At 44.9% G+C, this 57,671-nt stretch carries 58 protein-coding genes (2 of these 58 running past the window's edge); 14 read left to right on the top strand and 44 right to left on the bottom strand.

Annotated features, from left to right (window positions below; genetic code table 11):
• The 21 genes from SFC25_RS15735 to rsgA all read right to left on the bottom strand — a co-directional run.
• Positions 1–208 carry the beginning of a serine hydroxymethyltransferase gene (locus tag SFC25_RS15735; RefSeq protein ID WP_411216198.1) on the bottom strand. 1,028 nt of this gene lie to the left of the window's left edge, so the window shows 208 of its 1,236 coding nt (coding positions 1–208); it begins with the start codon at positions 206–208; the stop codon falls past the left edge of the window.
• Positions 209–256: 48 nt separating this feature from the next.
• Entirely contained in the window at positions 257–802 is a 546-nt protein-coding gene (locus tag SFC25_RS15740; RefSeq protein WP_411216199.1) for a TIGR01440 family protein, read from the bottom strand.
• 9 nt (positions 803–811) lie between these two features.
• A complete protein-coding gene (gene rpiB / locus SFC25_RS15745; protein ID WP_095220942.1) occupies positions 812–1,252 on the bottom strand; it encodes a ribose 5-phosphate isomerase B in 441 nt (146 codons plus the stop codon).
• Positions 1,206–2,582 (bottom strand): methyl-accepting chemotaxis protein, encoded by a 1,377-nt coding sequence (locus tag SFC25_RS15750; protein WP_411216200.1) that lies wholly within the window; start codon positions 2,580–2,582, stop codon positions 1,206–1,208. Before SFC25_RS15750 ends, rpiB begins: the two co-directional genes overlap by 47 nt.
• A gap of 49 nt (positions 2,583–2,631) precedes the next feature.
• Positions 2,632–3,237 carry a low molecular weight protein arginine phosphatase gene (locus tag SFC25_RS15755; protein ID WP_411216201.1) on the bottom strand — a complete coding sequence of 202 codons (606 nt, stop codon included), beginning with the start codon at positions 3,235–3,237 and terminating at the stop codon, positions 2,632–2,634.
• 222 nt (positions 3,238–3,459) lie between these two features.
• Positions 3,460–4,500 carry an L-threonylcarbamoyladenylate synthase gene (locus SFC25_RS15760; RefSeq protein WP_411216318.1) on the bottom strand — a complete coding sequence of 347 codons (1,041 nt, stop codon included), beginning with the start codon at positions 4,498–4,500 and terminating at the stop codon, positions 3,460–3,462.
• Between the two features lie 72 nt (positions 4,501–4,572).
• The gene (locus SFC25_RS15765) at positions 4,573–4,941 is read right to left on the bottom strand and encodes a hypothetical protein (protein WP_411216202.1); all 369 of its coding nucleotides are present in this window, start codon (positions 4,939–4,941) and stop codon (positions 4,573–4,575) included.
• A 65-nt stretch (positions 4,942–5,006) separates the two neighbouring features.
• The gene (spoIIR, locus tag SFC25_RS15770; protein WP_411216203.1) at positions 5,007–5,633 is read right to left on the bottom strand and encodes a stage II sporulation protein R; all 627 of its coding nucleotides are present in this window, start codon (positions 5,631–5,633) and stop codon (positions 5,007–5,009) included.
• Between the two features lie 117 nt (positions 5,634–5,750).
• Positions 5,751–6,635: a peptide chain release factor N(5)-glutamine methyltransferase gene (gene prmC / locus SFC25_RS15775; protein WP_411216204.1), complete on the bottom strand. Its 885-nt coding sequence runs from the start codon at positions 6,633–6,635 to the stop codon at positions 5,751–5,753.
• Entirely contained in the window at positions 6,616–7,686 is a 1,071-nt protein-coding gene (prfA, locus tag SFC25_RS15780) for a peptide chain release factor 1 (protein ID WP_095220947.1), read from the bottom strand. Before prfA ends, prmC begins: the two co-directional genes overlap by 20 nt.
• A gap of 45 nt (positions 7,687–7,731) precedes the next feature.
• On the bottom strand, positions 7,732–8,757 hold the full coding sequence (locus SFC25_RS15785) for an SDR family oxidoreductase (RefSeq protein ID WP_411216205.1): 1,026 nt from the start codon (positions 8,755–8,757) through the stop codon (positions 7,732–7,734).
• Positions 8,758–8,796: 39 nt separating this feature from the next.
• The gene (locus SFC25_RS15790) at positions 8,797–9,366 is read right to left on the bottom strand and encodes a thymidine kinase (protein ID WP_411216206.1); all 570 of its coding nucleotides are present in this window, start codon (positions 9,364–9,366) and stop codon (positions 8,797–8,799) included.
• 185 nt (positions 9,367–9,551) lie between these two features.
• Positions 9,552–9,797: a type B 50S ribosomal protein L31 gene (locus SFC25_RS15795; RefSeq protein WP_038564035.1), complete on the bottom strand. Its 246-nt coding sequence runs from the start codon at positions 9,795–9,797 to the stop codon at positions 9,552–9,554.
• A gap of 133 nt (positions 9,798–9,930) precedes the next feature.
• A complete protein-coding gene (gene rho, locus SFC25_RS15800) occupies positions 9,931–11,217 on the bottom strand; it encodes a transcription termination factor Rho (protein ID WP_411216207.1) in 1,287 nt (428 codons plus the stop codon).
• A gap of 444 nt (positions 11,218–11,661) precedes the next feature.
• Positions 11,662–12,948 (bottom strand): UDP-N-acetylglucosamine 1-carboxyvinyltransferase, encoded by a 1,287-nt coding sequence (locus tag SFC25_RS15805; RefSeq protein WP_411216208.1) that lies wholly within the window; start codon positions 12,946–12,948, stop codon positions 11,662–11,664.
• 62 nt (positions 12,949–13,010) lie between these two features.
• A complete protein-coding gene (fsa, locus tag SFC25_RS15810) occupies positions 13,011–13,652 on the bottom strand; it encodes a fructose-6-phosphate aldolase (RefSeq protein WP_411216209.1) in 642 nt (213 codons plus the stop codon).
• Positions 13,653–14,055: 403 nt separating this feature from the next.
• Positions 14,056–14,919, bottom strand: a complete 864-nt coding sequence (locus SFC25_RS15815) for a class II fructose-bisphosphate aldolase (protein ID WP_095219315.1) — start codon at positions 14,917–14,919, stop codon at positions 14,056–14,058.
• A 122-nt stretch (positions 14,920–15,041) separates the two neighbouring features.
• Positions 15,042–15,419 carry a response regulator gene (locus SFC25_RS15820; RefSeq protein WP_411216210.1) on the bottom strand — a complete coding sequence of 126 codons (378 nt, stop codon included), beginning with the start codon at positions 15,417–15,419 and terminating at the stop codon, positions 15,042–15,044.
• 142 nt (positions 15,420–15,561) lie between these two features.
• Positions 15,562–17,169: a CTP synthase gene (gene pyrG / locus SFC25_RS15825; protein WP_411216211.1), complete on the bottom strand. Its 1,608-nt coding sequence runs from the start codon at positions 17,167–17,169 to the stop codon at positions 15,562–15,564.
• Positions 17,170–17,346: 177 nt separating this feature from the next.
• A complete protein-coding gene (rpoE, locus tag SFC25_RS15830; protein ID WP_411216212.1) occupies positions 17,347–17,892 on the bottom strand; it encodes a DNA-directed RNA polymerase subunit delta in 546 nt (181 codons plus the stop codon).
• A 109-nt stretch (positions 17,893–18,001) separates the two neighbouring features.
• Positions 18,002–19,060: a ribosome small subunit-dependent GTPase A gene (gene rsgA, locus SFC25_RS15835; RefSeq protein ID WP_411216213.1), complete on the bottom strand. Its 1,059-nt coding sequence runs from the start codon at positions 19,058–19,060 to the stop codon at positions 18,002–18,004.
• A gap of 276 nt (positions 19,061–19,336) precedes the next feature.
• On the opposite strand from rsgA, the gene SFC25_RS15840 reads away from it, so the two are divergent.
• The gene (locus SFC25_RS15840; protein ID WP_411216214.1) at positions 19,337–20,524 is read left to right on the top strand and encodes a phospholipase D-like domain-containing protein; all 1,188 of its coding nucleotides are present in this window, start codon (positions 19,337–19,339) and stop codon (positions 20,522–20,524) included.
• 42 nt (positions 20,525–20,566) lie between these two features.
• On the opposite strand, the gene argS is transcribed toward SFC25_RS15840, so the two are convergent.
• Genes argS through speE form a run of 3 tightly spaced genes read right to left on the bottom strand, consistent with a single transcriptional unit; the run spans position 20,567 to position 23,558 of the window.
• On the bottom strand, positions 20,567–22,237 hold the full coding sequence (argS, locus tag SFC25_RS15845; protein ID WP_411216215.1) for an arginine--tRNA ligase: 1,671 nt from the start codon (positions 22,235–22,237) through the stop codon (positions 20,567–20,569).
• Positions 22,234–22,674 (bottom strand): YwiB family protein, encoded by a 441-nt coding sequence (locus SFC25_RS15850; protein WP_411216216.1) that lies wholly within the window; start codon positions 22,672–22,674, stop codon positions 22,234–22,236. Before SFC25_RS15850 ends, argS begins: the two co-directional genes overlap by 4 nt.
• A gap of 56 nt (positions 22,675–22,730) precedes the next feature.
• On the bottom strand, positions 22,731–23,558 hold the full coding sequence (gene speE, locus SFC25_RS15855; RefSeq protein WP_411216217.1) for a polyamine aminopropyltransferase: 828 nt from the start codon (positions 23,556–23,558) through the stop codon (positions 22,731–22,733).
• Between the two features lie 184 nt (positions 23,559–23,742).
• Between speE and SFC25_RS15860 the strand changes: the two genes are divergently transcribed.
• On the top strand, positions 23,743–25,776 hold the full coding sequence (locus SFC25_RS15860) for a transglycosylase domain-containing protein (RefSeq protein WP_411216218.1): 2,034 nt from the start codon (positions 23,743–23,745) through the stop codon (positions 25,774–25,776).
• 42 nt (positions 25,777–25,818) lie between these two features.
• Here the strand turns inward: SFC25_RS15860 and SFC25_RS15865 are convergent, their stop codons facing one another.
• Together SFC25_RS15865 and SFC25_RS15870 are read right to left on the bottom strand one after the other, a co-directional pair.
• Positions 25,819–26,319 carry a YwhD family protein gene (locus SFC25_RS15865; protein ID WP_411216219.1) on the bottom strand — a complete coding sequence of 167 codons (501 nt, stop codon included), beginning with the start codon at positions 26,317–26,319 and terminating at the stop codon, positions 25,819–25,821.
• A 49-nt stretch (positions 26,320–26,368) separates the two neighbouring features.
• The gene (locus tag SFC25_RS15870; protein ID WP_411216220.1) at positions 26,369–28,327 is read right to left on the bottom strand and encodes an ABC transporter permease subunit; all 1,959 of its coding nucleotides are present in this window, start codon (positions 28,325–28,327) and stop codon (positions 26,369–26,371) included.
• A gap of 215 nt (positions 28,328–28,542) precedes the next feature.
• On the opposite strand from SFC25_RS15870, the gene SFC25_RS15875 reads away from it, so the two are divergent.
• Positions 28,543–29,277, top strand: coding sequence for a ZIP family transporter (locus tag SFC25_RS15875; RefSeq protein WP_411216221.1), 735 nt, complete (start codon positions 28,543–28,545; stop codon positions 29,275–29,277).
• A 39-nt stretch (positions 29,278–29,316) separates the two neighbouring features.
• Here SFC25_RS15875 and SFC25_RS15880 read toward each other — a convergent pair whose 3' ends face one another.
• Together SFC25_RS15880 and SFC25_RS15885 are read right to left on the bottom strand one after the other, a co-directional pair.
• Positions 29,317–29,820 carry a YwgA family protein gene (locus SFC25_RS15880; RefSeq protein ID WP_411216222.1) on the bottom strand — a complete coding sequence of 168 codons (504 nt, stop codon included), beginning with the start codon at positions 29,818–29,820 and terminating at the stop codon, positions 29,317–29,319.
• Positions 29,821–29,832: 12 nt separating this feature from the next.
• Positions 29,833–31,128: an HD domain-containing protein gene (locus SFC25_RS15885; protein ID WP_411216223.1), complete on the bottom strand. Its 1,296-nt coding sequence runs from the start codon at positions 31,126–31,128 to the stop codon at positions 29,833–29,835.
• Between the two features lie 184 nt (positions 31,129–31,312).
• Between SFC25_RS15885 and SFC25_RS15890 the strand changes: the two genes are divergently transcribed.
• Positions 31,313–32,137 carry a lipoate--protein ligase family protein gene (locus SFC25_RS15890; RefSeq protein ID WP_411216224.1) on the top strand — a complete coding sequence of 275 codons (825 nt, stop codon included), beginning with the start codon at positions 31,313–31,315 and terminating at the stop codon, positions 32,135–32,137.
• Between the two features lie 24 nt (positions 32,138–32,161).
• Here SFC25_RS15890 and ytvA read toward each other — a convergent pair whose 3' ends face one another.
• Both ytvA and pta read right to left on the bottom strand, forming a co-directional pair.
• A complete protein-coding gene (ytvA, locus tag SFC25_RS15895) occupies positions 32,162–32,965 on the bottom strand; it encodes a YtvA family blue-light photoreceptor (protein WP_411216225.1) in 804 nt (267 codons plus the stop codon).
• 118 nt (positions 32,966–33,083) lie between these two features.
• Positions 33,084–34,058 (bottom strand): phosphate acetyltransferase, encoded by a 975-nt coding sequence (pta, locus tag SFC25_RS15900; protein WP_411216226.1) that lies wholly within the window; start codon positions 34,056–34,058, stop codon positions 33,084–33,086.
• Positions 34,059–34,319: 261 nt separating this feature from the next.
• Here pta and hemQ point away from each other — a divergent pair, with 261 nt between their 5' ends.
• Both hemQ and gerQ read left to right on the top strand, forming a co-directional pair.
• The gene (gene hemQ, locus SFC25_RS15905; RefSeq protein WP_411216227.1) at positions 34,320–35,066 is read left to right on the top strand and encodes a hydrogen peroxide-dependent heme synthase; all 747 of its coding nucleotides are present in this window, start codon (positions 34,320–34,322) and stop codon (positions 35,064–35,066) included.
• Between the two features lie 223 nt (positions 35,067–35,289).
• Positions 35,290–35,796, top strand: a complete 507-nt coding sequence (gerQ, locus tag SFC25_RS15910; RefSeq protein WP_411216228.1) for a spore coat protein GerQ — start codon at positions 35,290–35,292, stop codon at positions 35,794–35,796.
• Positions 35,797–35,825: 29 nt separating this feature from the next.
• Here the strand turns inward: gerQ and SFC25_RS15915 are convergent, their stop codons facing one another.
• The 5 genes from SFC25_RS15915 to SFC25_RS15935 form a co-directional block, all read right to left on the bottom strand.
• Complete coding sequence (locus SFC25_RS15915) at positions 35,826–36,194, bottom strand: DUF423 domain-containing protein (protein WP_411216229.1); 369 nt, start codon at positions 36,192–36,194, stop codon at positions 35,826–35,828.
• 17 nt (positions 36,195–36,211) lie between these two features.
• Positions 36,212–36,520, bottom strand: coding sequence for a YwdI family protein (locus SFC25_RS15920; protein ID WP_411216230.1), 309 nt, complete (start codon positions 36,518–36,520; stop codon positions 36,212–36,214).
• Between the two features lie 290 nt (positions 36,521–36,810).
• Positions 36,811–36,951, bottom strand: coding sequence for a hypothetical protein (locus SFC25_RS15925; RefSeq protein ID WP_411216231.1), 141 nt, complete (start codon positions 36,949–36,951; stop codon positions 36,811–36,813).
• 112 nt (positions 36,952–37,063) lie between these two features.
• A complete protein-coding gene (locus SFC25_RS15930) occupies positions 37,064–37,369 on the bottom strand; it encodes a phasin family protein (protein ID WP_411216232.1) in 306 nt (101 codons plus the stop codon).
• 2 nt (positions 37,370–37,371) lie between these two features.
• Complete coding sequence (locus tag SFC25_RS15935) at positions 37,372–39,021, bottom strand: ABC1 kinase family protein (protein ID WP_411216233.1); 1,650 nt, start codon at positions 39,019–39,021, stop codon at positions 37,372–37,374.
• A gap of 223 nt (positions 39,022–39,244) precedes the next feature.
• On the opposite strand from SFC25_RS15935, the gene SFC25_RS15940 reads away from it, so the two are divergent.
• Positions 39,245–39,982 (top strand): AraC family transcriptional regulator, encoded by a 738-nt coding sequence (locus tag SFC25_RS15940; RefSeq protein ID WP_411216234.1) that lies wholly within the window; start codon positions 39,245–39,247, stop codon positions 39,980–39,982.
• Positions 39,983–40,014: 32 nt separating this feature from the next.
• Here the strand turns inward: SFC25_RS15940 and SFC25_RS15945 are convergent, their stop codons facing one another.
• Both SFC25_RS15945 and ku read right to left on the bottom strand, forming a co-directional pair.
• Positions 40,015–40,974 (bottom strand): acyltransferase family protein, encoded by a 960-nt coding sequence (locus tag SFC25_RS15945; protein ID WP_411216235.1) that lies wholly within the window; start codon positions 40,972–40,974, stop codon positions 40,015–40,017.
• Positions 40,975–41,123: 149 nt separating this feature from the next.
• A complete protein-coding gene (gene ku / locus SFC25_RS15950) occupies positions 41,124–41,972 on the bottom strand; it encodes a non-homologous end joining protein Ku (RefSeq protein WP_411216236.1) in 849 nt (282 codons plus the stop codon).
• Positions 41,973–42,066: 94 nt separating this feature from the next.
• On the opposite strand from ku, the gene ligD reads away from it, so the two are divergent.
• Positions 42,067–43,851 (top strand): DNA ligase D, encoded by a 1,785-nt coding sequence (ligD, locus tag SFC25_RS15955; protein WP_411216237.1) that lies wholly within the window; start codon positions 42,067–42,069, stop codon positions 43,849–43,851.
• Here ligD and SFC25_RS15960 read toward each other — a convergent pair whose 3' ends face one another.
• From SFC25_RS15960 to SFC25_RS15985, 6 genes are all read right to left on the bottom strand, one after another.
• Complete coding sequence (locus tag SFC25_RS15960) at positions 43,852–45,096, bottom strand: aminopeptidase (protein ID WP_411216238.1); 1,245 nt, start codon at positions 45,094–45,096, stop codon at positions 43,852–43,854. It lies immediately after the preceding gene.
• Positions 45,097–45,276: 180 nt separating this feature from the next.
• Positions 45,277–46,293 (bottom strand): metal ABC transporter solute-binding protein, Zn/Mn family, encoded by a 1,017-nt coding sequence (locus tag SFC25_RS15965; protein ID WP_411216239.1) that lies wholly within the window; start codon positions 46,291–46,293, stop codon positions 45,277–45,279.
• A gap of 113 nt (positions 46,294–46,406) precedes the next feature.
• A complete protein-coding gene (locus tag SFC25_RS15970) occupies positions 46,407–46,820 on the bottom strand; it encodes a Fur family transcriptional regulator (protein ID WP_411216240.1) in 414 nt (137 codons plus the stop codon).
• 21 nt (positions 46,821–46,841) lie between these two features.
• The gene (locus tag SFC25_RS15975) at positions 46,842–47,297 is read right to left on the bottom strand and encodes an OsmC family protein (protein WP_411216241.1); all 456 of its coding nucleotides are present in this window, start codon (positions 47,295–47,297) and stop codon (positions 46,842–46,844) included.
• Positions 47,298–47,413: 116 nt separating this feature from the next.
• Positions 47,414–48,202, bottom strand: coding sequence for a TerC family protein (locus SFC25_RS15980; protein WP_095221011.1), 789 nt, complete (start codon positions 48,200–48,202; stop codon positions 47,414–47,416).
• Between the two features lie 259 nt (positions 48,203–48,461).
• Positions 48,462–50,180: a phospho-sugar mutase gene (locus SFC25_RS15985; RefSeq protein WP_411216242.1), complete on the bottom strand. Its 1,719-nt coding sequence runs from the start codon at positions 50,178–50,180 to the stop codon at positions 48,462–48,464.
• A 171-nt stretch (positions 50,181–50,351) separates the two neighbouring features.
• On the opposite strand from SFC25_RS15985, the gene SFC25_RS15990 reads away from it, so the two are divergent.
• The 3 genes from SFC25_RS15990 to SFC25_RS16000 all read left to right on the top strand — a co-directional run bounded on the left by SFC25_RS15990 (position 50,352) and on the right by SFC25_RS16000 (position 54,048).
• A complete protein-coding gene (locus tag SFC25_RS15990; protein WP_411216243.1) occupies positions 50,352–51,446 on the top strand; it encodes an AI-2E family transporter in 1,095 nt (364 codons plus the stop codon).
• 13 nt (positions 51,447–51,459) lie between these two features.
• Positions 51,460–52,668: an MFS transporter gene (locus tag SFC25_RS15995; RefSeq protein ID WP_411216244.1), complete on the top strand. Its 1,209-nt coding sequence runs from the start codon at positions 51,460–51,462 to the stop codon at positions 52,666–52,668.
• Positions 52,669–52,986: 318 nt separating this feature from the next.
• The gene (locus SFC25_RS16000) at positions 52,987–54,048 is read left to right on the top strand and encodes a bifunctional 3-deoxy-7-phosphoheptulonate synthase/chorismate mutase (protein WP_411216245.1); all 1,062 of its coding nucleotides are present in this window, start codon (positions 52,987–52,989) and stop codon (positions 54,046–54,048) included.
• Positions 54,049–54,085: 37 nt separating this feature from the next.
• Here SFC25_RS16000 and SFC25_RS16005 read toward each other — a convergent pair whose 3' ends face one another.
• Positions 54,086–54,925, bottom strand: coding sequence for a GNAT family N-acetyltransferase (locus SFC25_RS16005; protein ID WP_411216246.1), 840 nt, complete (start codon positions 54,923–54,925; stop codon positions 54,086–54,088).
• A 64-nt stretch (positions 54,926–54,989) separates the two neighbouring features.
• Between SFC25_RS16005 and SFC25_RS16010 the strand changes: the two genes are divergently transcribed.
• The 3 genes from SFC25_RS16010 to recQ all read left to right on the top strand — a co-directional run.
• Positions 54,990–55,169 carry an SE1832 family protein gene (locus SFC25_RS16010; RefSeq protein WP_411216247.1) on the top strand — a complete coding sequence of 60 codons (180 nt, stop codon included), beginning with the start codon at positions 54,990–54,992 and terminating at the stop codon, positions 55,167–55,169.
• A 122-nt stretch (positions 55,170–55,291) separates the two neighbouring features.
• On the top strand, positions 55,292–56,623 hold the full coding sequence (locus SFC25_RS16015) for a hemolysin family protein (protein ID WP_411216248.1): 1,332 nt from the start codon (positions 55,292–55,294) through the stop codon (positions 56,621–56,623).
• Between the two features lie 116 nt (positions 56,624–56,739).
• Positions 56,740–57,671, top strand: the 5' end (the start) of a protein-coding gene (gene recQ, locus SFC25_RS16020; protein ID WP_411216249.1) for a DNA helicase RecQ. Its footprint extends 1,189 nt past the window's final position; 932 of the gene's 2,121 nt are visible here — the first part of the coding sequence; its start codon is at positions 56,740–56,742; the stop codon falls past the right edge of the window.

Here is a 57,671-nt window from a genome sequence, read left to right on the forward strand (position 1 = left end):
CTACATCAACATATTCACAACCGCCATAATATCTGCGGCCTGGATAGCCCTCCGCATATTTGTTTGTAAGTACGGAGCCTTGCGCTTCCATGACAGCCTGTGATACGAAGTTCTCAGATGCAATCAGCTCGATCTTATCGTGCTGGCGCCCTCTTTCGTCTTCTATAGCTTGGAATAGTTCTGGATCATTCGCTTGAATATGTTTCATCGAAACATGCCTCCTCGTGTATTGTTGATGTATGTCGTAGCCGGTGTTTTAGTCAGGGTACACAGCCCTTACGCCGCCGATCAGTTTAGGTCTTGTGTAAGCTGTATTGATCCGGGCACCGCCGATATACCGTTGTTTGAGACGGAATGGTACTGCAACAGGCTTCAAATGCATCCCAATCATCGTCTCCCCGATATCAATCCCGGCATCCGCCCGGATATCTTCGACCAACACAGGATTCTCAAACTGCTCATAAGCGCAAGCAGCCATAGAACCACCGGCTCTTGCAACAGGTTTCGCGGAAACTTCGGTTAAACCGTATTGCCGACTGATATGCTTCTCTACTACAATAGCACGATTTAAGTGTTCACAGCACTGAAATACGAGATTTATGCCAGTTTCTTTTTTCAGCCATTCCAGCTGCTGGTAAAGCAGTTCCGCAATTTCCATGTTTCCCGCACTGCCGATCCGCTCACCAGCTACTTCACTCGTTGAACATCCGATCAAGAATAAATCTCCCTTATGCAAATGCCCACAGGAAGCAAGCTCCTCTACAACAGTTTTGATATGATCTGCGATTGCTTTCATGTACATCCTCGCTTCTTACTTGTTTTCGTATTCTGAGATCTTGTTCACACGGTTCTGGTGACGTCCAGCTGTAAATTCAGTGCCAAGCCACGTTTGAACAATTTCGCGTGCCAGACCTGGTCCGATTACACGTTCGCCCATCGCCAGCATATTGCTGTCATTATGCTCACGCGTTGCTTTTGCGCTGAAAACATCGTGAACGAGTGCCGCTCGGATGCCTGGTACCTTGTTCGCCGAAATACTCATACCAATACCAGTACCGCAAATTAGTATACCGCGATCAAATTCACCGTTTGCTACTCTTTCTGCTGCTGGAATTCCATAATCCGGATAATCGACGGAGCCCTCACAATCACAGCCTGTATCCACAAATTCGATATTCAGCTCAGTTAAAAGATCTGCTATTTCCTTACGAAGATTTACTCCACCGTGGTCTGATGTTAGAATCACTTTCATTTTGTTCATCCTTCCTTCCGAATTCCGCATGATGCACGGATGCTTGTTGTGTAAATTGGAACTGCTTCATTTGGTCCCTTAGTCTGCCTGCTTGTTCTTCAAGTGATGCTGATAGTTGCTCCAAATTATGCATGACTGAAGCTTGCTCCTGGACTGATGCACTCACTTCCTGCGCACCGGCTGATGCCTGTTCTGCGAGCTGTGCCACACCTTTGGATTGATTTGTGACGGAAGCAATTTCCTCCCGCTGCTGCAGTGTCAGCTTGCCGATTTCCTGAATCGAAGTTACAACATGCGCAATCGCTGCTGTCATTTCTTCCATGACGACACTGCTTTCGGAGCCTTTTTCTGCTTCACTCCGTGCAAGTGCCAATTGTTCGTCAATCTCTGTGACAACTTGTCCGATATTCTGCTGGATTGCTTTGATGTTCACAGAAATATCCTGCGCTGCCTGTCTGCTTTCATCCGCTAGCTTCCGAACTTCTTCCGCCACTACCGCGAAGCCTCGTCCCTGCTCGCCGGCACGTGCCGCCTCAATGGAGGCATTGAGCGCAAGCAGATTGGTCTGTTCCGCTATGTCACTGACAAAACGGATGATCTGTTCGATTTCTGACGCGTTCTTTTCAAGCTGCTTTACATTGCCGATGGAATGCTCCTGTTTTTCTGCGATCATTTGTATTCCCTGTACCAAATCCATTACAACAGTCTGTGAACTGTGCAATTTTCCGACCATTCCATTGGAGAGTTCCTGTGACTGATCCGCTTTGGTCCGGACATCCTCAGACAACGCTGTAGCGTTGTCGAGTGACTGCACAATGCTGCCGACTGCGCCTGATGTTGATTGGGCTCCTTCAGCCATCGTTTGCATGATAGAATCAATTTCGATGACTTTTTCAGAAGCAGTCAATGTTTCTGACTGGATCTGTTTCGCGTACCTTTCATTTGCTTTTGCATTTGCATCAATGTCTGAAATCATTGACTTCAGGTTATGCAGCATTTTCTGAAAAGCGCGTGTCAGAGCACCAATCTCATCATTCGAAGGAACAACTTCCCATTCTTCCTCCAAGCTGCCATCAGCAGCTTTTGTTGCAACCTTTTCAAGATCCTTCAATGGCTTTGTTATAAAGCGGGCTGCGGAAAAGGCCAGGATCCCGGTCCACAAAACACCTAGAAATAGTGTGAGAAGCACGAGCACTGGTGCGGAAACATCCCAATATTGCTTTACAAAGGGATGTACAATGTAAATGAACAATGCACTCACACTATAGGTGACCAATGCGAGAACTGTGGCGAAAATCGCCAGTTTGAGACGCAGACTGAAGCTTTTCATGACATAATCCACCATCCATGCTGATATTTTGGTATGAGAGTCTTTTTACCTACTTCTCATTGTGAATCTTTTCTGCCAATTTATCAACATAGAATTCCAATTCCTTCAGTGTCGCACGATACACCTCGACAGATCGCCCGAAAGGATCCATGATGTCCGCGGCAGGCATGCTTGCTTCGAGCTCCTGGATGTGTGCAATTTCATGCTGATGGGCATGCATGAATTCCCTCTGGAATGCGGCAGCATCCCCAGAAAAACTGCTGGCGAATCGAACACGTTTCGTTTCCAGGTCAGCATAAGCTTCCTGCAATGATTTCCAAGCAGCTGCTGCCTCCTGTGAAGCGTATTCCGGTAATGTATGCAGCTTTCCGGCCGCCTGCGGATACTGCTCCAGCAATAATTGTTTATGCTGTTCTGTCATCGTCAGAATCAAATCTGCCCATTCCACACGGTCTTTTGTAACAGGCTTGGATTGATGACCGAATAGTACCCCTGCCTCCTCCATGACCGTTACCGCCTGATGAGAAGCCGGTGAACCGTCAGAAGCGAATATACCAGCGGACTGTACCTCCACCTGCGGCAGCCGTTTACGTACTAATGCTTCTGCCATCGGACTTCTGCACGTGTTCCCAGTACAAACAATTAATAGTTTCATCAAAATATCTCCTTGCTTCTAAAATGGTGCTACTACTAGTATACATCAGGTGAGGCATTCTTACATCGTCATGGGTACGGAACATTAGCTGCTCATGAAAGAATATGTATCGTTCCACTACCCATAAGATCAGGATATGTCCGCATAAGCATTGTCAATCATCCATCTGCTTAAAATCCGGCTTTATCTTATTACTGGGTGTATTGAAATAAAAAAGGAACGTCACCAATTGACGTTCCCTTCAGCTCCTATTCTGCCTGTGGCTGCTTTTTCCAGCCGATTCATAATAGCTGCGCCTACCCCATGTTTGTCAAAGCTTTCACAAAGGATGACTGATACATCCGATCTCTTGAAATGTCTGAGCGCATCGTACAAATGCTCTGCCACAGTAGAGAGATCTCTTCTTGTGCCGCAGATTTGGATTTGCTCACTTTGCAGTGTTTGTGCAAGTTCCTCGGTTGCGATAATTCCTACCTTCTCGCCTGCTTCAGTTAGCTTGTCCGCATGCTGCTGCATGCCTTTTTCCACTAAATAAAGCGGAGCCTCTGGTGCATAGTGGGTATATTTCATACCTGGTGCCTTTGGTTTCTCTTTCTCCCCTCCGGCTAGTCCAGGGTCCACCATCACCGTGCCGATGACCTCTTGGATTGCTTCAGCTGTCACACCGCCTGGCCGCAGTATGACTGGCACTGCTTCCGTACAGTCAACCACTGTGGACTCAAGGCCGATTCCAGTCGGACCGCCATCCATTATTCCAGCGATTCGTCCGTCCAAATCATGGGCAACGTGCTCGGCTTTTGTCGGGCTCGGTCTGCCTGAAATATTCGCACTCGGTGCTGCAATAGGTAAAGCCACCTCTCGCAAAAGACGTAAACCGACCGGATGACTAGGTATCCGGATACCTATTGAATCCAGTCCAGCGCTGACATTCGGAGCAACCGCACCTTTACTTTTCAAGATAAGTGTAATCGGCCCAGGACTGAATGCCTCTAGAAGTTTATAAGCAACAGCGGGAACCTCTTCCACAAGGTCTTTCAGCTGCTCTTTTTCCGCCACATGAACTATTAGAGGATTGTCGGACGGACGGCCTTTTGCCTCGAATATCTTCCGGACGGCTTGTTCATTTGTAGCATCGGCTCCAAGACCATAAACGGTCTCGGTCGGAAAAGCAACAGCTTCCCCTTTTTTCAGAAGAGCCGCTGCCTCTTCCATCGCTTTTTTATCGAAGGACTGCTGTGACACAGTCCAGTGCTTCGTTTCCATCATGGATCAGATGCTCCTTTTGCTAGATATCACTAAGAGCTATGATACCACATGGACTGACAATCCCCAATGTCAGAGCGTCTTCTCCCAGAAACCATGTCTCGCTTCAAATCCATAAAGAGCCATCAGCTGATCGAGCGTTTCATGGTGGCTGATCAATCGTAAATGGCTTGCTTCGCGTCTCCTCGCCTCGATGCTGGCAAGCTCCATACAGGTTAAGATGATCGTCCCGTTCGCTGGCGGTTTTACGTACATGGAATGCACGCGCAGAGCCTCATCATGCTGTTCCAAACAGAAAAATGCCCGCCATCCTTCTGCTGCTTCTATGATATAACCTTCTTCGTATAATTTCTCCTGCTCTACCTTCCACCGTGGCAGACTATTCCCAAAAAACGCATCTAAATCGGACAGCTCGCATGCTTGAGCAGGTATCAACTGCATTAAAAAATCCTCCCGTCTATCTACTAGTTACTAGATTATATGAACGGGAGGAATATAATATGATTCTAGCTGAACCATTCTAATAGAAAGAACTTTACTTTAGGCTTTTCTTCTTCCAACGGCGCTTCCGCTGCCACATCTATCGGCTCTGCATCTGCGTTCTCCTCCGCCTCTGCTATACTTGTGCCGCTTGAAAAATCAAGAAAGCAAAGCGGCGGGAATAGCACACACCACCAGTTTTCGCCTTCCCCTTCTCCGAGTGTGATCAATACAGCCTCATACTGCCCTGCCGGATAAAGATAGGAGCCATATAGCTTTGCCGGAAACGAGATTTCATCACTATATTCCACATTGAACCCCTGGCTTTTTCCTTGCTCATTCAACACACGCGCAACTGTCTTCTCTATCTCAGGAAGCTGTTCCTCGATAAGGTCCCGAGCTTCTTCAATATCCGTCATATCCTTCACCCAGCTATTGATCTGTGCATTCACTTCATCCCGGATCAGACGCTTCAGCTGCTGATCCGCATCGGAATTACTATTGGCCAGAATACGGAGACGAATTGCTTCATCTGGTATTTCTTTTACAGCTTGGGAGCTATTGCTCACTTGAGCTTCTGTTCCGCTTCCCGGATAGAAAATATATAAAAATAATAGAACGATTGCAGTCAGGGAAAAACAAAGCTTCTTCATATGTGGTACCTCTTTTCCTTTGTAATGATGGTACCAGTATGAACATGCTGGAAGGATTTAAACCTATGAATCTAGTTTTTTCCAAAATAAAAAGACTGTGCCTGCTGCACAGTCCTTTTATGCTTGTATCCAAGCAAATACCATACGGTCTTTCCCATTGATGTCCTGTCGTACTTCCACTTCTGCAGATGGGAATTTCTCCACCAGCAAATCCCGGACGGCCGTTCCTTGCTGCCAGCCGATTTCAAAGGCAGCAATAGCTGGAAAAGCGAGTACATCCGACAATCCGCTAATGATTTCCTTATAAGCAGCAAGTCCGTTATCGTCGGCGAACAGAGCAAGACTTGGATCAAAGTTTTTCACCGTGTCGCTCATATGTTCCTTATCCGTTTCATCGATATATGGCGGATTGGAAACAAGCACATTGACCCGCTTTTCAAGCTGACGGAGCGGTTCCAGGTAACTGCCTTGCTTTAAGCTGATAGATGCACCTAGTGTGCGGCTATTGCTCTTGGCGATCAGCAGCGCCCGCTCGGATATATCCGTTGCGATCACTTCAGCTTTCGGGAAAGCAAGCTTCAAAGAAGTTGCTATAATGCCGCTGCCTGTACCGATATCGGCAATAGTCAATTCCTGTCCAGCCAGCCGCTGTTGGATCATGTTTTCCACACCAAGTACAAGTTCTTCTGTTTCCGGTCTTGGAATGAGCACATCCCGATTCACATAATAGCGTCTGCCAAGGAATTCTTCTTCCCCTGTCAGGTGCTGGAGCGGAATGCCTGTTTCTGCATGCTCTTCCACGTCTTTTCGGAAAGCAGCATAAAGCACAGGATCCATCGGCTCCCTCATATTCATCAGAAGCTCTGTCTTATTGATACCAAGATGGAACAAAAGCAGAAGCTCTGCTACTCTTTCTTCACGCTGATGCGTCTGCAAAAACATTATGGCTTCCTGCAATGCCTGACTGGTAGTCGGATGCTGGTTATTCTCCGATTTGCTCAAGTTTCTTCGCCTGCTCTTCCATGATCAATGCATCGACCACTTCATGGAGCTTTCCTTCCAAAATCTGATCCAGCTTCTGGATTGTAAGTCCGATTCGGTGATCTGTTACGCGGTTTTGCGGGAAGTTGTATGTTCGGATACGCTCAGAACGATCCCCTGAACCAACAGCTGATTTCCGTGCATCATCATACTCAGCCTGCGCTTCCTGCTGGAACTTATCATAAATACGGGCACGCAGGATTTTCATTGCTTTCTCTTTGTTTTTGATCTGGGATTTTTCATCCTGCATGGACACGACGATTCCCGTCGGCATATGCGTCAGGCGGACCGCAGACATTGTCGTGTTTACACTTTGTCCTCCTGGACCGCTGGATGTGAATGTATCCACACGGATATCTTTGTCTTGAATGTCTACTTCCACTTCTTCCGCTTCTGGCATAACGACAACAGTCGCTGTCGATGTATGGATACGTCCGCCAGATTCTGTCTCTGGTACACGCTGTACGCGGTGCGCACCGTTTTCGAACTTCAGATTGGAATAGGCATTGGCACCATTGATCATGAAAATGATCTCTTTGTAGCCGCCAACTCCAGTCGAATTGGCTTCCATCAATTCCGTCTTCCAGCCTTGCGCTTCGGCATATCTGCTGTACATACGGTAAAGATCACCTGCAAATAGGGCTGCTTCATCTCCGCCAGCTGCACCACGGATTTCCATGATAACGTTTTTATCGTCATTTGGATCCTTCGGCAGCATAAGAATACGCATCTGCTCTTCCAATTCAGGAAGACGCGGTGACAATTCTGAAATCTCCGCTTTGGCCATTTCTATGATTTCTGGATCTTTTTCCTCGGCAAGCATTGTCTTGGCATCTTCTACCTGTGCGCTGATATCTTTGTATTCGCGATAAGCTTGTACCACATCTGTCAGTCCTGCTTGTTCTTTGGAAAACTCACGTAATTTATTCGTATCACTGATCACATCCGGATCACTTAATAATTCATTCAGTTTCTCATAACGATCTTCCAAAGCTTGTAAACGATCTAGCATCGTGACACCTCTTTCCTTGCTTTATTATAGCTCCTGCCGACAAACCTAGCAATTCAAGCCAAGCGTTTTGCGAACCTGTTCTGCGGCGCTCTTTTGCGCTTCTATGACTGTGTCACAAAACTTATCGAATTCCGGGTCTGGCCGCTGCCAATCAGGGTGACGTTCGAAATTCTCGATTGCTTCCCTGACACCTTGGTCAAAGCGCTTTGTCGCTGTGAATGACGGGACGAGCCGTTTTATTTTACTTGTATCGAAGACAGCACATTCCGACTTATCTCCAAGCAGTGAACCTTGCAAATCCGGTCTGCACATAACGAGGAAGTCTGTCGATACATGCACTTTATCCACACGCTTTCCTAAAGCTTCTCCGATTATGTCATAAATGCTGTTCCACGTCAGGACTTCATCGGAAGTGATGTGTACTGTCTCTCCAATTGCTGCATGATTTCCCATCAATCCAACGAAACCTTTGGCAAAATCCGTATTGTGGGTCAACGTCCATAGCGAGGTCCCGTCACCATGAATGAGAACAGGCTTCCCTTGCTTGATCCTCTCTACTATTTGCCAGCTGCCACCTGCGCCATAAAAAGCCACGGGAATCTTTTTATTGCCATATGTATGGCTTGGACGAACAATCGTTATAGGCAGCCCAGTATCCCGATACGCCTTTAGCAGCACTTCTTCTGCTTCTATTTTATGCCGGGAATATTCCCAGTAAGGGTTCATCAGCGGCGTACTCTCCGTTGTCTTATAGTGACGAGGCGGTTTTTGGTATGCAGAAGCGGAGCTGACAAAGATGAATTGTTTTGTCTTATCTGCAAATAAACGGATATCACGTTCAATGTCTGATGCTGAAAAAGAAATGAAATCTGCTACAACATCAAACTGCATATCTTGAAGCTTTGCTGCAACTGCTGCTTCATCTGTAATATCTGCTATGATACTTTGACATCCTGCTGGTACAGGCTTCGAGCCGCGATTGAGCAAAAAAAGCTCCCATCCTTGTTGTACTGCCAATTCGGTTACGCTTGAGCTGATAGTTCCGGTTCCTCCGATAAATAAAGCTTTCATCTCTGCCAGTCCCTTCTTTCATTTTGTAGTTTAGTTATTTCAAAGGGGCGGATTGGTGTGGCATCTGCGGCAAACGGGATAATAAGAGTCATTGCCGCCAATCTGGATCTGATCTCCTGTATAGACAGGCTTACCGTCGTCAACCCGCAGGTTCATCGTTGCTTTTCGTTCACAGAACCAGCAGATTGTTTTCATCTCTTCGATTTTATCCGCATAGATGAGCATATAACGGCTTCCTTCGAACAGCTCATTTTGGAAATCATTCTTCAATCCAAAGCCCATTACTGGAATGCTGAATGCATCAACAATCGCTGCCAGCTGGAGCACATGCTCTTTACTTAAAAATTGAACTTCATCAATCAGGACACAATGCGGTGTCGGTTCGTGCGATTTGACGATATCCATGATGTTGGTTTCTTCGAAAATCGGAATGGCTTTTCGGCGCAGTCCAATCCTGCTGGAAACATAGCCTACTTCATCTCTTGTATCGATGCCGGAAGTAAAAATAAGAACCGATTTATTTTGTTCCTCGTAATTGTTGGCCACTTTCAGTATTTCTATCGACTTTCCGCTGTTCATTGCGCCATATTTGAAAAATAATTGTGCCATGTCATTTCTCCTTATCAAATAAAAAAGATAGTGCCACATTACACTATCTTTATCCATACTATATCTATCCCACTTATGTATATCTGGATGGTCAGTGTACATGTAATGGTAATCTGTAAAGGGGTTAGAAGCAGAAAAAACAGGCAAAGGGTGTTTGCCTGTTTTCTTCTTCATATCTTAAGCTATTAGCTCAAGTTGTATTTCTTCTTGAAACGATCTACGCGGCCGCCAGCTTTGTCAGCTTTTTGTTTACCAGTGTAGAACGGGTGAGAAGCTGAGCTGATTTCGACACGAATCAATGGGTAAGTGTTGCCATCTTCCCACTCGATTGTTTCGTCAGAACTCTGAGTAGAACCAGTCAAGAATTTGTAATCAGAACTAGTATCTAGAAATACAACTTTGTTATATTTCGGATGGATTTGTTCTTTCATGCGTTAGCACTCCTTTTTGCCCTGAATCCCTTGGAAACAGAGTTTATTGTGAGAGACCGATAACTGTCGTGAAAGCTCACATAACGTGATTATAACAGTCTGTCTAGCCCATTGCAAGAGGAAATCCATGTAATCAGACGCGCTTATTCGTGCCTTTACGTTTCATATCCTCTTCCATATTCGCGAGGAATTCCTCGTTGTTTTTCGATGCTTTGAGACGGCGCAGGAAGCGCTCGGCAAAGTCATGGGAATCCTGCATTGTCTTGCGGATCGCCCACATTTTATCCAACTGGCCTTTCGGGACAAGCAATTCTTCTTTTCGTGTACCGGAACGGAGCATATCGATTGCCGGGAAGATGCGTCTTTCCGCAAGGGAACGATCCAAATGCAGTTCCATATTACCTGTTCCTTTGAACTCTTCATAGATGACATCATCCATGCGGGAACCTGTATCGACTAGTGCGGTAGCAAGAATTGTGAAGCTGCCGCCTTCCTCGATGTTACGAGCAGCCCCGAAGAATCGTTTCGGACGGTGGAAAGCCGCTGGATCGATACCACCGGAAAGCGTACGTCCGCTTGGCGGAATAACCAAGTTATACGCTCTAGCAAGACGTGTGATACTGTCCATCAGTACGATAACGTCCTTTTTATGCTCCACCAAACGCATCGCACGTTCCAGTACCAGCTCGGATACTTTGATATGGTTCTCGGGTACTTCATCGAAAGTGGAGCTGACGACATCAACATCCGGGTGAACGGAACGTTCGATATCCGTCACTTCCTCCGGACGTTCATCGACTAGCAGGATAATAAGCTTGGCATCCGGATGATTCGTCGTGATGCTGTTGGCAATCTGCTTCAGCAGCATTGTTTTCCCTGCTTTTGGAGGGGCTACGATCAAACCGCGCTGCCCAAAACCAACAGGCGTCATCAAATCGATGATGCGTGTAGATACTTTACGGGACTCGGTTTCCAGCTTCATCTGTTTATCAGGATACAAAGCTGTCAGTGCCGGGAAATGTACGCGCTCCTTTGCCACTTCCGGATCTTCATTGTTCACTGCATCCACATGCAGAAGTCCGTAGTAACGTTCGTTTTCCTTTGGCGGGCGAACCTTGCCGGAAACTTTATCACCATTGCGCAAATCGAAGCGTCTGATCTGTGAGGCACTGATATAGATATCTTCTGCACTCGGAGCATAATTGATCGGCCGGAGGAACCCAAAGCCCTCGGATGGAATGATTTCCAGAATACCGTCCATGAAAAGGAAACCATCCTTTTCAGCCTGCGCTTTCAGAATGGCAAAGATCAATTCACGTTTCGTCAGTTTCGCATAATAGGAAACGCGGTATTCGCGTGCCATCGCGTATAATTCTTTTAATGTCAATGTTTCTAGATGAGAAATAGATAGTTCAGCCACAAAATCACCACACCTATTGTATTTAAGGACTTGTCCTTATCTGTTTGGCTGTTTATTGTCATTTCCTTCATTGGTGCATCAATACTGGTGGAATCTGATTCAAGCTATTGGCCGTCATTCTTGACCGAAGAGGTTGCAAGGGATTCTTTTTGACCATGCATAGCACTTGGAAGAAAAGGAAGGATGGTAGTGTATAACTAGAATAGAAGATTATAACTATCATTTTTTACCACAATACAGCTTTTTTAAACTTACTGCGTTTTTTAGCATAACTAATCATACATTTTCGCTCTTGAATATTCAACTGTATTTTCTAGGTGAAACGAAGGAAATTTTATATATAAAAAGACTGGCTGACGCCAGTCTCTCCACCATGAAGGTTAAATGACAACATTCGATTTCTTTTGCATACAGCGTTCGCGTAAATGAGGAATATGCAGCAGCTCAAGAATTCTGGAACTGTTCGACTTCCTGTTCACTCATCTCTTCCCGCCAAATATTGGCACCTAGTGCGACCAATTTCTCCGTGATGCGCTCATAGCCGCGATCAATATGCTCAACACCAGTGATTTCTGTCACACCATCCGCCATTAACGCAGCAATGATTAGTGCTGCCCCCGCTCGAAGGTCGCTTGCTTTTACTTTTGCTCCTTCCAGCTGGACTGCTCCAGTTACGATGGAAGCTCCACCCTCTACCTTTACTTTGGCGTTCATCCGGCGAAGCTCATCAATGTGCTTAAAACGCGCCTGATAGATGGTATCGGTGATGACACCAGTACCATGTGCTTTCGTCAGGAGAGCCGTAAAAGGCTGCTGCAGATCAGTCGGGAAGCCGGGATAAACGAGTGTTTTTACATCCACACTATTCAGCTTGGCTCCAGGCCTGACTATCAGCTGTTCCTCTCCTTCGACGATCTCTACACCCATCTCCCGCAGCTTCGCAAGCAACGACTCCAGATGCTGTGGAATGACGTTGTCGATAATTACTTCTTCCCCTTGGGAAGCAGCCAGGATGGTATACGTTCCCGCTTCGATCCGATCGGGAATGATTGTATGACGGCAGCCGTGAAGATGATCTACACCTTCGATGCGAATAACGTCGGTTCCAGCACCTTTGATTTTTGCGCCCATACTCGTTAAAAGCGTAGCTACATCAATAATTTCCGGTTCCTTGGCTGCATTCTCAATCACTGTCTTCCCTTTGGCCCGCACCGCAGCAAGCATGATATTGATCGTCGCACCAACACTTGGAACGTCCAAATAAATTCGCGCTCCACGCAGCTCATCCGCTCGCAAGTAGATGGCACCTTGTTCATTCGTCACCTTTGCTCCTAACGCTTCAAAGCCCTTGATATGCTGATCAATAGGTCGAGGGCCAAGATAACAGCCGCCAGGTAAGCCGATGACCGCCTGCTTGAACCGTCCGAGCATCGCACCCATGAAATAATAGGAAGCCCGGAGTTTCTTCACTTTTCCGTTCGGAAGAGGCATGGACGTCATTGAGGAAGGATCAATCGTAATGGTTTGATCGGTTTTAGATACTTTGCCGCCAATTTCTTCAAGCAAATCACTCAGCGTCTCAACATCTGATATCTCAGGCAGCCCTTCAATCGAAACGGAAGATTCAGCCAGTATCGCAGCTGGCAGCAATGCAACTGCGCTATTTTTCGCTCCGCTGATCTTCACTTTTCCTTTAAGAAGGTTTCCGCCCTCTACTAGTATTTTCTGCATAAGGAACTCCTCACATTTAGGATAACAGCAACGTTAGTTTCCTCTATTTTACCATAATTATACTATATCCGGCTGTTCCAGTCTGCAAGAAATCGTTGGATTCCAGCATCTGTAAGCGGATGCTCCACCAATTTCTGCAAGACATCAAAAGGAACGGTCGCGATATGCGCCCCCCGCTGCGCAGCTTCTGTTATATGAAGCGGATGCCGGATAGAAGATGCGATGATTTTCGTCTGGATTACATGTCGTTCGAAAATCTCCGCAATCGTCCCAATCAAATCCATTCCACTATGCCCGATATCATCAAGTTCCCCGATAAATGGCGAGACATATGTAGCCCCAGCACGTGCCGCAAGCAATGCTTGGTTCACATTAAATATAAGTGTCACATTCGTCTTGATATTCAATTCAGATAAAACCTTAACCGCCTTCAACCCTTCCAGGGTCATTGGGAGCTTTACGGTGATGTTTGGCGCAAGCTTGGCAAGCTCCTTGCCTTCTTCCACCATTTCATCTGCTTTTTCAGATACAACCTCCGCACTGACAGATCCAGACACCTCTTCGGTTATCTCCCGGAGCCTATCTTGAAATGATACACCTTCCCTGGCCGCCAATGTCGGATTCGTTGTCACTCCGGACAGCACACCAAGTGCATTGGCTAGCTTGATCTCTTCCAAGTTCGCAGTATCCACAAAGAACTTCATGTCTTCCACTCCTTAAGTAATTCCGAAGTAGTTTATGCAGGACTCCCTTATATGACAAAGGATTGAATGAGCTTACGGTAAATTTCTTCGGTTTCGATTTTGAATGCAGGAACTCCACTTCCTGTAACATCACTCTACAAGTTAAGTTACCGATTTTTTCATTCCTAAACCTTATGAGCTTTCTGGCTCCTCCCGCGCATATTCTGACAACAAGTTTGATGCATTTCGCCGTTCTGTAGTCGCAGGAGACAAAACTATGGCGCTAGCGATGAATCCCTGCGAGACCTTCCTCCGGGCTCCCTCACTTATTCCTACGTTTCTGAACGGTCACCTCCGCTTTTCGTGTATAAAAAAAGAAACTAACCAAATTAGTCAGTTTCCTTTTTTGTTTCAATGCTTTTGTTTACGCTTTGCCTGAGGAGCCGAATTCGCGCATTTTGCCGATAACTGTTTCTTTGATCGCTTCGCGAGCTGGTCCTAGGTATTTACGTGGATCGTATTCGTTTGGTTTTTCTGCCAATACTTCACGAACGCGTTTAGCAGAAGAAATTTGGTTTTCAGTGTTCACGTTGATTTTAGAAGTACCAAGCGTGATTGCTTTTTGGATATCTTTTGTCGGGATACCAGTACCGCCGTGCAATACCAATGGAAGGCTTGTTGTGTTGAAGATCTCTTCCATGCGGTCGAAACCAAGATTTGGTTCGCCTTTGTAAGGGCCGTGTACAGAACCAAGCGCTGGTGCGAAGCAGTCAACGCCAGTTTCTTCCACTAGCTGTTTACATTCAGAAGGGATCGCATACGCTGCGTCTGCATCGTCTACGATAAGATCGTCTTCTTGTCCGCCGATACGGCCAAGTTCAGCTTCAACAGACACGCCATGGAAGTGTGCAAGCTCAACTACCTTCTTCGTAAGTGCGATGTTCTCTTCCAATGGATGGTGGGAGCCATCGATCATTACAGAAGTGAAGCCAGCATGGATTGCTTTTGCACATGTTTCGAAACTAGAACCATGATCAAGGTGAATAGCAACTGGAACAGTGATGTTATAGTCTTCTAAAAGACCTTTAACCATCAATACAACTGTCTTGAAGCCACCCATATATTTCGCTGCCCCTTCGGATACACCAAGGATGACAGGAGAGCTTTCTTCCTGTGCTGCTTGCAGGATTGCTTGTGTGAATTCAAGGTTGTTGATGTTAAACTGTCCTACAGCATAGTGATTGTCTTTTGCTACATCTAGCATTTCTTTCATTGATACTAAAGGCATAACAAAAATCCTCCTTCAAATTTGCACGACGGTCGGCAACTATCTATGTGAAGTCGTGTATTTATCGCTTCCATACATAAGAATACCAACTCACCCGTCATGGTGCAACATTTCCCGCACTTTTATACTTGATTCGACCCCTGTTTCACTGCTTGATTCACCATTTTTCGCACATTGAGTATGTCGAAAGGCTTAGCAAGCACACAAATCAGAAAGTCATAATTCTTCAGGAAAGTTTCTGCTTCCTCCGCCAATCCACTCATCATGATTGTCGGGATGGACAGACCCTGTTCCTTCAGCCTATCCAATACCGCTGGTCCATCGAGCACCGGCAGCTTATAATCGATCAGCAGTAAATCCGGCTTCTGTCTTTTTATCTGATCAAGAGCTTGTGCTCCCGTGCCGACGGAAATCACTTCATGTCCTTCTTCCCGGATGACTTCCTCCAGTAAAATCCTGATACCTGGCTGGTCATCCACGATCAACACGTGCTTACTCATCCGCATATCCCCCTAGAAAACGAAGCAAGCTCAAGCTTGCTTCGACATAATGTTCACTGCTGTGACCCAATTACACCTTTTTCTAGTAAAAAGCTCAAATTCCTGCTTCTCCACTCAAAATAATTGTATTTAGATGCGTCAATCAGCCTTCTTTATGCTGTAAAGATGCACCAATGAAGCCATGGAACAGCGCATGCGGACGGTTCGGACGGCTCTTGAACTCCGGATGGTACTGAGAAGCGACGAACCAAGGATGATCCTTGATTTCCACAGTTTCAATCAGGCGGCCATCAGGGCTTGTACCAGAGAAAACAAATCCTTTTTCCTCCATCTGTACACGGTATTGGTTATTGAACTCAAAGCGATGGCGGTGACGTTCGTAGATAACATCTTCATTGCCATAAGCTTCTTTTGTTTTCGTACCATCCTGCAAGCGGCAAGGATATACGCCTAAACGCAATGTACCGCCAAGATCGGAAATGTCTTTCTGTTCTGGCAGCAAATCGATGACTGGATGCGGGGTAAGCGGATCAATCTCACTGGAATGCGCACCTTCAAGATGCAAGACATTACGTGCAAATTCGATAGTAGCCAACTGCATACCCAGGCAAATACCGAGGAATGGAATTTTTCTTGTCCGAGCGTAGTGGATCGCTTCGATTTTACCTTGGATACCGCGATCACCGAATCCTCCCGGCACAAGGATACCGTCTGCATTGCCGAGTAATTCCTCTGCATTGTCAGCTGTTACGTCCTCAGAATTAATCCATTTCACTTCGATATCTGTGTCATAAGGGTAGCCTGCATGCTTCAAGGATTCCACAACGGAAATGTAAGCATCCTGCAGCTCTACATATTTACCTACCAATGCAATACGGACAGTTTTCTTAAGATTTGTTACATGCGCTGCCATCGCGGACCATTCTGTCATATCAGCTGGAGGACACTCCAATTTGAAGTGATCACAAACGAACTGATCCAGGTTCTGACGCTGCAAGGCAAGCGGTACATCGTAAAGTGTATCAGCATCGATACATTCAACAACTGCATTGACTTCCAAATCACAAGAAGATGCGATTTTTTCTTTCATATCCTGGCTGATAGGCATTTCAGAACGAAGAACAATTGCATCCGGCTGAATACCAAGCGAGCGAAGTTCTTTTACGCTGTGCTGTGTAGGTTTTGTTTTCAATTCTCCTGCAGCTTTTATGAAAGGAACAAGTGTACAATGCAGATACATCACATTGTCACGCCCAATGTCGGATTTGATTTGACGGATGGCTTCCAAGAACGGCAAGGATTCGATATCCCCTACTGTTCCGCCGATTTCCGTGATGACAACATCTGCGTTCGTTTGTTTTCCGGCACGGAAAACTTTGTCTTTGATTTCATTTGTAATATGCGGGATGACCTGGACTGTCCCTCCAAGATAATCACCACGGCGTTCTTTTTTCAACACAGTGGAATAAATCTTTCCTGTTGTTACGTTGGAGTATTTATTCAAATCGATGTCGATGAAACGTTCATAGTGACCAAGGTCCAAATCCGTTTCTGCTCCATCTTCTGTAACGAAAACTTCTCCGTGCTGATATGGACTCATTGTTCCTGGGTCCACATTGATATATGGATCAAATTTCTGGATCGTCACCTGCAAACCTCTATTTTTCAACAAACGGCCAAGTGATGCCGCTGTGATGCCTTTCCCTAGAGAAGATACTACTCCTCCTGTAACAAAGATATACTTTGTCAACGTAATCCCTCATTTCTAGCATTTATTTATAGAATACCCATGTCCTTGAAAAAGTTTGATAAAAAATAAAAAGCGTTCCCTTTGTTAAGGGAACGCGTCTTCGGACAATTAAAGAGCCCACATAAAATATTACTGATTCTACCGTGTAAAGTCAATAACATTAAGCGATATTATCGCTTAGCGGTCATCCTCATCGTCGTCTTCGTCACCAGTCAGATGCATGTCTTCTCCAACGATTTCACGAGTTTCTTCGTCCGTATCATCGCTCTGATAATCACCTTCGTAGTCATCTTCCGCTACATCATCATCAGCTAGATCGTCATCTTCTTCTTCGTCGCCGTAGTCTTCGTCAAAGCCTTCTTCGTCCAGTGTGAAGTCTTCTTCAAGATCGTCCAGATCCTCATCTTCATCTGCTGCACGTTTCTTTCTTTTCTTCGTCGGCTCAACTGTAACGTCTTCGTCGAATTGATCTACTGCGTACCAGCTTTTCAATCCCCAAAGATTGGATCCTGCTGTCATGAAACGGCCATCTACGTTCAAGTCCGTATAGAACTGCAGCAAGTATTCTTCACGCTGATCGGAGCTCAATTGTTTGATTTCAGCTACTTTATTGAATAAATCTTTATAATCGGTTGCTTTGTTTTCTTCCTCAAGAATCAAATTCGTCAATTCCACGAGGGAAAAGTCAGCAAGCTCTTCTTGGCTGTATTCTTTCAAACCCACTGTCACAGCACTCCCTTTGTCAATAAGTTGGTTATGTTCACGTCTACCGTTTTAGAACCATACCTTACATTATATTGCCAGGCCTATCAAAATGCAATATTTCTTCAGATCAGCGGCGTTTTTTAACTTGTTTGACGTGTTTGGACAGCTGCTTGAACTGTTTCCTCTGTTCGAGCTGTGCTTTGGCAGAGGTCTTGCTATCCAGATATTGAAGCTCCCGCTGCAGCTTGAAATAGCTGCTGAGCCGTTCTTGCTCTATCTCACCAGTCTGTACTGCCTCTTGCACACGGCAGCCAGGTTCATTCATATGTGTACAATCACGGAAACGGCAAGCCTCACTATATCGCTCGATATCGGAAAAAGCTGCTGACACACCTGACTGCTGCTGATCCCATAGCTGCAGCTCACGCATACCAGGTGTATCGATGATCATCCCGCCGCCTGGCAGCTGTACAAGCTCACGATGTGTTGTTGTATGTTTGCCTTTGCCATCATCTTCCCTGATCTCGCCTGCCAGCTGTACTTCCTTTCCATACAGCATGTTGACAAGGGTGGATTTCCCTGCACCTGAAGAACCTAGGAATGCCGCAGTGATACCTGGTACGAGCGTGCTGCTGATCGTGTCAATTCCCCGTCTGTCCACTGCACTCGTAACATGTATGCTCACGCCTGGAGCGATTGCTTCTACTTCCCTGTATTTCTCCTCCAAGTCAGCACATAGGTCCCCTTTGCTTAAAATGATCATTGGTGATGCACCACTGTCATAAGCCGCCAATAAATAGCGTTCCAGTCTTCGAAGATTGTAATCCTGATTTAACGCCATAACTAAATACACATAATCGACATTCGCTGCAACAATTTGCTCCTTTGTCACAGTTCCTGCCTCTTTCCGGGAAAACTTGCTTTTTCGCGGCAATAAAGCATGTATCGTAGCTTTCCCTTCTTCATGCCGAGCATCTACCAGCACCCAATCCCCGACTGCTGGGTAATCCCCATTTTGCCGAAACTTCCCTGACGGTGTTGCAAGCATCTCTCCTCGGTCATCCAGCACTCTGTACATATGTTTATGCTCAAGCACGATACGTGCAGGCGTCCAAGCCTTATCATATGCTTGCTTTGCTGCTTCCAATTGGTCATTCCATCCTAATAAATTCAATGCTTCGTTCATATTTTCCTCCTAGTGGGGCTTTTTTGGCCATAATAAAAAGGACTGTTCGCACAGCCCTTCCACTAGAAGTTTACATAGCAGAAATCATCTGCTACTTCAGACAAGCAGAAGGGATGTGCGTAGTGACGGACGGCTTTTTAGTCAGCGTATATGTCAACATAATCATCATCCCTTTCTGCGTCCGGATTTTACCGTTCGCTTTGATTTGTTTTTATGATACATGATATTGGCTATATTTGTAAAGCCTATTATTACCTCAGGAAAGGAGGTCAGTATATGTATGTCTTCTTCCTCCTGCTGGCCCTCCTGTTCCTCATAATGGTATTGGTATGGGTGGACTTATCGCTTGGCAGGAAGTACAGCAAACGAAAAGCGGTCAATCGGCTGATTGGTCATAAACATGCCTTTGTTTCCATGTTCGATGATGGAGTCAACTTCTACGAAGCGCTGATACGTGACATAAAAGCAGCACAGCATTCAGTGGATATCCAATTCTTTCTGGTGAAATGGGATGAACCTACACAGCAGCTGTCGGAATTACTGCAAAAACGCGCACAAGAAGGAATTAAAATCCGCTTCCTGCTGGACAGAATCGGCGGCTACCGTTTGCCCCGAAAAGAACGAAAACGTCTGCGCCAGTCTGGCGTGATGCTTCGTTTTGCCAATATACCACGCTTCCCTTATTTCCTGTATAACTTGAACTTCCGTAATCATCGGAAAGTGACCATCATTGATCAGCGCAGTGTCTATATAGGAGGATTCAATATCGGAAAAGAGTATTTGAGCAAGGAGCCCCGTTTTGGTTACTGGCGTGATTGCGTCGTCAAACTCGAAGGCGAGGCAGCCTACACGTTTGTACAGCTATTCGCCTCCGATTGGGGTAATCCATTCCGCATCCTGCCGAAACAAGCTCCTGCACTTGATGGAGCCCAGATAGAAGTCGTCATAACAGAATCTGATGGCTATGAAGACTGGCTGCTGCACCAAATACATCAAGCAAGGGAATATCTTTATATTGGCACACCATACTGTGCACCCACCAGACGTGTGGAAGCTGCCCTTAAACGAGCTTCGGAAAGAGGCGTGGATGTCAGGCTGATGCTCCCGTCCAAAGTGGACCATTATGTTGTCAATCAAGTGTCCTTCCATTTTGCCCGGCGCCTGCTGCAGCATGGCGTACGAATCAACTTATATCAGAATGGCTTTTATCATGCAAAGATCCTCTTAAGTGATGGGTTATGGTGTGCTGTCGGTTCTGCCAATCTTGATGGACGGAGTCTGCTTATAAACAAGGAGCTTACTGTGACTATAAGAGAGAACGACCTCTTTTATGCCCAGCTCCTCGCTCTTTGGAAGAAGGATGAACAATCAAGCATAGCGGCCTCAGTCAAGACTATACAAAAACGTCCTTGGATTGCGAAAGTGACAGGCATCCTTTTTAGACCATTGCGGAATTACCTATAGAAAAAGCCCGCCAGCATCACTGCTGACGGGCTTTTATATTTATTACATTTTTTCTGGTGCTTCCACACTGATGAGTCGAAGTGCATTTTTAATCGTAATACGAACTGCTTTCATCAACGCAATCCGGGCTTTCGTCAGTTCTTCGTTATCCGGGTTCAATACTTTCTCCGCATTATAGAAGCTGTGAAGTGCAGAAGCCAGGTCGAAGCAGTATTGCGTGATTCGGTGCGGTGTCCGTTTTTCTGCTGCGTCTGCAACAACTTGAGGGAATTCCCCAAGACGTTTTAGAAGATCCAATTCTTTCTCGGCAGTCAGAAGACTCGCATCGTATGGTCCTTCTGTCTGGAATCCTTTTTCAGCAGCCTGTGCGAGCATCGTGCTGATGCGGGCATATGCGTACTGCACATAGAATACAGGGTTTTCATTGGACTGTGATTTCGCCAAGTCCATGTCAAAGTCAAGATGAGAATCACTGGAACGCATAACGAAGAAGTAACGCATCGCATCGATGCCGACCTCATCCATCAACTCGCGCAGTGTAACTGCTTTACCAGTACGTTTACTCATTTTCACTTTTTCACCGTTCTCGAACAGGTTAACCATCTGGATGATCGTAACTTCCAGCGTATCGGCGTCATAGCCTAGTGCTTGGATAGCAGCACGCATACGCGGGATGTAGCCATGGTGATCTGCTCCCCATACGTTGATCAGCTTGGAGAATCCGCGATCCAGTTTTGTTTTATGATAGGCGATATCCGGAGTAAGATACGTATAACTGCCATCTTGCTTGATAAGTACACGGTCTTTGTCATCACCGAATTCTGTCGAACGGAACCAAACTGCCCCATCTTCTTCAAACACATAGTCTGTTTCACGAAGTGTAGCCAATGCCGTATCGATTTTTCCGTCTTGGTATAAGGAAGTTTCGGAATACCACACATCGAATGGTACACGGAAATCAGCAAGATCCTTCTCAAGCTTCTTCAGTTCATAAGCCAGGCCATATTGGCGGAAGAAAGCAAGGCGTTCCTCTTCCGGCTTTGAAACATAGCTGTCTCCATGCTCTTCAGCAAGCTGTTTACCGATACCAATGATATCTTTACCATGGTATCCATCCTCCGGCATCTCGGCATCCTGTCCAAGAGCTTGCAAATAACGCGCCTGTACACTGCGGGCAAGATTATCAATCTGATTACCAGCATCATTGATATAATATTCGCGTCCAACCTCATAGCCTGCTGCATCGAGGATGTTGCTAAGAGAGTCCCCTACTGCTGCTCCGCGGGCATGTCCAAGATGCAAGTCACCAGTCGGGTTTGCCGAAACAAATTCCACTTGGACTTTCTCACCTTTTCCTGCATCCGTGCGGCCGAAAGCATCGCCAGCTTCCAAAATAGTGGATACGAGTTCCCCAAGATAGCTGTTGCGCATGAAAAAGTTGATAAATCCTGGTCCGGCAATTTCGATTTTCTCTACAGGTGCCTGATCATAATCAAAGTTATTCTGCAAATCCTCCGCAATCGCTCGAGGCGCTTTCTTTGCAACACGAGCAAGCTGCATCGCAATATTCGTTGCATAATCGCCGTGTGCTTTATCTTTTGGCTGCTCTAGAATGATAGCAGGGATTGTTTCTTTATCAGCCAATCCAGCCTTCAAAACAGCATCCTGAATCGCCGATTTCAATTTTTGTTCTGTTTGTTGTACGATATTCATCCGTTACTCTCCTCCTGCACACGCAACGTCAGTGCATGTCTTCTGGACTGCACCTGATTTAAAGTTACTGTATAGCTTATTGCAAGTTCCGCCGGGCTGCCAGATGCCAGCGGCGAAAACGTCATCGCGTGTGTGCTTGTTTCCATATGCATTGTACCATAAGGATGGCGGTATACGTTCTCTGTCGGCTGATTCTTTATGAAAACTTGCTTCATATCAAATCCGCCTGAACGTTTGATGCTCACTTTATCAGCCGAGATGGTAATCATCGTCTTTGTTTCTCCGACTTCTTCGGATTCCTCTGTGAAATTGACGACTGTCAATCCCCCATTTGCGGAATAGGTACCAGCTGCCTTTAAAGTTGTGTACTCGGTATCATCTTCCTCCGTTATTGCCGTATTCATCTCGATCCATACCGGTATTTTTGTCTGACGCATGCAGCTCTCCCCTTTCAGCAAGAAAAACGCTCCCCGCGGAAGCGCCTCTCCATTTATTATTTCAATAAGTCCTGTACGAATTTCGGCAGGACAAAAGCAGCGTGATGCAGCTCTGGTGTATAGTATTTCGTTTCGATCGGCTGGAACCGTTCTTGCTCCACTTCTTTTGGATGATGTACTTTGCTGCCCATCGTGAACGTCCACAGACCACTCGGATAAGTAGGGATATTTGCCGTGTACAGCTCTGTTACAGGGAAGATCTCCTTCACATCTTTGAATACTTGTGAAATCAAGTCAGCTTTGAACCACGGATTGTCTGTCTGCGCAACGAACAACCCATCCTCTTTGAGCGCTTTCGCAATTCCGGCATAAAAGCCTTTCGTGAATAAGTTGACTGCTGGTCCCACTGGTTCTGTCGAATCGACCATGATGACATCATATGCGTTCTCACTTTCGGCAATATGCATGAATCCATCACCTACACGCACATCTGCACGTGGATCATCCATTTTACCTGCGATGGAAGGCAGGAACTTTTTGGAATACTCGATAACTTTGCCATCGATATCAACAAGTGTCGCTTTTTTCACTTTGTCATGCTTGAGAACTTCGCGGATCACGCCGCCATCTCCTCCGCCTACAATCAGCACGTTCTCTGGATTCGGATGCGTGAACAACGGTACATGCGCTACCATCTCATGATAAACAAATTCATCGCGCTCCGTAGTCATGACCATGCCGTCCAATGTCAGCATATTACCCCACTCTTCTGTCTCGAGCATGTCCAACTTCTGGAAATCAGTCTGCTCACTATGCAGGGAACGCTTCACTTTTGCTGTGATACCAAAGCTGTCTGTCTGTTTTTCTGTATACCAAAGTTCCATTAGTTGTCAAAACTCCTCTATGTGTAAAATCCTATATCATCTCGCAACTAGTGTTGGTCATTTTTATAGCTTTAAACAATCAAATTATAGAGAATATCCGAAAAAAAGCAACCCTTTCCGACGTTTATTATCCTACTGTATGCCGATACTGTTTTTGACACCATGAAGGAAGCAGGAGATAGAGATGATACGGATTCCAATAGCCAGCTGGCAGAAGTGGCTGCGGCCAAAAAGGCTGGCAGCCATCATTCTGGGGAGCACGATAACTGCCATCGGCGGATTGCTCCTCATTTGTTATCTGATGGGACCTCCGCCGATGACAAATAAATGGAGTACAACATTCTATGCGAATGACAGCACAATCCTAGGTGAACAGTACGGCAACACACAGAAACGCTGGATAGCTCTGGATGAAGTCTCCCCGCACTTGATCCATGCTACTATCCTGGCTGAAGACAAAAACTTCTACAAACATCATGGCTTTGCCTGGAAACGTATATTCGCGGCTGCCCTGCAGGACATCAAAGCAGGGGCCAAAGTAGAAGGGGCCAGCACCATTACCCAGCAATATGCCAAAAACCTCTACCTGACGAATGACAAGACGTGGACACGAAAATTCAAAGAAGCAATCTACAGCATCCGATTAGAGATGTTTTATACGAAGGATGAAATATTGGAAGGGTATCTTAACACGATTTATTACGGACATGGGATGTATGGTATCCAAGCAGCAAGCGATTATTATATGGATAAAGATCCTGGCAGTTTAACAGCTGCAGAGGCTGCTTTGCTTGCCGGTATACCGAAAGGACCATCCTATTATTCCCCATTTCAAAATAAAGAGCTGGCTGATGAAAGACAGGAATATATTTACGGACTGCTGCAGGATGCAGGCTATATAACCGAACCAGAAGCACTTCCTGCTGTGTCGCTGTCGACAGAGCAGGAACGGGAAACAGTCAGACGTGCCGGTTATTTCCAGGACTATATTACAGATGAGCTAGCAGATGTCCTGGAGGTGGACGAGGATCAGGCTGCTGCTGCTGGATATCATGTCTATACAACGATGGATCCCGATCAGCAGATGAAATTGGAGAACCAGATAGCAGATACGATTCCGGCTGATACAGAACTGCAAACAGGAGCGATCGCGATGGATCCGGATACTGGTGCCATCACAGCTTTGGTCGGCGGAACGGATTACAAAGCGAGTACGTATAACAGAGCCACTACGAGCAAACGCATGCCAGGCTCAGCGTTTAAACCTTTTGTTTATTACACGGCTCTGAAAAACGGTTTTACACCGATGACACAGTTAAGAAGCGAGGAAACGACCTTTGAGCTGCCGCATGGCGGAGAATACGCGCCTGGTAATTTTCATGGCTATTACGCAAATGAAGAAATTACAATGGCAGAAGCTATCGCGATGTCGGATAACATATATGCAGTGAAGACTAATTTGATGGTGGGTGCAGAGAAGGTTGCTGCAGATGCCAAGAAGCTCGGAATCACAAGTGAGTTACAGGCAGTTCCATCCCTCGCTCTTGGAACTTCGCCGGTGTCTGTCGAAGAGATGGGTGTTGCTTACAGCCGGATAGCCAATGGCGGTAAACAGGTAGAAAGCTATACGATTGAAAAAATCGTCGATCGCAACGGCAAAACGATCTATTCCCATAAACCGCAGAAACTCAAGAGCAAGCTGGATAAAAAAAGACTGTTCGTGCTCACCGACTTGATGACAGGTATGTTCGATGATTCGCTCAGCAGCTATATGCGTGTAACAGGTGCCTCAATCAAGGATCAGCTGACCCGGCCATACGCCGGCAAATCCGGAACCACAGCGACTGATAGCTGGATGGTCGGATTCAGTCCTGACATCGTGACAGCTGTCTGGACCGGCTATGATGACAATCGCTCCATGGAGAAAGTAAAGGAGCTTGCCTACAGCAAGGAAATTTGGGCCGGCTTTATGGAAACGGCACATCAGGGCAAACCAATCAAAGCATTCCGTCCTCCAGCAGGCGTTCGCGGAGTGTTTGTCGATCCTGACTCCGGCTTCCTTTCCACTTCATATTGCGAGAAGCGCCGCTTCACCTATTTTGTACGAGGCACAGAACCAAAGCTATACTGCCGGCCTGATTTGGATGAGTTTCCGCTGCAACCAGATCAAGAAGAACCAATGAACAGACGAAAACGCTGGTTTGATTGGCTGTTTTAACAGAAAAAGCCGCTGTCCCATTTGGTGACAGCAGCTTTTCTTTTATTGCAGTTGATTTTCCAGATCCTTCGGCGTTCTGCTCCAGAATTCCGGTTTATACTCCTTAAGGAACTCCAGCAGCAATTCCTTCGATACGTCATCCATATGATCAAGCACGTACTTGCCTTTCATGGACTGCTCCATATGCTTCACATGCTCCGGCATCGACTTATAGGCGATACGATTCGGTCGATCGACAAGAATTTCGCTGGCAGCAGCTCCAAAATAATAAGGACCGCCCCCGCCATTTTGCACTGTCACCCAGACAATCCAATACAGCTTCCCATCTTGCACCTTGTCCTTCTCATGCTGGAAACGCACACGTCTTTCCACTTGACTGCGGGCATGCATTGCTGCCATATCCACGTATGCTGTTTTTTCATTCGGATCAACGATGACAGGGCTCATATTCTCCAAACTGATCGAACCTACTCCATAGCCGCCATGACCGTCCGTTGAATCATCCTTCATGATCGTGAAAGCATTATTCTTCTTCTTTTCCACATATACCGCTCCCTCGACTTTTGCTTCTATAGTAGCATGTGTCGGATTATTACTTCAATTCAATTGTTTTATCATGGAAGCGAAAAGCACCTGGTGAGACGACAGTTGATGCGGCAGCTTCGGTCAGAATTGTGTTCGATATCTTTTCTTTCTTTGGAAGATGAATCCCGAGTCTCCTTAACTCAACCTCTTTCAATCCGTCTATCATCAGTTGAACACAACCAATCAATAGCAGGTATGCCAGTAAGATACTGATTGTATAAAAACCTTGGCCCGTCATTAGCATATAACGGAGGAAGGAAATCTGAGAGGACCATTCACTCGTGGCTGGAGAACCAGAGAAACCCTCTTCCCCAGGCACCGTTCCGCCGAAATATAACTGAAACACACCTAAATGGATGAATAGGACTATAACTTGAAGTGTTTGCTGGCCAAAAAGGATGTAACATCTAATTTTGATCTGAGGCCACACATGTTTTCTAAAAAGCTCCAAGCGGCTCGCTCCAAGGACAACTCCGCTTGTTACGTATGCACTCGATAGGGATTGATGTATTTCCTTCCCTAACAGTATGGTAGTTAGCGGTAATACTAATAGGAACAGAATCACTATTTGCCAGATGATCTTCTCTGGAAATGACAAAAACGAGTCCGGCGTAATAATTGGCGTTAACAGCATTATCGCTAACAAAGACTGCGGCACATAATGCAATCCATCCGCCAGTTGGTCCAGGAACTTCCGGATCCTTGCTGGCATTAGCAGGACGTAGGGAATAGCAAGTAAGAACCCACCTCCGATCCGCAATGCAGCGACCAGCAAAGCGAATCCGATTGTATACTTAGCACCTGCCAACAGCACATCATCCAAATGCCTCCCCAGTCGATCCGTTCCCAGCAAATAGTCTTCTCCCGGTCCAAACGGCGCTTTTTGTACCATATTACCCGCATCATCATATTGATATTGATCCACATTGATAACAGGATCCGCTGCTAGCGTATATATACAGCTGCCGATAAACAGCAAGGCAATCAACGCGAAACCGACGATGAACTTTTTATTTCTATAGATTCTTTGATTATGTGAAACTCTAGCGAATGGTATGCGGTTTCCATTGCCCCTTGTCCCAAACAGCGGTGCCGCCTTCCATGCAGGTGCTGAGGAGATTCCTGACTTTCCCCCGAAAATCATTTCAACAATGGAATAGATGAAATAGAATGGCACAAAGAATGCTGCTAGGATAAAGAAAAAAATGATACTCTGTACTGGCTGCAGCAGCATTTCTTTCAAAATACTTGTAATACCGTACAGATTCATTAAATATTCAATCGCTGGCAGTGCTGAGAGCGTAGCCCAAGTAATAACCTTTGTATGTAAGAAAGCAGATGGGAGGATATTCGGCATGACATGACGGATTAGGATAGATCCTCTTCCTATTCCCTTGCTTTTTGCCAAAAGCACGTAGTCCTTTTTCTGCTCCTCTTCCAGCATAGACAATACGATACGGTAGAAGGCCACAAAAGGAAGAATTGCCAGTATAAGAATTGGCAAAGCATAGATTTCCTCTTGCCCCACAGAACTGAAACGGAATAATAGAAATCCAAATTGTTTAAAGAAGAAAACAATGAGTAATTGGATACCGAAAGCTAAAATGACATCCGGGATAGATTCAAAAAAATAACCCAGTCGCTTAAATGGGAGCACGACTTTGTATGGAAGCATGCACGAAGCTACTGCAAACAATAATCCTCCTAAAAATCCTGTTAGCAATGCTCCTATCAAGATTGTCATTGAATAAGACAACGCAGGAGCAAGATAATCGAATAATGGGTACACCCTTCCATACCCTTGGTCATACACCCATTGGGCAGGTTCAAGTATTTGACCAGTTAAGGCAGCAACCGCACTGAAGTATCCAGATGAACCTGGTATGAATAGTGACGGGATACAGCTTATCAGCACAAGTCCAACCAACCCCAAAAACAAATAACCTACAAAAGAGACAGTTCGCATTTCATTCCACTCTTCTTCCCTATTACAGCTTCAGTTACAATTCAAATTATATATAACATTCTGTTAATTATATACAAAAATGTAAGATTACAAAATAAAAATCTGCATATTACCTATCCTTTCAGACTGTTATAAGCAGAAATAACATAGTTTCGCACAATGATTATGACATCTTCGAATCGGGAAAAGAACCAGCGTCAGAAAGGAGGATTAACATGTATTTTTGGCTCGGTTTAATTTTCGCAGCAGGATTCGCCCTCATCCATTACTTTTCTAAGTATATGAGTTTCCTTAAAGAAACTCCTCGGAGTAAATTCCTTTCCGTTTCTGCTGGTATAGCTGTAGCCTATGTCTTCGTCCATCTTCTTCCTGAATTGAATACTTACCAGGAACAGCTGGAAGCCGAATTGGGAGACAGTGTTTGGCGCTATACAGAACACCATATTTATATTGTTGCTCTGATCGGATTGGTGCTTTTCTATGGGCTGGAAAGAATGGTGACAGTGTCGAAGCGAACAGATAAACTCAAGAATCCTGAAGCCGCGGGATCCGGTATTTTCTGGCTGCATATCAGCTCTTTCTTCCTATATAACGCTATTATAGGCTACCTGCTTGTTCGGGAAGAATATGAGTCTCCCCTCGGGATGCTCTTCTATTTTCTCGCTTTAGGTGTCCATTTCATCACCAATGACCGGAGCCTGCGAAGTGACCACAAGCACATCTATGATAAGTACGGAAGATTACTTCTTACTGGCGCCATTCTTTTGGGTTGGTTTATCGGTATCTTAACGAAATTGAACGAGGTAGCAATCTCTATTCTAAATGCATTTATTGCAGGCGGTATCGTATTGAATGTACTGAAAGAAGAACTTCCTGAGGAACGGGAAAGCAGTCTGAGAAGCTTCCTGCTTGGTGCAGGCGGTTATACCATCCTGTTATTACTGGTGTAACTAAAAAAGCGAAGAATCACATGGATCCTTCGCTTTTTTTCAGGCTTGCTGCTTTTTCAATGAATGGATGAATTCCCAAGCTTGGGTCATCTCTTCATCTGTATAATTTTGTTTCTTCTTCACTGTCCGGACTTTATCTTCTACTTCTTCCTGCGGCAGTTCTTCGAAATAAAGCATTGTGGAAACCAGCTCCAGAAAACGAGAGCTTTTTTCTTTCAGCAGGCGGACAGCCTCCTGGTAATCCGGGAATTGATTATCATAATGTGTGAGAAACTGTTGGCCTTCCTCCGTGATTGTATAACGGTATTGGAAATAGCTGCTTTTATCTTCTTTCGTCTCTTTGATAAGACCTAGGTTGCTCAGTTCATCCACACGCAGGGATAATTCCTCTGAATAGGGACCGAATAGATGGAATTCATATTTTTCTCCGAACGGAATACCATTTTTCTTCAGTATGTAAATCATCTTTTGCAGTTTCTTTCTTCCTACCACTTCTTCCACGGAAGAAAAGAATTGCAGGAGATTTGCGTGGTTGGCTAGCATAGCTGCTCCTCCTTATTGGAATAAAATCTCATAGATCCGTTGCTTCTGTTGACTGTCATCCGGCAGGGCTTCCAGAATGTCCTGAGGGAAATATAATTTATGGTCTGTTCGTTTCTTACCCGAAATCGCTTCGACAATATCCGATTGCCGGGATAATTCCTTCAATTTTCCATTCGGCAATTGCAAATGGATAGGCAAACGCTCTTCTTCTTCGCCAGGACGATAGAAGTCATAAGGCAAATCAGATGAAGAATCATCAATCAGATAATATTCCGGATCGATTCCTACCTCACTGAAGAGCTTGGACAATTCGACCATCTCTTTCATATGCAGAAGCGGGTTGAACTCGATATACTTGAATAGTCTGCGATTCAGGAATCTTTCACACAAGTCCCTTAGTATATCATCATCTTCTTCAAGCCAAGCCTGGAAATAGAAGGATGTCACATTTTCATCAAGCCTTATATAATCTTCCAAGGTGACATTTTCATCAAATAAGGAGATAAAATGCTGTGGCCGCAGCTTGAATGTATAATCGCTTTTATATAGTGCTTTTGCACGATGCAGGATCTTCGTCAGAATCACTTCCGCACTGCGTGTTACCGGGTGGAAATATACTTGCCAGTACATCTGATAGCGGCTCATGATATAATCTTCGACCGCATGCATGCCGGATTCTTTGATGACAACCTGATCTTCACGGGGACGCATCACCCGAAGTATGCGCTCCATATCGAAATGTCCATAGCTGACACCTGTGAAATAGGCGTCACGCTGCAGATAGTCCATCCTGTCTGCGTCAATTTGGCTTGAGATGATACTGACAATCAATTTGTCATCGTATGTCTTGTTGATGACTTCGGCTACTTTCTTTGGAAAACTTGTACTCACTTTCCGCAGCACATGATTTACACCTGTATCTCCCAGAATGATCTTGCGGGTGAATTCCTCATGATCCAATCCAAAAACCTTTTCAAACGAATGGGAATAGGGTCCATGACCGAGATCGTGAAGCAAAGCAGCACATAACAGCAGCAGCCGCTGTTCCTTTTTCCAATTCTTTCGGTTCTCGAAGTTGTTCACTATCCGCCTTACAATCTCATAAACCCCTAAGGAATGATTGAAACGGCTGTGTTCGGCGCCATGAAACGTCATATAAGAGGTTCCAAGCTGCTTGATCCTGCGAAGCCGCTGGAACTCCGGAGTCGCAATCAGATCCCATATCACCCTGTCACGGACATGTACATAACGATGCACAGGATCTTTGAAAACTTTTTCTTCATCTAGCTTTTCATCTCGATACGCCATTTCCTCTGCCTCACTTTATGTCAATCTGTCTCGTATTTTTTTGTCCAATAGCATTAGTTTATAAAATATCGGGTCCCCCGTAAATAACCAAAAGTAATTTTTACTCGTTTCTTGTCTACCCTATTCTTTGCTATACTATGTATTGGCGTTTGACGCCATTCAGCTGAAAAGGAGCGCGTTCTACGTGTTACATACATTACTTCAAACACCTGAATTCCGTATTATTGATCATTCCGGTGAAGACGGTCCGGAACAAGCGATGGCCTCCTTCGCGATAGATGATGCATTGGCCATCTCTGTCGGTGAAAATCAGGCTCCGCCAACTGCAAGGCTGTGGATCCATGATCGCACAATTATGCTCGGTATACCTGATTCCCGCCTGCCTTATATCAAAGAAGGTATATCCTATCTGCAGGAAAAAGGCTACAAAGCTGTCGTCCGAAACTCTGGCGGACTAGCTGTGCTGCTGGACAAAGGTGTTGTCAATCTATCCTTCATCTTCCCGGATGCCAAGCATATCGGAATCCATGACGGGTATCAAGCGATGGTTTCCTTCATCCAATATATCTTCCAAGATCTTACCGATAAGATCGAAGCTTTCGAGGTAGTCGGTTCCTATTGCCCCGGTACCTATGATTTGAGTATAGACGGCCGGAAATTCGCAGGCATATCCCAGCGCAGGGTAAAAGATGGTTCTGCCGTCCAAATCTATCTATGTGTAGACGGGAGCGGTGCATCTCGCGCCGAAATCGTTCGAGGTTTTTATGAAAGAGCAAAAAAAGATGAAGAGACTCGTTTCACCTTTCCAGATGTAATACCGGAAACGATGGCGTCTCTGGAGGAATTGCTCCAAGTCCCCCTCACAAGCGAGCAAGTTTGTAAGCGGATTGTTGATGGACTTGCCTCTATCACACAAATCAGTCCTTCCGCTGAGATGACGGAAAAAGAACTCCAGCTGCAAGAGCAACGGATGAAGCTGATGCGTACCAGAAATGAAAATTTCCAATAAAAAACCGCTGACCGATCATTCGGCTCAGCGGTTTTCTTCTTTTTCCAAGAAAGTTAATGCCTGTTTCACTGACGAGTAAAACGTGATGTTTTGTTCACTGAAATCTGCTTGACGCACACTCTCCATAGCCATTTTCGGATGGAAGCCAGTGACAATAAGACGGGTACCCATCATATCCAGCAGCTGATGCAAGCGCAGCACACCGTGATGAACCCCGCTATGGAAACGGCTGATCCCCTGCAGATCAAGAAGGAAGTTTCGCTCGCCTGACTGCTGAACATGTTCTCCGACCCGTTCCAAAATTTGATTCAGTCTGCGATCATCGACATCCCCAATCAATGGAAGAATCGATGTCGTATCCGTGATTGGGACAATAGGCGTGGATAAGCGGGATACTTCCTCCAAGTAATGGGAAACCAGCTCCTCATTCTGTTTCCGCTGTGTCACGTCCTTCTGGACACCAACAAAGAATGTCTTCTGCTCACTTTCCAAATAGATCGGGTAGATCTCCAGCTCGTTCCAGAACATTTCACCGTTTTTGCGGTAGTTTTTTAATTCAACTACGACAGGTTTTTCGTTTCTTATTGCATTCCGAACAGCATCAACGTCTTCTCTTCTCGTATCTTTCCCTTGAAGAAATCGGCAATTGTGGCCAATGATTTCTTCACCGGGATAACCAGTAAGCTCTTCGAAACCTTTGTTTGTATAAATAATCGGATTATCAGGTAGTGAGGGGTCTGTGATAACCACTCCTGCTCCTACGTAATCGATGGCATGCTTCACAAACTGATCTGTTACTTCGGATGAATAGCGGATATCCTTGCCCAACAATACTCACTCCTTTTGCATCTGAGACAAGGCTATTTTACTATATTTGAGCTGGAAAAACAAAACAAACAACATACAAAAGACGCCTCTCTTTAAGAAAGGCGCCTTCCATATATTCTTATTCTACGGATTGAGCAGCAGTGATTAGTGTAAGCTTGTACACATCATCTGCATTACAGCCGCGTGATAAATCGTTCACTGGTGCGTTCAGACCTTGCAGGATTGGACCTACAGCATCGAAGTTACCTAGACGCTGCGCAATTTTATACCCAATGTTACCTGCTTCAAGACTAGGGAATACGAACACATTCGCATCACCTTTCAACACAGCATCCGGCGCTTTTTTCGCAGCAACGGACGGTACGAAAGCAGCATCGAATTGGAATTCGCCATCCACGACAAGGTCAGGGTTTTTCTCTTTCGCGATTGCCAAAGCATCTGATACTTTTTCCGTTTCCGGAGATTTAGCAGATCCTTTAGTAGAGAAGCTGAGCAATGCAACTTTCGGGTCAATACCGAACATAGCTGCTGTTTCAGCACTTGCTACAGCAATCTCTGCAAGATCCTGACTATCAGGCGCAATATTGATCGCACAGTCACCAAACACATAGCGCTCATCTTCCCTTACCATTACGAATGCACCGGAAGTTTTCTTGTATCCTGGTTTCGTTTTAATGATTTGAAGTGCTGGGCGAACTGTATCAGCAGTAGAGTGTGCAGCACCGCTCACAAGTCCGTCTGCTTCGCCTGTGTAAACAAGCATTGTACCGAAGTAATTTTCATCTTTTAGTAATTTCTTTGCATCTTCTTCTGTCGCTTTTCCTTTGCGGCGTTCCACGAACGCTGCAACCAGCTCATCGAATTTCTCATAAGTTTCTGGATCAAGTACTGCAGCACCGTGCAAATCGATAGATAGTTCTTTTGCCTTCTGTTCCACTTGCTCTTTATTGCCGACCAAGATCGGTGCAATAATCCCCTCTTCTGCAAGCTTTCCTGCTGCTTCCAAAATACGTTCATCCAAGCCTTCCGGCAAGACGATCTTTTTATTTTGACCTGTTACTTTTTCCCGCAATGTTTGAAATAAATCACTCATCCTAAAACCCTCCTAGAATATGTCTGCATTTCTATAGTAAATCTTTTTGTTTTACTTTTAAAGTCATATCAGCGGATGCTGATTTTTTTAATTAAAATAACCGCTCCTTTAGATGTTCCCATTTCTGTCAAAGTATACACACCGGGCATACGGAACAGTTGATATAATAGACGTGGGAACTAGCAAGCAACGACAAGCATGGTGTGCTGTCGTTTGTGTTACACTATACAAAGAATGTGAACGAAAAAGGAGTGTTTAGGCATGGCAGAAGCAGTAGAAACCATGGACGGCTGGTATTGCCTGCATGATTTCCGTGTAATGGATTGGACAAGCTGGAAACTGGCTTCCGAGGATGTGCGTCAAGCAGCAGTGGAGGAATACCAGAACTGGCTTTCAAATATGGAACAAGTGGAAGAAGCGAAAAACGGCAGTCAGCTTGTTTATAAGATCATTGGTCATAAAGCTGACTTGATGTTTATGATTATGCGCCCGACAATGGATGAATTGCAGGAGATCGAAACAGCTTTCGATAAAATGCAAATCGCATCTTTCATGACGAAAAGCTTCTCTTACCTATCTGTCGTCGAACTTTCTAAATATATGAGCAAACCTGGTGTTGATATCGAACAAAGACCAGAAGTACAAGCACGCTTGAAACCGATTCTTCCTCGCTGGGACTATATGTGCTTCTACCCGATGGATAAACGCCGGATGAATGATGACAACTGGTATTCACTTGAAAAAGATGCTCGCTCAAAGCTAATGTATGAGCACAGCAAAACCGGCCGTAAATACGCTGGTCAAATCAAACAAATCATCACTGGTTCATTTGGTTTCGATGATTGGGAATGGGGCGTTACATTATTCGCACACGATCCGCTGCCAATCAAGAAGCTAGTGTATGAAATGAGATTTGATGAAGTGAGCGCACGCTATGGCGAATTCGGCGACTTCTATTTCGGTAATATCCTTGATAAAGAAGCTGCATCCGCCTACTTCCATATCTAATGAAAGCTGGACCAAACTTGGTCCAGCTTTTTTTATTCCCTAGTTCTACTCCCCTTTAAGGCTTCATATCATGTCAAAGAACAGGCATGAGTTCCTTTGACAGGAGGTAAGGCGATTACGGTTGTGAATGCAGCGCATATTAAACAGCCCTTGCTAGCTGCGCAATCCGCAAGCACAGCTGCAGCCTGACCGAGTGTCTTCTTAAAGGATATAGGAAAGGGGAATGAAAATGAGTAAGAACCCGAGTCAAGAGAACCAAACTCCGAGCACCCCGCAGTATCAGGAACAGAGCCCGAGCCAGGCCTATACTTACCCGCAAGTACCGAATTACAGCTATCCAACTCGTCAGCAAAACCAGCCGTTTTTCCCGCAGCAACAACAGCAACAGCAAGTTCCATCACAAGTCCAAGGCGGCGGTCCGATCGGTACTGGTGCAGGTCCAGGACTTCCGACCGAACAGTCTTACATCGAGAACATTCTGCGTCTGAATCGAGGAAAACTAGCTACTGTTTATATGACCTTCGAAAACAATGACCGCTGGAACGCAAAGATCTTCAAAGGCGTTATTGAGGCTGCTGGACGTGATCACATCATTCTTCGTGATCCTGAGAACAACCGCCGCTACTTGTTACTCATGGTATATCTCGATTATGTAACATTCGATGAACCGCTCAATTATAACTACCCGTACGGAAATCCAGGCGGTCTGGCAACTTATCCTGCACGATAGAAAAACCTCTGCTTCGGCAGAGGTTTTCTTTATAGATATTTAATTGCAGAATAACCGAGCAGCACCCAGCCGATCAAGAATGCCACACCGCCTACAGGTGTAATGATAGCAAAGATCGTTATTCCGCTGACAGCGTATATGTAAAGCGTTCCTGAAAATAGCAGGATGCCCGCGATAAAGAAACCGCCAGCAGTCGTCAAACTGCCTGCTTGTATCTTCTGCAGCAATAACGCTACTCCGATAATGGCTATCGTATGGAACATTTGATATTGTACCGCTTTCTCCCACGTGGCAATTGCCTTCTCAGACAATCTCCCTTCCAGTCCATGTGCTCCGAATGCCCCAAGTGCTACCGTAAGGAAACCACTTATGGCTGCGATTATGAGTAATACTTTCATTTTTCTGCTCCTTTATATCAAAAATCGAACAATGATTTGCCGTTCGACTCTTCATCATCGTCTTCGAATGCTTTTTTCGATGGCTGCTGAGCTGGCCATTCCCCTGTCATTGCTGCCCATTCTGCTGCTGATGGGCTTTCTGCTGCTTCTGACGGTTTAGACACCTGCGTTTTGACTGGACGCTCTGAACGCTCGCTTTGCAAAAACAGGTCACACATTGAACGGACCGCCCGAACATGCTCCCGCTGTTTTTGAACGTCATCAAGGTCTAACGCACGTTCCAGCTCCTCTTTCATATGCTTAAGCACTGCTTCTTCACTTAACAAGTCTAACCCCTCCATCGTTTTACTGCTACCTGCATTATAACAGATATGAACGAAAAAATTTAACCCCAAAACAAGAACGCATGTTCCTTTATATTTAAAATACTTATACTGTTCACAACAATTCAAAAATTGGAAGCTGATTACGGAAGATATATCGAAGAACTCATGATATTCAATGATTTTCAGTTTTCATTTATGGCTTATATGCAAGCTGGTCATTCTTCCAATTCACTTTGTGCCGGTGTAGACTGAAAAGTAAATAAAAGACCCGCCACATGGCGGGTCTTCTATTATTGCGCTTGCTTCAGTATATCTGATTGTTCGGTGACATATTGTTCATGCATCCATTTTAAGAAATCATATTCTGTGGCTGTGGAGGGACGTTTCAAATCCTGTTCCACTTGGTCGACAAAAGATAAAAAGCTGATCATTGCTAATTACCTCCTCTGGTTATACCTCTACCATCATTCTAATCGAGAATTGGATGCATGACAACAAATTTTCAAAATATTCACGACAAATTAATAGTTTCTGCTAAATCTATTAATCTTCACTATTTTGCAAACGCAGCTCCAAATGACTGATCCGCTGCTTAAGAGCATCGACATCTGCTTTCGTAGCAAGTCCCAGGTCATTTACTTTTTTCTGCATGTTCTCTTGATTCTTTTCGTTCCATTCATTGGATTTAGCTTCTCCTTTATCTACAAAACGCTGGATCAAATCCTTTGCTTGCTGCGGCGTAATCTCTCCCTTTGCCACCAACTCTTTCAGTTTGGCATCCAGCTTTTCCTTCCCAGCCAAAGCAGCACCTACACCTAAAAGAAATCCTTTGCGTAACAAATCAGCCATTATCATAACCTCCTGGTTTTATTTATGGATCTAAGCAGCAGAACATGCTTGATAAAGAGGATCAACCATAGTCCAAAGAAGATAAACGTCAGGATAAACCCGACAAGGACGAGCCAAAACGTATGCTGGGCGATACCCAAGATGCCAGTGTACGCCGAACCAGCTGTCAGGGCGAGTAACAGAACCGTGTAAAAGAAGTAGAATTGGTGCAGCAGCTGGTTTTTTTGCTTATCCCTTTCCCATCCGCGCTGTTTCTCCCCGTCAGTGAGCCAATCGACCAGTGCTCTGGGCATGGACAGGAATGGACGAAGTGAATTGGTGATGATACCAGTATAGATGGAACTATGCTTTTTAGAACCTCTCATCCAGCGCAGAATAACCGGTTTTCCCCATTCTACTAAATCTGCTTGCGGATAAATGACAGCTACAAGGCCAATTGCCAAGAAGACTGCCCTTCCAAGGAAAGCGAAATCTGCAGGAAGCTGGATCGGCTGTTCTTTTACAATTACCTGCAGCTCCTCCATCAGCTGTAAGAAGGATTCCGTGTCTCCTACATCGAGTTCTCCTCCCTTGTACAAATCCACTGTTTTCCGAAGAATCCGTTTCACCTTCTCCGAATCTGCAGATGGAAGCAAAAACTCCATATTATAGAGGGCTTGAATGACAGCTTCGTAATCATCCAGTACAATTCCCTGGATAGCCTCCCGTAAGTATTCCGTGTCCGTTGCCCTGATTTCACCGACCATACCAAAATCCAGCAATACGATTTTTCCATCAGGCTGAACCATGATATTTCCTGCGTGGGGATCTGCATGGAACATACCGCTGTTCAGAAACTGATCAGAAAAAAATTGAAAAAGTGCTTTGGCTACTTGCTCACGCGGGATCTTTTGGGCATCCAGATAATCTGTATCCGTCACTTTCCTGCCTTCCACCCAGTCCATAACAAGTACTCTGCCCGTGCAGAGCTCTGGATAATAATCCGGCACCCTGATGTCCGGGTTTCCTTTGTACCGTTTCTTGAAATAATCCGCATGCTCCAATTCTTTCCGAAAATCCAATTCCCGGCTTATGATGGTCACTACTTCCGCGTACAGAGCCTTCATATCCGATTTCTTTCCGATACTCGTAAATTTGCGGAGCAGGAAGAAGATGATTCGCAGTGCTTTGAAATCCATATGGAATATACGCCTGACATTATGCCGCTGGACCTTAACCGCAATCTTCCGTCCGTTTTGCAGGTATGCTTCGTACACTTCACCGATTGAAGCAGAAGCAACAGCTTTTGGATTCAAATTCACTATCTCTGTACCATAACGGCTGCCAAGCTCTTCCTTTAGTATTGCTTCCGAATGTGCAAAGGATGTCGGTTTTACTCTGTCGACGAGGCCCTCCATCTCCCGGATGAACACCTTTGGCAGCAGATCAGCACGCGAACTGAGAAACTGACCTAACTTGATCAGCAATCCGCCCTTCTTCTCTGCGGTTTTCCGATATTCCCGTGCCTGCTTTGTCAGTAATGCTTCCCATTCCTGTTTATCCTGTTCATCCCACACGCGGCTATGCAGCAGGTAAAACCAGTAGATCTGCAGCATAAATCGGATGACCATCCAAACGATAGCCATAATACGACGGGTGGATTTGACACGCATGCATACACCTCATTTTCAGACAATTGCCTTCTTTCTTGCTATTTTCTATTATAGCTAGTACCTCTCTTGCTTGTCTATCAACCTGCGGCTATGTCGAAAAACGTAAAAATAACAGTTTTATAAATATTTTTTAATAAAACAGTTTATTTTTCCTCGGAAAACGCTTACAATATTGATATATAAGACTGATGGTAAAATCAATAACCCTTAACGGAGGTATAGTATGTCTAGCATATCTAAAAATGCTGTTCTGCCTGAAAAACGTTCCGTCGATAATAACAAGTCTAATAAACAATTTTTGTACCCTTCTTACCTGCTTGAAAACCAGCTGATGGATGCTGTATCCGATGGTGATTTGAATGGGGCATTATCTATAATTGAAAGCCTATCCACTTCTGAACGCCCGAAGTATGCCTTCCAACCATTGCGGTCAGCAAAAAACCAATTGATCAGTATCTGCACGCTGTACACACGTGCTATATTGAGAGGCGGCGCTTCTCAAGAAGTAGCATCAAGCCTCAATATGACGTATATGCTTGAAATCGAGAACTGCCAGACAGAGCAGGAACTTTCAGAGTTGGAATATGATATGCTTGTCCGTTTCATCGAGGGCTTGAATAAAAGCAGAGCCACCCAATACTCCAACATCATCAATGAAGCTATCAGTTATATACAATCACATATCTTGGAGGATTTGAGCTTACAGGCAATCAGCTCCCACTGTAATGTGAATCCAAGCTACCTTTCCCATTTGTTCAAAAAAGAAGTCGGTGTTTCCACAGTCCAATTCATCAATCAAAAGAAGATTGAGGAAGCCAAATACTTCTTGCTTCATACAAACCAATCGATTGCTGATCTGGCTAAGAAGTTCAACTTCTGCAACCAAAGCTATTTCACCGCCCAATTTAAGTTCTATACATCGATGACTCCGAAGCAATTCCGCGATTCACGCGCAGTTTAAAAAAACCGCACAGGATTACCTGTGCGGTTTTTTTATGGACTTTTCAGCTCGATCAATGGTTTCCATATCCGAAGCATCCAGCGCTGGGAAAGGACCAGTACAATGCTAATCGTGACAATGAGGAGGCCCAATACATCGAGACCATTGCTTACCTTGAATAAGTCATCCACCCTGATCCACTGGATGAAAAATCCGTGCAGGAGATAAACATACAATGTCCGCTGTCCATACTTTGTAAATGTCATCTCTTTGTTTGGAACAAGTGCCAGAATACTGATCATCATCAGTCCTGAGAATATATAAACAAACAGCCGAATCAGCCCGCCTGCTTCCCCTGCACCCAAAACCGCATACGATTTCGAACCGAGCAGCCACTCAGTTGGAATGTCAGGATAAAGATAGAATAAAATACCTGCTGCAATCAGCATGAGGCCCCCTCCTATTCTTATCGGCATTTGCCGGAGAAGGGCAAGCTGCTTTCTTGTCATCCAATAACCGATTAAGAAAAACGGAAAGAAAACAAACGTCCTGGAAAGGCTCAATGCTCCTCCTATTTCATTAAAGTACCCCACAAATAAACCAATGAGAACAGCTAGCGGAATACCAATACCAGGACGAATCCTTTTGAATGGAATAAGCAGTATATGCCAGCAGAACAAACTTAGCAAAAACCATAGTGCCCATTGCGGCACAAGAATGGATTCCATCCAGCCTTCTTTTCCGATCATATAATAATAAATCGTATAGATGACTTGGAAAAACAGAAATGGTAAAAGCAGCTTTTTCGCCAGTTTTTCAACAGCAGCCTTACTTCCAGCTCCCCTGGCAAAGAAACCAGCCAGGAAAATGAATACAGGCATATGAAAGGTATATATCCATGTATAGCTTATTTGCAGGAATAACATGTCCTGATACGGCTGGATGAGATGTCCGAATACGACAAAAGCAATCATAAGCAGTCTTGCATTATCAAAATACGCATCGCGTTCCATACTATCGCTTCCTTCTTCAGGATGTATTCTTCCATAGTAAGGAGCACGGAGCAGAAACGCTATAGCATAAGCCCTTTCTTCATTGACTTGTTAGCAAGCTGTCAAGGTGCTGTCATATACGACATCCAAGTGTAAAAGAACGTGCAGAATTATCCAGCTTCTGGTTTCTTTTTAGGCCGGGCAGGTGTTTTTTTCCTGGTGGTCTTCTTTGCTGCCGGCTTATCCTTTTTCGCTTTATCCAGTGACGCCTGCAATGCGTCCATCAAGTTCGTAACATTGCTCGGCTGTTTCTTAGCAGTCGGAATCTGGACTTGTTCATGATCACGTTTCGCCTGGATCAAATCAAGCAAGGCTTCCCGGTAATCATCATTGTATTTTTCCGGATCAAAAGTAGCTGTAAGCTGTTCGATAAGCAGTTTGGCTGTTTTCAATTCTTTATCGACAATTGCATCTTCCGCAGGTATATTCGGCACATCAGCGACGTTACGAACCTCATCCGGATAATGAATTGTCTCCACAACGAGTACATTCTTATATACACGTATGACAGCCAGCTGCTGCTTTGAACGGATGACCATGGAGGCAACCCCGATTTTCCCTGTATCCTCAAGTGCTTTTCGCAATAAGCTATATGCCTTTGTTCCGCCTTCATTTGGAGACAAGTAGTAGCAGCGTTCAAAATAGATGGGATCAATTTCCTCTAAGCTGACAAAGTCGACGATTTCCACTGCTTTGTCTTCCTGCTCTTTCTGCAGAGCCTGTAACTCGTCCTCATCCAGCACAACAAATTTGTTCTTCGTGTATTCATAGGCTTTGACGATATCCTCTGTTTGTAATTCCTTTTCACAATGCGGACAAACTTTCTCATACTTAACTGGTGTGTTGCACTCTTTATGCAGCTGCCGCAGCTTCACATCTTTGTTTTCCGTAGCAGCATGCATCTTTACGGGAATATTAACAAGCCCGAAGCTGATAGTCCCCTTCCACATCGTATGCATGAACTGTTCACTCCTTTTTAGCCTAGTTTGTACGTCTGTTCCATGTTTAATTCCGGTACAATGCTTCAAACTAGAAAGAAAGGAGCGAGATAACATGCAGGTTATGAAGCCAATCTATCGGGATGACTGCCCTACCGGGGAAGAGTGGATATATGAAGTGAAATATGACGGGTTCAGAGCTGTTTTGACGGTTACAAATGACCTTGTGACGCTGAAAAGCAAGAATGGAATTGATTTATCCCCGCAATTCCCGGAAATCATTGCGTATGCTGAACAGCAGAAACTTCTAGTGGATAAGCATATACCTTTCTCGATTGATGGCGAGCTGATTGTTCCGAAAAATGCACAAAGCGGTGATTTTAGCTTACTTCAAACACGAGGAAGATTGAAATCAGCAGATCGGATCAAGCAGATCGCTGCTCAGCGTCCTGCTGTATTGATGGCTTTCGATTTGCTTGTCGATGGCGGGAAAGGACAGGAAAGACGTCGGCTATCCTCCCGTAAGCAAGCATTGCAGGAGCTGATCGGTTTATTCCATGATCAATCCGGAGCTATACGATACGTGGATTATTACTTGGATGCAGCCGCTCTGATGGATTCTGTCATCTTGCATCAAGGAGAAGGCATCATAGCCAAACGATCAGCAAGTACATATAAGACCGGCAAGCAGCATCATGACTGGTACAAAATCAAAAATTGGCGTAAAATCACCGCCGTTTTGACTGCTTATGATAAGGAAAATGATTATTTTCATGCGCAGCTGGCAGATGAAACAGGTCAATTCGTGCCGATCGGAAAATGCAGGCACGGGATGGAAGAGTCAGAACGAAGCACACTCACTGCTTTTTTCAAGGAAAATGGAAAAACGGAAAATAACCTTCTGCTTCTTCCTCCAGCAGTTTGTGCCAAAATAAATTGTCTTGGGCAAGCGGATGAGGAACTACGTGAACCGAGGTTCCACGGTCTATCCCCAACAATGACAGCTGCTGACTGCACAAAGCAGCAGGCAGCAATCGATCTTGCCCAGTTCCCGCAGACAGTCGAACTGAGCAAGCTGGACAAGCTGTATTGGGAAGAAGCACAAATTGATAAGCTGCGTTATCTGCTTTATATTCGGACGGTCGCACCATTCATGCTGCCACATATGAGAAATCGGGAGATGACAATCATCCGCTGCCCTGATGGAATTGAAGCAGAATTTTTCTATCAGAAGCACAGACCTGATTATGCACCTGATTTTATACCTGATACAAAAACACTGCAGTGTCCGGACTTACAGACGTTGATTTGGTTCGCTAATCATGGAAGTATTGAATTTCATGCTCCATTCCACCAAATCGGAAGTGCGTTTCCCCGGGAGATTGCGATTGATCTTGATCCGCCAACGGATGATGCACTTCCTCTGGCTATCAAGGCCGCCAGTTTACTTAAAGACTGGCTGGACCAAATGCAGCTCTCTGCATTTATCAAGACTTCCGGCAGTAAAGGTTTGCAGCTGTACATTCCATTACCGGACAATCAGCTAACCTACGAGCAAGCAGGTATTTTCACGGAAGCTTTGGCAAGATTGCTCGTCCAGCAGCATCCTGATCTATTTACAATCGAAAGAATGAAGAAAAATCGCCATGAGCGTTTGTATATTGATTATGTCCAGTTCGGAATGGGAAAAACACTGCCAGTTCCTTACACAGCACGAAAACGCAGCAGTGGTACTATCAGTGCGCCATTGTTCTGGGAGGAAGTAAAACAGGGGCTCGCACTTGAGGACTTCACCATTTTCACTGTGCCGGAGCGAGTACGCCAAAAAGGCTGCCCCTTCGCTTCCTATGAGGAAGCCAGGAACAGCCAAAGGCTGGATTCCATTATCCAGTTGGTATGATTACTTAAATTGGAACGCCCATGCTCCTTGACGGAAGACTGCGACAGTTGAACCGTCTTCTTTCACACCATCGATGTCCAGATCAGCAGATCCTATCATGAAATCTTCATGCATGATGCTGTCATTCACGCCTGCCGCTTCTAGTTCTGCGGCTGTCATATCATTGCCGCCTGCAATACAAGTCGGATATGCTTTTCCTAATGCAAGGTGGCAGGAAGCATTTTCATCGAACAATGTATTATAAAAAATCAATCCGGATTGTGAAACTGGAGACTTATGCGGAACAAGTGCTACCTCGCCAAGTCGTTTAGCACCAGCATCGGCTTCCAGGAGGTTTTTCAGCGCTTCTTGGCCTTTTTCTGCCTTATAGTCAACCACTTCGCCATCCTTGAAAGTCAGCTGGAAATTTTCGATCAGCTGGCCATTGAAGTTATAAGGCAGTGTACTGGAGACTGTACCGTTCACACCATTCTTGTGCGGCATTGTGAATACCTCTTCAGTCGGGATATTAGCATTGAAGTCCACACCTGCTTCTGTCGGACCTGATCCACCACTCCAAATATGCCCTTTCGGAAGCTCGATTGACAAATCTGTTCCCTTTGCTTTATAAATCAATTTGGTGAATTGCTGCTTATTCATATAATCGGCAGCTAGGTGCAGCTGTTCATTATGCGCCTTCCATGCAGCATTAGGATCTTCATTCCCCGCTACACGGCTGATGCGCAGGATTTCTTCCATCATTGCTTCTTGTGCTTCTTCAACTGATTTTTCCGGGAATACCTTCTTGGACCATGCGACGGTTGGATAAGCAACAATCGACCATTGCATCTTGTCTTTCATCATATAATCACGATATGGTGTCAAACCTTTTCCGGCAGATTTCATATAAGCAGCAACTTTAGAGCCATCCACTTTCTCCAAAAGGTCTGGATTCTCGCCAAGGATATTTAAAACTGCGTAATTATCTTTGACCATTTCGTTACGAGCATGGAATTTCCATGCAGGCACATTCTCCAGAGCTTCGATTGGAGCATGTGTATAACGCTGGACAACCAGCTCGTCATCCAGCCATTCTGTATGTACATCTTTCGCACCTGCTTTGTATGCCTCTTCCGCAACCATTCGAGTGAAACGTACAGATTCTATTGGTGCGACAAGCAAAAGTCCTTGTCCTTTTTGAAGATTAACGCCGGTCTGGATAGCCAGTTTGGCAAACTGCCGCAGCTGTTCTTCGAATTTTTTCATTGAATACCCCTCCATTAAAACAAATGTACCTTACCTATTATAGCGTAAAATTAGAATATTCACGAAACATAAGTAAACGAGGTACCACATTGCTACTTCATAAAAACGGGTTCCAATAAAAAAACCGAATCAAGAGCTTGGAAGATCCACCTCTAGTTCGGTTTTTCTTTAGCTGAAGCCTTATTTATTTGTCAAAGCTTGCTCCAGCGTTTCGATATTTTTATCCATCAGACTGAAGTAATCTTCGCCTGCATCGATTTCATCCTCGGTGACTGTCTCTAAATTATGAATTCTTAGTACGTCAGCTCCGATTTCATCTTGAACAATCGTAGCTACTTTCGGTGAGATATTTTGTTCGAACAATACATAGTTCAGCTTGTTGTCTTCTGCAGTATGGATGATTTCCTCCAGTTCCTGCTGTGAAGGTTCATTTGTCGGTGACAGACCAGTTATAGCAATCTGCTCGATACCATAACGATCCTCCCAGTATCCATACGCTGCATGGGAAACGATGATTTTCTTGTTGTCCTTGCCTTCTACAGCTTGTTGGAATTTCTGATCAAGCTCGTCCAATTCCTCCGCTACCGCTGTATAATTGTCTTCATATGTGGTTTCATTATCTGGGTCAAGCTCAACAAGTGTGTTTTTCATATTCTCTGCCATCTGCTTTGCACGTTCCGGATCAAGCCAGTAATGCGGATCAATGCTTCCGTGGTCGTGCTCTTCTTCTGTTGCCTCTTCTTCATGATCATGTTCCTCTTCCGTAGCCTCATGACTGTGATCATGCTCTTCTTCCGTAGCTTCGTGACTATGATCATGCTCTTCGTCAAAAGGAAGCAGGTTGATGCCATCTGCTAATTGGGCTATCTTAACATCTTCATCCCCTACCGCATCGGCAATTGTTTTAGCGTATGTTTCCAGCTCATCGCTCGAATAGAGGAATGCGTCTGATTTCGCGATATCTACCATCTGATTCGATGTTGGCTCAAAGTTATGTGCATCACTTCCAGGCGGAAGTACGGATTCCACTTCCACTTGCTCACCGCCGATTCGTTCAGCAAAATACTGAATTGGATAAATCGTTGTATAAACCTTAAGCTTTCCATCTTTTGTGCTGTTTTGACTCTCGTCATTTCCACAAGCTGCAAGCAGAACCAAAAGCAAAGCTGTACTGATTAAGAATAATGATTTCTTCAAGATAATTCCTCCCGTTACATATAAGTTCTAATCGAGATTATATCGTAACCATTACTATTTGTAAACAGTAATAATTACGTTTCTAACACAAAAAAATACTGCCTATCAATCAATTATTGACAGGCAGGACATATGCCATACACTTCAAAATTATGGTTTTCTATTGTATAGCCACCCGGTAGCGCCGTTTTCACATCTGAGATCGGGCATACATCAATAGCTTTTGTGATGCCGCATTGCTTACAGATGAAATGGTGATGATGGCCTTCTATATTGCAATGGAAACGGAAATGTTTATCTCCGTCAATTGTTGTCATTTCCAGGATACCAAGTTCAGCCATCGTATATAGATTACGGTACACAGTATCATAGCTTGCACTCGGAAAATCCTCACGAAATTCCTTCCAAAGATCAGTTACCGCGGAATATTGGGATCGTTTCTGGAAAATATCCAGCAGTTTTTCGCGCTGCTTCGTCTGTTTAAAGCCATTTTCTTTCAGGATATGCATCGCACGTTCGCTATTCATATGCTTTCCGTCCTTTATTTATTAAGAGTTTTTCTCGATATTCAAGTCAGCTTCTAAGCTGACTTCCACATTCCCTTTGATTGCTCTAGTAATCATACAGCTTTCTTCCGCCTTGACCGCAAGCTTCTCCAGCATCTGGAATTGTTTCTCAGTTGCTTCTTGTTTCAAATACACTGTTGGCCGATGGATGATTCGCTTGTACGTAATCACGCCATTTGTTTCATCGACAATACCTTCTGATTCCAATTTCATGGATGATAACGGCAAATGCGCGCGTTCAATCATTGCCGCTAGCGTGATGATATAGCAAGTAGCAGCTGCACCGAGCAGCATCTCATCCGGATTCGTACCAATACCAGGACCACCCATTTCTGGCGGAATGCTGATTTCCGTTTTAAGGTTTCCTGCTTCAATTGTACCGGAGCTGTTTCTGCCTCCCGGCCAGGCTGCCGCTAAGTGAAAATGATGTTCTGACATGGTACTCGTCCCCTTCTGCTATCGTTGTGCTATCTTCTATTTTAACGCTTCTAAGCAGGAAAAACAAAATGTCTGATCAAAAAAACCTTCTACCAAAAGATAGAAGGTTTTTAAATTTATTCAGTTCCGCCAGCGGAATCCTCTTTTTTATGATCGCCTTTGTTTTTACCGGACACAATCCAGCCGACTACTGCAATTGCAACCAATACACCATAGAAGATTAGTTTCCAAGTAGTGGAATGAGCAAAGTCATGAGGCAACACGCCCACCGCATCATGAGCAAGTGTACTTACTGTGAGCTTAACCCCTACCCAACCTACGATAATAAAGGCTGCAATCTCCAAAGCTGGTCTAGAGTGGAGAAGGTCCACGAAAATGTTAGCTGCAAAACGCATAATGATCAAACCAATGATACCGCCTGCAAAGACTACATAAAACTGTCCGCTATCCATGCTTCCTACTTGGCCCCAGCCAGTCGGAGGAAGTGCAACAGCGAGTGCTACTGCAGCAAGAATGGAATCAACTGCAAAAGCAATGTCAGCAAGCTCGACTTTCAAAACAGTCATCCAGAAGCCACTTTCTTTTTTCGGCTTCTTGTTAGCAACATCATTGTTCTTGGCACTGAATTTGTCGTACAGGTTCTTTATGGATATGAACAATAGATACGCAGCACCAATCGCCTGTACTTGCCATACATCGACAAGGAAAGAAATGACGAATAGGGATAAGAATCTAAATACAAATGCGCCCATTAATCCATAGAAAAGTGCTTTTTTACGTTGATCTTCAGGCAAATGCCTTACCATGATTGCGAGTACTAATGCGTTATCCGCTGCAAGTAGTCCTTCAAGTCCAACAAGGACAATCAGAACCCAGCCATACTCGAGAAGTAATTGTGCATCCATGTAGTTACGCTCCTTTAAGTGTAGTATGCGATTTTCTTAGCAATCATACCCCATCTTAGTGAAGGCGTAACACTTTTTATTAAAAAAAAGCGAGACCTTTACCAAGATGGTAAAGGTCTCGCTAACAACGTCTGAGTTGCCAATAAAGCCGGAGATTTCTCTCGGAATGACGACTTTACTGTACAGCTACTCCCCTTTAAAAGCATATTGCGCTTATCACACATTCAGTCTAGTGGAATATCAGGCGGATGTCAACAATTTATTGCAGGTACTTGCCAAGATCTGCTTTCAGCTTCTCTAATAGCTCCAGACTGCTTTCGCGGCTTGCACTGTTAACACCATAATAGCTCTTGATTTTCGGCTCTGTTCCTGATGGACGCAGGCATACCCAGCTATCTTTCTCAAGGAAGAGTTTAATGACATTTTCCTGCGGAAGCGTCAGCTTCTCTTCCGTCTCAGACGCAAGAATACGGCGAGTTTGTGTGGAGTAATCCTCCACTGTAAGGACCTTCAGACCGCCGAGCTCTTGAGGTGTGTCTGCACGGACAGCATCCATCATAGCAGCAATCTTCTCAGCGCCATCTTTTCCTTTTAGCGTAATGGAATGAAGATCCTCAAGGAAGAAGCCATGCTTCTCGTATAATACATGCAATGCTTCTAGCAGCGTCTTGCCTTGAGCGCGCCAGTGAGCAGCCATTTCGCAAGCGATCATAGCAGCCTGCACTGCATCTTTGTCACGAACGAAGTCACCGATTAAATAACCATAGCTCTCCTCATAACCAAACAAGAAATTCTCGTCTGTAGTTTCGAATTGCTTGATTTTCTCACCGATATATTTGAAACCAGTAAGCGTATCAATTGTATCGACACCATAAGAAGCTGCTACCGCACGCCCCATTTCAGTCGTTACGATTGTTTTGATCAGTTTTCCGTTACGCAGATCATCTTCTGATGCATTCGCCAGCACGTAATCCAGCATCAGCGTTCCGAGCTGGTTCCCTGTCAGCACTTGATATGCACCTTTTCCGTCCTGTACTGCCACTCCCAGGCGGTCTGCATCTGGATCAGTTCCAATCAGTACGTCCGCTCCAATACCCTGTCCTTGCTCCATTGCAAGTGTAAAAGCTTGGTGCTCCTCTGGGTTCGGAGATTCAACTGTAGAAAACTCCGGATCCGGCTGTGCTTGTTCTTTGACCACATGCACATTTTGGAAGCCAAGCTGATCCAAACCGCGCAAAACAAGATCATGCGATGTTCCATGAAGCGGCGTGAATACGATTTGAAGCTTGTCCAATTGCTCTTTTGCGGAATCAGACATATTCGAGATTGTTTTCAGTTGCTTCAGGTAGGCACTGTCCACATCTTCTCCTATAACATTTAGCAAACCGTTAGTACGGATAGTTTCCAATTCTTCCACTTCTACCGCCAGTTCGTTTTCCACTTTTGCAATTTCAGCGATGATAGCTTCTGCCTGCTCAGGAGGAATTTGTCCTCCGTCTTCGTTATACACTTTGAAGCCATTATATTCAGGTGGGTTATGGCTTGCTGTAATCATGATGCCAGCAGCAGCGCTCAGGTGACGTACCGCAAATGATAGTAACGGTGTCGGGCGCAAGGACTCGAATACATGTGCACGAATGCCATGTGCTCCAAGAACACGTGCCGTTTCATCAGCGAACTCCGGTGACATGTAACGAGAATCATACGCAACTGCTACGCCGCGTTCTTTATAATCGGAAATGTTCTTTTCCATATATACAGCCAAACCTTCTACTGCTTTGCGGACAGTATAGATGTTCATGCGGTTCGTACCTGCACCAAGAACACCACGCATACCGCCTGTCCCAAATGTTAATTCTTTATAGAAAGCATCTTCCAAAGCAGCTTCATCATCAGCAAGCTTTGTCAGCTCCTCTTTATATTTCGGATCAAGTGCTTTAAAAGCAGTCCATTTCTTATATGTATCTTGCCATACCATGTGCTTTCCTCCTGAAAAATAAGTATAGTGATATCCTACCACATTATAAGTCGAAATGGCGCAGAATCCCAACCCGCTGGAAATTTAACAAATACTTAGGGAAAGGGTTACGCCATAGCCTGGCTATGCTATGCTAGCTATATCAATAACTGGAAAGGATACTGATCTAAGTTGACTCAGAAAAAATGGTTCCAAGGCCTTGTGGCCGCTGTTCTGACTTTCACTCTTATACTGTTGATTGCGAAAGTCGATTTCATCTTCCAGCCTTTGGCTACATACATAGGAGCGATTGCATTCCCGATGATTGCAGCTGGCCTTCTATTTTACATCACCAAACCGCTTGTACGGCTCCTGGAGAAGATCCGCTTCCCAAAATGGGTAGCCATCCTGACGATATTCCTGCTCTTGATCGGGCTGGTATATCTCGTCTACAAGTTCGCTGCACCAATCGTGCAAAACCAATATCAGGCATTGGTGAATAACATCCCGGGCATCACTAATCAGCTCACGTCCATTGTGGACTATTGGGAGGAAAATCACTCTGCATTGCCTGATCAAGTAGAGGATTCCATACAAAATTACGCAACAAACTTGCAGTCCAGCCTTCAGGATATTCCAGGTTATCTGATTGGATTCATTTCCAGCCTGGTCAACTTCCTGTTCACATTGGTTTTGATACCCTTTTTCTTATTCTTTATGCTTAAAGACGGAGAAAAATTAATTCCATTTATAACAAAATTTTTCGATAAGAAAAAAGGAGAGAGCGTGAAGAAGCTGATGGAGGACTTAAACCATACGTTAGCTTCCTTCATCCAAGGTCAGTTCATCGTCGCAATGTGTGTCGGTACGATGCTATTTATCGGATACGCGATCATTGGGCTTAAGTACGCCTTCACTCTCGCAATTATCGGGCTGGTCTTCAACGTCATTCCGTTTCTTGGGCCATACCTAGCTGCTGTGCCTGCAATTCTGGTTGCTCTTTTCCAAGAACCGAAACTAGCAATCTTAGCTGCGGTCGTCATGCTTATTGCCCAGCAGATTGAAGGGAACCTGATTTCTCCGAATGTCATGGGTAAAGCTCTGAGCATCCATCCTCTGACGGTTATTACGCTAATACTGGCAGCCGGAAACATCGCTGGTTTCCTTGGTCTTCTGTTCGTGATCCCGTTCTATGCTGTGTGCAAGACTATCATCTCCCACTTCTACCATGAATGGGTCGATTATAGGAAGAAGAAAAAATCCGCTGCTGGAATTCAGGCAGAATAGGAGGTCACAAATTATGGTAGACAGTCAGCCTCCCTTATGGACCAAAGCCTTCATTTTCTTATTACTGGGCAATTTGTTCACGTTTATGAGCTTCCAAATGCTGCTGCCGAATCTGCCGCCGTATATCGCTTCCATTGGCGGCAGCAGCTTGCAGGTTGGATTAGTAACGACAGCATTTTCGATTGCTGCGATTCTGATCCGGCCATTCATTGGCCATATCCTGCTGACGAAGAAAAGGAAAACGCCGATACTGATCGGCTCTTTCCTTTTGCTCGTCTGTGCAATTCTTTATCCCTTCACCCAGATCGTCACACTTCTGTTGATTTTCCGTTTTCTGCACGGAGCGGCTTGGGGATGGAGCACCACTACAAACGGCACTGCCGCGGTTGATCTTGTTCCCAGAAGGCGTGTCGGAGAAGGCATGGGTTACTTTGGCCTTTCTATTACAATCGGTATGATCATAGCACCAAGTGTCGGTATTTTCCTCTATCAAACATATAATTTTCGAACGCTCATCCTTGTATCTATCGTGCTTGGCATGGTTGCTTTTCTATTCCTGGCACTCACACGCTATGCTGAACCTGAAGCATTGTCACGAAATCAGGCGCAGCCGCCCAAATTCTCTTTTTTCAAGTCATTGATCGAAAAGAAGAGTGCCTATCCTGTATTCATTACATTCCTTACATCATTCGGGTACGGTTCCATTGTCACTTATCTTGTGCTTTTTGGACAGGAACAGCATCTTACTGGAACATTCCTCTTCTATTTGGCCAATGCTCTATGCGCAACGATTTCCAGACCCTTCACAGGTCGCTTGTTCGACGCGAAGGGACCGTGGGTGCTGATCATGGGTTGTTCCGTTATTGCTTTCCTTGCCATGTGGATACTCAGCATCGCATCAGCTAACTGGTATTTCATCGTCTCCGGCGCCTTATTCGGACTCGGATATGGATCTATGATCCCTGCTTTGCAAGCTTGGACAATTTCCAAGACAGATGTTGAGAGAAGCGGTATTGCCAATGGCATGTATTATTCATCTATTGATTTTGGCATCGGCTTGAGCGCTGTGATCCTTGGCATTCTCCATCAATTTGTTTCGACATCCACCCTGTTCCAAATGTCGAGTTTCCTTTTTTTACTCGTATTTTTGTTCACGCTGACCGATTTTGTTATCAAGCGTCGAAAAGATCAGCAGCATGTATTTAATGTAAAGAAATTATAAAGAATACAACAAAAATGAGACAAATCGGCAAACGAGGGTAAACAGGTACTATCGTCCTTTTTTCTGCATACTTTGGAGCTTTCATTTGTATTTATTTATAAAAGCATGTAGTATAGGGATAATATTTTCAACATTGTATTTATTTCGGATAACGATGTTGATGTTGTGTTTCTTCCATAACCCGTTTCAGAACGGAAGCGGTTTGCAAGGGATTTCCCCGGGATCCGGGAATTCAGGCTTGCAAGATAACTGATGCCGGCTGAATGGGCTATTGAAGACTATTTTAGGGTATTCCATACTTACAAGGAGGATCTACTTATGCAGACTACAAATGTTTTGGAGCTGAAAAAACAGTACGAACAAACACATTTCGAGCTGTTGAAATTGTTGAACGAACAGGCAAGCCTTAAGCAGCAGCTGAAGGATCTTCCTGAAAGTGAACGCAGCCAGTCTGAGAAACTTCTTCTGGCAGAACTAAAAGCACAGAATGAAGCTGGTGTGCTTGGAGATTCCACAATGGATGCTATCTTCAAGGCTGTTATGCAAGCAAAGACGAAAGAAGAAGAAGCTGCGAGCAAGCGTCCAATGCTTGTATCCCGTGCTTATAAAAACGAAGATACAGTTATCGATTTGAAAGGTGAAAAAGTCGGTACTGGCAAAGCAAGCTTCGTCTTTGGACCATGTTCTGTGGAAAGCTACGAGCAAGTGGCTGCGGTAGCGGAATCCTTAAAAGACAAAGGACTTAAATTACTTCGCGGCGGTGCCTTCAAGCCTCGTTCTTCACCATATGACTTCCAAGGTTTAGGTGTGGAAGGTTTGGAAATCCTGAAGCGTGCAGCGGATGAGTATGATTTGGCTGTCATCAGTGAAATCGTGACTCCGCATGATATCGAAAAAGCGCTTGATTTTGTCGATGTGATCCAAATCGGCGCACGTAACGCCCAAAACTTTGAATTGCTGAAAGAGGCAGGACGCACCAACAAACCAATCCTGCTTAAGCGTGCTCTTTCTGGTACTATTTCAGAATTCATTTCTGCTGCTGAATACATCCACTCCGAAGGCAACGGACAAATCATCCTTTGCGAACGTGGTATCCGTACGTATGAAACAGCGACACGAAACACATTGGATATTTCGGCTGTGCCGATTCTGAAGCAGGAAACTCATCTTCCTGTCATGGTTGATGTCACACATTCTACTGGCCGAAAAGACATTATGCTTCCATGTGCAAAAGCTGCATTGGCTGTCGGTGCAGATGGCGTCATGGCTGAGGTTCATCCGAATCCTGCTGTTGCATTATCCGATGCAGGTCAGCAAATGGATATTCCGACATTCGATAAATTCTATAACGAACTTGCTGCCTTCCAAGGCAAGATCTAAAACGAAGAGGACCGTCACTAATTGTGACGGTCCTCTTTTATTGAAAGTCGATTGCACAGCTATCCGCGATTCTTTGATAGCCAATTTTTTGATATAGCTTGTTCGGTCCAGGATCATTCGCATTGGTGAACAAGCAGCAGAATTGTTTTCCTTCATCCAGCAATTTCGATGAAAGTGCAGCTACGAGTGCCTGGGCATATCCCTTTCGCTGCTGTTCCTCTGGAGTGAATACTGCATTAATAACAATACCATTGCGGCTTTCCCTTGAGCAGCCTGCCATACTTACAATAATATCGTCGACCGACCAGACGTACATCCGCTTCTGTTCAATCAGTCTCCCGATTACTGCAGCTGCCCGTTCCTCTGTCATATTTTCGCCAGTAACTTTTCCGAATCGTATAAGCCAATCACGCAATAGACTAAAATCATCGTTAGCAGCAGCACGGATCACGCCTCTTGCAGCACCCGCATCCTCTACCTTATCGAGCTGATAGATGAACTGATTCATATGTACTTTTATCAGTTTTCCGCTCTTCTGTTGCCAAGCTTGCGCAAATTGATTGGCTTGTTTTACGGGTCCGATCACTCCGGGTAAATCAGGTATAAATGATTGAACAAGTTCGGCCAGTTGGACGGCTTCTTCATCCGTCCAATCGGTGCCATCAGACAGAATGATCCGATTCCCTTTTGTAACCAAAAAAACGGTGCGGATTCCGTCTTGATCCTCTCCACGCCCGAAAATTGATCCCATATCTTCTCCCTCTGCCATTCTGCCTAGCAGGCCCAACAGTAAATTATTTTCTGCTTCGCGCTCCAATAAAAAGGATTCAGCTTTTGCCAGCAGCTGATGCACATTATGATCCTGGATAAAACGCATCCTTTCCCCTCCCCGCTTGACGTTTTGACTTCATCTTTCCTATTCTTAGTGTAGAGGTGATGATATGAATAGACAAGAGCTGGAAACCAAACTGGCTGAATTGAAAATGACGTATGCAAGTGTGCAGGCAGACGCTGATAAATTGGCATCAAGCGGTGCTGGCGCAGCCCATATGGAAAGACAGTTGGAAGAGATGGAAAACGAGATCAAATCGCTTCGCCAGCAGCTCCGGGCACTGGAATAATTCCTCATTCCCCGGATATACTAATACATGCAGAGTATTTGGATTACACATAGAAAAAGCGTATAATGGATATAATGAAAACGCATTTTTGCGTTTATTTTTTTAAGGGAGAGATTTTATACATGAATAGTCCGGATGATCCTGGGAGTCCAGTTTTACTCCAACTCGTATTGATTGGTATTTTAACAGTACTGAATGCTTTTTTTGCTGCAGCAGAAATTGCATTGGTCTCACTGAATAAGAACCGCATTTCACAGCAAGCAGATGAGGGTGATAAGAAAGCGGCCATGCTGCAGAAGCTTATTGCTGATCCTAGTAAGTTCATCGCTACCATCCAAGTAGGTATTACGCTGGCAGGCTTCTTCTCGAGTGCCTCAGCTGCTACCGGACTTGCAAATCGATTCGCTGGTGTACTGGGAGATATTCCTTATGCACAGCAAATCAGCGTAGTGGTCATTACGGTCTTGCTGTCTTATGTAACGCTTGTATTCGGTGAATTGTTCCCAAAAAGGGTTGCCCTTCAAAACGCGGAGAAGATTGCCAGATTCTCTGTCACACCGATTCTATTTATCAGTAAAATCGCAATGCCATTCGTTAAATTCCTTTCCTTCTCCACGAATGTGCTTGTGAAAGTCACTCGTGTAGGAAATGATGCGGAAGCAGAGAAGGTCTCCAGGGAAGAGATCAAGCTTCTCGCTCAGACTGGACAGGAGGAAGGTATCCTGAACGCGGATGAATTTGGCATGATCAAAGGGGTTTTCGACCTTGATGATAAGATAGCACGTGAAATCATGACACCGCGGACAGATACATTCACATTGAGCATTGATACCCCGGCAGAAGAGCTCGCAGATATCCTGCTGGAACAAAAGTACTCCAGAATCCCAGTCTACCAGACAGACAGCGATACAATCGTCGGAATCCTGAACATGAAAGATTATTTCAAAGCAGTACGGGAGTATGGATTCGACGGAGTCCGATTGGAAGCAATTCTGCGTGAAGCGCATTTTGTACCTGAGACAAAATACATTGATGATCTTTTGAAAGAATTGCAGCAGACACATAATCACCTTGCAATCCTGATTGATGAGTATGGCGGATTCTCTGGTATCGTCACGATGGAAGACATGATTGAAGAGATAGTCGGAGATATAGACGATGAATATGATGAAATCGAAGGAGAGTTGACCCGTATCGACGATAATACGTATATGGCGAGCGGTTCCCTGCAAATCGATGAATTCAATGATTTCTTTGATACCGATATCGATGTACCGAACTTCGATACGATTGCCGGCTTCATTTTAAGCAGGATTGGCTCGATTCCAGATGAAGATGCCGATACAGTAGTGGAATATGAAAACATGCTCTTCACTGTAGAATCTGTTCGTGATAACCGACTGGAAAAGATAAAAATTGAATTAAAGCGCCCGCACAGCGAGGCAACTATTTAAAATAAGAAACTGCCTGTTCCAATACAGGCAGTTTCTTATTTTTCCGACTAAAAAGCGCTGCAGCACCTAATCATGTTATGCTGTATACAATGAGAAATAAGGAAAGGATTTTGAACGTGGAAGCTACAGCCCAGCAAATATTGAAGGATTATTATGGCTATGACACCTTCCGGAGAGGACAAGCCGAAGTAATCGAGCATGTGATGAGAAATGAAAACACATTAGCAATCATGCCGACCGGCGGAGGAAAATCGATTTGCTACCAAGTGCCCGCTTTAATGCGCCAAGGAACTGCACTGATCATCTCTCCCCTTATCTCCTTGATGAAGGATCAGGTTGATGCATTGACGGCAATGGATATACCTGCCGCTTATATAAACAGCACACTGGAAGCAGCCGAAATGGAATGGACGATGCAGCAAGCTGCGCAAGGGGCCTTCACCTTCCTTTACGTTGCACCTGAACGTTTGGAAAATACTCGTTTCCTGCAAATGATCCGTCATCTCTCCATAAGCTTAATTGCTTTTGATGAAGCGCACTGTATTTCCCAATGGGGGCACGATTTTCGCCCAAGCTACCGATCCGCTATCAGTATCCTGGATAAACTGACAGAGACTCCGCCTGTCATGGCTTTGACCGCTACAGCCACGCCACAGGTAGCAGATGATATCCAAAGACTGCTGGATATCCAAGAGGAGTATACAACCCGCACAGGCTTCGCTCGTGATAATCTCCGCTTTCAAGTAGTTAAAGGAGCAGATAAAGAAAGATACATCCTGGATTTCATCCAAAAACGCAAGCAAGATACTGGTATCATCTATGCACCGACTAGGAAGCTAGTCGATCAGCTTTCCTTGTTCCTGGACCGACAAGGAGTCAAAACAGCCAAATACCATGCTGGTATGAGCGAGACAGACCGGCAGGCGGCACAATCTTCCTTCATCCAAGATGAAGTTAGTGTCATGATCGCAACGAATGCTTTTGGAATGGGAATCGATAAAAGTAACGTGCGTTATGTACTGCACTATGCCTTGCCTATGAATATGGA

Origin of the sequence: Terribacillus saccharophilus, from assembly GCF_046592595.1 — a bacterium.
Classification (GTDB): domain Bacteria; phylum Bacillota; class Bacilli; order Bacillales; family Amphibacillaceae; genus Terribacillus; species Terribacillus saccharophilus_C.

Bases quoted from the DNA above. Each gene is read 5' to 3' on its own strand.
- SFC25_RS15740 (WP_411216199.1), bottom strand. From the start codon at position 802: ATGTACATGAAAGCAATCGCAGATCATATCAAAACTGTTGTAGAGGAG.
- rpiB (WP_095220942.1), bottom strand. From the start codon at position 1,252: ATGAAAGTGATTCTAACATCAGACCACGGTGGAGTAAATCTTCGTAAG.
- SFC25_RS15750 (WP_411216200.1), bottom strand. From the start codon at position 2,582: ATGAAAAGCTTCAGTCTGCGTCTCAAACTGGCGATTTTCGCCACAGTT.
- SFC25_RS15755 (WP_411216201.1), bottom strand. From the start codon at position 3,237: ATGAAACTATTAATTGTTTGTACTGGGAACACGTGCAGAAGTCCGATG.
- SFC25_RS15760 (WP_411216318.1), bottom strand. From the start codon at position 4,500: ATGGAAACGAAGCACTGGACTGTGTCACAGCAGTCCTTCGATAAAAAA.
- SFC25_RS15765 (WP_411216202.1), bottom strand. From the start codon at position 4,941: ATGCAGTTGATACCTGCTCAAGCATGCGAGCTGTCCGATTTAGATGCG.
- spoIIR (WP_411216203.1), bottom strand. From the start codon at position 5,633: ATGAAGAAGCTTTGTTTTTCCCTGACTGCAATCGTTCTATTATTTTTA.
- prfA (WP_095220947.1), bottom strand. From the start codon at position 7,686: ATGCTAGATCGTTTACAAGCTTTGGAAGATCGTTATGAGAAACTGAAT.
- SFC25_RS15785 (WP_411216205.1), bottom strand. From the start codon at position 8,757: ATGAAAGCTTTATTTATCGGAGGAACCGGAACTATCAGCTCAAGCGTA.
- SFC25_RS15790 (WP_411216206.1), bottom strand. From the start codon at position 9,366: ATGGCACAATTATTTTTCAAATATGGCGCAATGAACAGCGGAAAGTCG.
- SFC25_RS15795 (WP_038564035.1), bottom strand. From the start codon at position 9,797: ATGAAAGAACAAATCCATCCGAAATATAACAAAGTTGTATTTCTAGAT.
- SFC25_RS15805 (WP_411216208.1), bottom strand. From the start codon at position 12,948: ATGCAGAAAATACTAGTAGAGGGCGGAAACCTTCTTAAAGGAAAAGTG.
- fsa (WP_411216209.1), bottom strand. From the start codon at position 13,652: ATGAAGTTCTTTGTGGATACTGCGAACTTGGAAGAGATCAAGCTAGCC.
- SFC25_RS15815 (WP_095219315.1), bottom strand. From the start codon at position 14,919: ATGCCTTTAGTATCAATGAAAGAAATGCTAGATGTAGCAAAAGACAAT.
- SFC25_RS15820 (WP_411216210.1), bottom strand. From the start codon at position 15,419: ATGAGTAAGCACGTGTTGATCGTGGATGACCAGCCAGGTATCAGGATT.
- rsgA (WP_411216213.1), bottom strand. From the start codon at position 19,060: ATGAACGAAGCATTGAATTTATTAGGATGGAATGACCAATTGGAAGCA.
- SFC25_RS15840 (WP_411216214.1), top strand. From the start codon at position 19,337: ATGTATGTCTTCTTCCTCCTGCTGGCCCTCCTGTTCCTCATAATGGTA.
- argS (WP_411216215.1), bottom strand. From the start codon at position 22,237: ATGAATATCGTACAACAAACAGAACAAAAATTGAAATCGGCGATTCAG.
- SFC25_RS15850 (WP_411216216.1), bottom strand. From the start codon at position 22,674: ATGCGTCAGACAAAAATACCGGTATGGATCGAGATGAATACGGCAATA.
- speE (WP_411216217.1), bottom strand. From the start codon at position 23,558: ATGGAACTTTGGTATACAGAAAAACAGACAGACAGCTTTGGTATCACA.
- SFC25_RS15860 (WP_411216218.1), top strand. From the start codon at position 23,743: ATGATACGGATTCCAATAGCCAGCTGGCAGAAGTGGCTGCGGCCAAAA.
- SFC25_RS15870 (WP_411216220.1), bottom strand. From the start codon at position 28,327: ATGCGAACTGTCTCTTTTGTAGGTTATTTGTTTTTGGGGTTGGTTGGA.
- SFC25_RS15875 (WP_411216221.1), top strand. From the start codon at position 28,543: ATGTATTTTTGGCTCGGTTTAATTTTCGCAGCAGGATTCGCCCTCATC.
- SFC25_RS15880 (WP_411216222.1), bottom strand. From the start codon at position 29,820: ATGCTAGCCAACCACGCAAATCTCCTGCAATTCTTTTCTTCCGTGGAA.
- SFC25_RS15885 (WP_411216223.1), bottom strand. From the start codon at position 31,128: ATGGCGTATCGAGATGAAAAGCTAGATGAAGAAAAAGTTTTCAAAGAT.
- pta (WP_411216226.1), bottom strand. From the start codon at position 34,058: ATGAGTGATTTATTTCAAACATTGCGGGAAAAAGTAACAGGTCAAAAT.
- hemQ (WP_411216227.1), top strand. From the start codon at position 34,320: ATGGCAGAAGCAGTAGAAACCATGGACGGCTGGTATTGCCTGCATGAT.
- gerQ (WP_411216228.1), top strand. From the start codon at position 35,290: ATGAAAATGAGTAAGAACCCGAGTCAAGAGAACCAAACTCCGAGCACC.
- SFC25_RS15915 (WP_411216229.1), bottom strand. From the start codon at position 36,194: ATGAAAGTATTACTCATAATCGCAGCCATAAGTGGTTTCCTTACGGTA.
- SFC25_RS15925 (WP_411216231.1), bottom strand. From the start codon at position 36,951: ATGATCAGCTTTTTATCTTTTGTCGACCAAGTGGAACAGGATTTGAAA.
- SFC25_RS15930 (WP_411216232.1), bottom strand. From the start codon at position 37,369: ATGGCTGATTTGTTACGCAAAGGATTTCTTTTAGGTGTAGGTGCTGCT.
- SFC25_RS15935 (WP_411216233.1), bottom strand. From the start codon at position 39,021: ATGCGTGTCAAATCCACCCGTCGTATTATGGCTATCGTTTGGATGGTC.
- SFC25_RS15940 (WP_411216234.1), top strand. From the start codon at position 39,245: ATGTCTAGCATATCTAAAAATGCTGTTCTGCCTGAAAAACGTTCCGTC.
- SFC25_RS15945 (WP_411216235.1), bottom strand. From the start codon at position 40,974: ATGGAACGCGATGCGTATTTTGATAATGCAAGACTGCTTATGATTGCT.
- ku (WP_411216236.1), bottom strand. From the start codon at position 41,972: ATGCATACGATGTGGAAGGGGACTATCAGCTTCGGGCTTGTTAATATT.
- ligD (WP_411216237.1), top strand. From the start codon at position 42,067: ATGCAGGTTATGAAGCCAATCTATCGGGATGACTGCCCTACCGGGGAA.
- SFC25_RS15960 (WP_411216238.1), bottom strand. From the start codon at position 45,096: ATGAAAAAATTCGAAGAACAGCTGCGGCAGTTTGCCAAACTGGCTATC.
- SFC25_RS15970 (WP_411216240.1), bottom strand. From the start codon at position 46,820: ATGAATAGCGAACGTGCGATGCATATCCTGAAAGAAAATGGCTTTAAA.
- SFC25_RS15975 (WP_411216241.1), bottom strand. From the start codon at position 47,297: ATGTCAGAACATCATTTTCACTTAGCGGCAGCCTGGCCGGGAGGCAGA.
- SFC25_RS15980 (WP_095221011.1), bottom strand. From the start codon at position 48,202: ATGGATGCACAATTACTTCTCGAGTATGGCTGGGTTCTGATTGTCCTT.
- SFC25_RS15985 (WP_411216242.1), bottom strand. From the start codon at position 50,180: ATGGTATGGCAAGATACATATAAGAAATGGACTGCTTTTAAAGCACTT.
- SFC25_RS15995 (WP_411216244.1), top strand. From the start codon at position 51,460: ATGGTAGACAGTCAGCCTCCCTTATGGACCAAAGCCTTCATTTTCTTA.
- SFC25_RS16000 (WP_411216245.1), top strand. From the start codon at position 52,987: ATGCAGACTACAAATGTTTTGGAGCTGAAAAAACAGTACGAACAAACA.
- SFC25_RS16005 (WP_411216246.1), bottom strand. From the start codon at position 54,925: ATGCGTTTTATCCAGGATCATAATGTGCATCAGCTGCTGGCAAAAGCT.
- SFC25_RS16010 (WP_411216247.1), top strand. From the start codon at position 54,990: ATGAATAGACAAGAGCTGGAAACCAAACTGGCTGAATTGAAAATGACG.
- SFC25_RS16015 (WP_411216248.1), top strand. From the start codon at position 55,292: ATGAATAGTCCGGATGATCCTGGGAGTCCAGTTTTACTCCAACTCGTA.